The following is a 57,671-nucleotide window of genomic DNA, read 5'->3' as shown; positions in this document are numbered from 1 at the left end:
GTATTCCCTCATGATGGTACAGCTTCGGCAACATACGTATATGATGAATCAGGAGGTACTATAACCTTAAATGGAAAAGGAGCCTTCTTAGGCCTGGCCAAAGTAGTCAATGGTGCTGAATTAGGCAGCCCTTCTGAAGCCGCAGATTCCATTACTTACATTGCTAACCTTGATGGTGATACCCTGGAACTGGATATCCAGGTAGGTGGAGACGGTCACTGGTCTTTCAAATTAGTAAGACAGTAACAGTTAACCTATAAAACTGATTTAGATGCAAAGGGGTATCTGTATAAAGATGCCCTTTGCAGCCTAAAAACAGATGCAATTAACTCGTATCAACATAACTAAATAAAATATGAAAAACAATTTATTACAATTAGTGTTTCTCTTATTTACTTCTGCAATTTTTGCTCAGGCCAACAAAGTTGAGATAGTAAAGAATGACCAGGGAACCAAATTAGTCGTAGATGGCAAGGACTTTATGATCAATGGTATGAATTGGGATTATGTTCCAATTGGTACCGATGTAACCAATGCCAACTTCTACAAACAATCCGATGACGTTATTAGGGCGGGATTGGATACCGAAATGAGCCTTTTAAAGAATATGAACGTCAACTGTATTAGACAATACGTTGGTGTACCGGCTAAGTGGGTTACCTATATCTATGAAAAATACGGTATTTATACCCTGTTAAATCACTCATTTGGACGCTATGGGCTAACTATTGATGGTGTTTGGACACCGGTTACAATATACTCAGATGAAAAAACGCAGGAACAGCTAGTATCAGAAATGATCAAATTAGTTGAAGACTATAAAGATGTTCCCGGGATTTTGATGTATATGATGGGTAACGAGAACAACTACGGACTCTTTTGGCAAGGCGCTGAAACCGAAGATTTTCCGGAAGGCGAAGAACAAAAAAGAGCCGTTGGAGAAAAAAGGGGAAGACCCATGTATAAATTGATGAATGAAGTCGCTCTGAAAATGAAAGCCATGGATCCAAACCACCCGGTTGCTATTTGTAATGGTGACGTATTATTCATTGATATCATTGCGGAAGAATGTAAGGACGTTGATGTATATGGTGCCAATACATACAGGGGAGAGTCTTTTGGCGATTTCTTCCAGGTAGTAAAAGACCAATTGGATATACCGGTCATGTTTACTGAATTTGGTGCAGATGCCTATAATGCGTTAGCCGATAAAGAAGATCAATACTGGCAGGCCCATTATAATCTGTTGAACTGGAAAGAGATTTATGAAAATGCTGCCGGATTAGGAAAAGTGGGGAACTCCATAGGAGGTTTCACATTCCAATTCAGTGATGGCTGGTGGAAGTTGGGCTTTGATGATAGAGAGAATGCCGACTCACATGAAACCGGAGCATCCTGGAGTAACGGTGGTTACTACCACGATACCAAAGACGGTTCTAACAACATGAATGAGGAATGGTTTGGTATTTGTGCCAAAGGGCCAACGGATCAACGTGGTTTATATGACCTGTACCCTCGTGCCTCATATTATACACTAAAAGAGGCGCATGCCGTAAATCCTTATGGCGAAGGTGTAGATCTGGACTTCATTCAAAACTACTTTGAGAATATCAATATTACGGATGCCGTTTTAAGAGCGCGTGGTGATAAAGCCGCTCTTGGAGGAAGGGATTCGGAAAAACTAAGTATTAGCAGATTGACTGCCAAGTTTACTACGTTCAATACGGGAGGTACTTTAATTAGAACGCCTGATACAGCAAATCCTGATGATGCTCAAACATTTCCCAATCAACTGGGGTTTGATCATATGCAATCCTATTTCGTAGGAATCGAAGGAAAACCAACCTCAAAAATGAAAGCTAATGTAGATTTCAATATTTTAGGTAATGTAGCCGGTAACCCGATAAATGAAATCTTTTATGAGAATGTGGGTCGACCGGTGACTGTTACGAACACCGATGGTGATCAGGTAACGCTTGCCGATAATAATCGGGTTCGTGTGTATCAAGCAGAATTTGAATGGAATGCCAAAGATTTTGATTTAAGAGGATTTTACAGAACAGGGCACTACCATTGGGCCTATGAAGGAGATTTCTTTAATCTTTATCCTGAAGCAAATTACGGACCTAACTTAGATATCTACAACGGTGAAATTTTAGGTGTTGAAGTAGATGCCAAAGGTTCTTTAAAAGGACTTAAAGCAGCGTTTGGACCACAATTATGGTGGGGAGCAAACCCAACCGTGCTATTAAAATATTCCAGACATATAGCCAAATGGGACGTCACCGGTATATATCACCGAGATTTAAACACAAATCTTCAATTTGACGAAACCGGAAGACGTGTTTTAAACCAAAATCAAGTACGTTCGGGTATCATTCCTGCCTGGCCGACTGAAAGAGCAACCATTGCTCTTGAAAGAGAGTTTGGCAATTTTGGAATTACCCTTGGTGGTATTTGGGGCGGTAGACCTCTAAACGGCAGTTCATTCCAGGTATTTGAACCGGATACCGATGTTGTTTTAGTAGATAAAATCAATAGTGATGACAACTGGGGTGCAAAAGCTAAAATCACCTATCAAAAAGGTGCCTTTAACTGGTACGCCCAGGGATCTTATATGGGTCTTGTAGCCAACGGTGGTGTTGACCAAACCAGAACCTTCACGGGGTGGAAACTTAAAGATTCGGGAAGCGGTAATATGTCAAACTTCCTGACAGGTTTAACATTTTCGGCTGGAAATTTACAAATCGCACCTAACTTCATGTATCAAAAGCCGTTGATAGATCCAATGCCTAATGGAGTTCCTGGTCCCGGTCGTTTAAGAAATGTAATTGACGACCCATTTGCAGTTAGAAATGGTAACAGGGAAACAGCCGCTGGTGAGATATTATTCACCTTCGACCCTACGCCGGGTACCTGGATGTATGCCTGGGACAGCGATAGATCAGAAGATGCAAAATTAGCATTTAGCGCAGGTTTTGTGTATAAACACTTGCCAACAACTATGGATGGACACATCGGGTTCTTTGCCGATCGTACATTCTTCGCCTTTGGGGAATCTGCTCCGGCGGTAGACCTATGGGAAGCTCATGCCCGCGTGGTGTCAAAGATGAGTCGCGACTTCGGACTTGTTAGCAACCTTTACTATGGTAACGGTCAAGCCAATGGTGATTCAAAAAGAACCATCACACGCTTTGGTGCAGATTTAAGAATATTAATGGATAGAGTTAAAATAATGTCGCACTTTAAAGTAAATGATTGGGGACCTTTTGATTACCATCGTGATTTTAACTTGACCTTTCCACTACAAATGATGTTAGATGTGTCTACTACTATAGGAAAACCAGATTGGTTCATTTTACCTAGTACACAAATTGGAATTAGAGGGATGTGGCGTTCTTTAGATGCGAATTCACCAAGGTATTCGCCGCTCGCTGCCGATCCGAATGCGACTAACCCTAATTCACCACCACTTCTAAGCCCGGTTGGATTTCCCGATGGCTCAGAATGGGAAATTAGAACATACATACATATTAACATAGGAAAATAACAAAGCTTTAATTATGAAGAAATTAAATTTAAAATATCACATTGTTTTTCCTCTTTTAGGATTAATATGTGTCGTAATGGCAAGTTGCGAAAGAGGCTTTTCCGATGACATCGATTTTGCCACTTTTCCAAACACACCAGATATATTCACTGATGCTCCTGTTGGTCTTACAGATGAATTTTTTGAGTCTTTTGATCCAGCCACAGGAGCCAATACAGAAGGCTTTAGTACTGACGAAAATGAAGCATACGCGGGAACCACTTCAATAAGAGTTGATGTGCCAACACCAACTGACCCTAACGGTGCTTATATAGGTGGAATATTTACCGACAGAGGAGCAGGAAGGAATTTAACAGGGTATGATGCTCTTACCTTTTGGTTAAAGGGTTCTACTACTGCGATAGTTGAAACATTCGGTTTTGGAACCGATTTTGAGGAAAATAAATATGTTGCTGACATTAATAATGTAGAATTGTCTACAGACTGGAAAAAAATAATAATACCTATACCAGACCCTTCAAAGTTGGTTCAGGAAAAAGGGATGTTCAAATTTTCAGCAGGAACCCAAAGCACCAATGGTGAAGGTTTCACATTTTGGATAGATGAACTTAGATTTGAAAAATTAGGAACCATCGGTCAGCCAAGGCCGGCAATTCTAGGTGGACAAGATCAAACGGCACAAGCCAACGTAGACAGTCAGATTCCAATTATTGGCCTTACACAAACCTTAAATGGTCCTAATGGCGGGGATATAACGGTAACCACTACACCTTTTTATTTTGACTTTGAAACTTCTAACCCTTTCGTAGCCTCGGTAAGCGATGCCGGTATAATCACAATTGACGGCATTGGCAACATCGATCCGGATACAGGAGAAAGAGACAATAAAGCTACAATTACAGCAAGCCTTGGAGGTATTGAAGCTGCCGGCTCATTAACAGTTGAGGCAGTAAACATTGATGTGATTTCCATTTTTAGCGATGTATTCGCCAATATCCCCGTTGATAATTATAACGGGTTCTATGAACCATTTCAAACTACCCTGGGAGGAGCAATTGTTGAGAACGGAAACAACATTATAGATTATACCATGTTGAATTTTGTAGCCATTGAGTATTATGGACGAGAAGGCAGTGGTATCCAACCTGTTGATGCAACTGAGATGACGCATCTTCACATAGATATTAGGGTAAATGAAGGTCTGGATCCTGATGATTTCATTACAATGTCGTTACATAACAATTTTACACAGCCTAGCGAAGTTTCAGGAGCATTTACTTTTAGTGCATCCGATTTATTAAGTAATGAGTGGGTAGAATTCGATATACCGCTATCTAGTTTTGATGGATTAAGTGTTAGGGATGCCATTGGGATGATGCTATTTGTATCAGATGGCACTATAGCTAATGTATCTCTTGATAACATATACTACTATGCTGAAAATTAAAAACAAAGAAAAAATGAAATTTAAGAATAGAATAAAATCAACGCAACTTAAATCACTTTGTGCTTTGTTGACATTAGTCATAATTGGAAGCACCGTTTTAAGTTGCTACACAGATGAGACACAAGTCGTTACAAACTTTGAAACTTTAACCATGAGTGATGAGTTCGATGTTGATGGAGCACCAAACAGTGCCATATGGGGCTTTGACATAGGAACCGGGGATAATGGCTGGGGAAATAACGAGTTGCAATATTATACGGACAGACCTGAAAATGTAGTTGTAGAAGATGGCATGCTTAAAATTACTGCAATTCAGGAATCTTTTGAAGGTTCCGGCTACACTTCAGCCAGACTCTTAACAAAAGGGTTATTTGAGCAGCAGTATGGAAGGTTTGAGGCCAGAATGAAATTACCATTCGGTAAAGGCATGTGGCCTGCCTTTTGGTTATTAGGTGCTAATATTGATGAGATTGGGTGGCCTTTCTGCGGCGAAATTGATGTCATGGAAAATGGTGGTTCCAATCCAACAGTGGCCAGTGGCGCTATTCATGGACCAGGACATTCAGGTGGAGATGCCATTAAAAAGGAGTTCGAGTTTGAAATGTCTCGAGTAGACACTGAATTCCATATCTATGGCATTGAATGGGGCCCACAGTACATTAATTACTACATCGATGACGTGTTATATTTTCAAATAACACCGGACACCCTTGAAGAGGAAGATGTAAATAGATCCAACTGGGTCTATGATAATGGTCCATTTTTTATGATTATAAACCTGGCTGTTGGTGGCAACTTTGATGGAAATCCAACACCAGAAACCGTATTCCCTCAAACAATGTATGTTGACTACGTGAGAGTGTATTCAGCAGATGAAGAATAAAATCAACTTTTAAAAGGGTTAGCTACATAGTAAATAGCTAGCTAGCCCTTAAAGTTTTTTACAGACTATTTAATCAACTATGACAGCTACAGAAATACAAAAGGTTTCTATGGAAACAAAGGAGATAAAAGGAGCATTGGTGACTTTTGAAAACGAGACGTATTACAAAATATCCAACAGTAATAAAATGCGTCCGTTTTTTATGAGCATTGTTTCAGATGCAAACCATTGGATGTTTATTTCAAGTAACGGTGGATTATCGGCGGGTAGAAAAAACTCGGAATACGCCTTATTCCCCTATTATACGGATGACAAAATAACCGAATCTGCTGATATCACCGGTAGTAAAACCATTTTTCAGGTGATTCATAATGATCAACTTAAAATTTGGGAGCCGTTCAGTATAAGGCAAATAGGAGTCTATAACATAGAACAAAACCTTTACAAGAACATTTACGGAAATAAACTTGTTTTTGAAGAGATAAATCACGACCTGGGATTAACATTCAGGTATGCATGGAATAACTCCGACAAATACGGATTTGTAAAACAGTCCAAACTAATAAACTCGAATACCAATAGTATCAGTTTGAATGTGTTGGATGGTTTACAAAACATATTGCCCTGGGGTGTAGAATCCAACCTTCAAAACACAAGAAGTAACTTAGTTGATGCTTACAAAAGAACGGAATTGCTTTCTGAATCAGGTATTGGTCTGTTCACTTTAAGTGCCATCATTGTAGATAAAGCTGAACCCAGCGAAGCTCTAAAAGCAAATACCGTTTGGTCTTTTGGTTTACAACATCCCAAATACCTCCTGTCGTCTACGCAATTAGATAACTTCAGGCAAGGAGAGGCGGTTAATCAGGAAGAAGACATTAAAGCGGAAAAAGGTGCTTACTTTATTAACAGCTCCATTCAAATAGGTGCTAATGCCGAAACGCACTGGGGCTTTGTAGCTAATGTTAATCAAAGTGCGAGTCAGGTACACGCACTGGAAAAAAGTATTTTAGAAGACATGCAATTGGTTACTAAGTTGGAAGCTGATATCGCATTAGGCACAACAAATCTGGTGAATCTAACAGCTTCATCCGATGGATTACAGAAAACAGCTGATGCTATAACCAATACCAGGCATTTTGCCAATACGCTGTTTAATATTATGCGCGGTGGTATTTTTGATGACAACTATATCATAGAGAAAGACGACTTCATAAAGTATCTTGAAAAAGCTAACAAAGTGGTTTTCCAAAGAGAAGCATCCGTCTTAGAAGCCTTAGATGAAACATTCACGGTTAAAACGGTCAGATCTATGGCTAATAATCATAAAGATCCTGATTTTAAACGTTTGTGTTATGAATATCTACCTTTAAAATTCAGCAGAAGACACGGTGACCCAAGCAGGCCCTGGAATAGATTCTCAATAAACACTACCAGTGAAGATGGCTCTAAAATTCTTGATTACGAGGGTAACTGGCGCGATATATTCCAAAACTGGGAAGCCTTGGCGCATGCCTATCCACAGTTTATGGAAAGTATGATCCATAAGTTTTTAAATGCCACAACATTTGATGGTTATAACCCATACAGAGTGACCAAAGATGGCTTTGATTGGGAGATCATAGAACCGGATGATCCCTGGTCTTACATAGGATACTGGGGAGACCATCAGATCATCTATCTATTAAAGTTTTTGGAATTTATAGAAGACCATTATCCTAAAACTTTAGAAAACCTTTTTGAACAGGATGTTTTTGTATACGCCAATGTGCCTTACAAGATCAAATCATACAGTGATATACTCAAAAACTCAAAGGACACAATAGATTTTAACCATGATCTGGACCAGGAAATCAATAACGAAAGAACTGTTTTAGGTGCAGACGCAGCACTTCTAAAAGATGCCAACGGACAGATCTATCATGTTAACCTGATAGAAAAATTATTAGCAACGGTACTTGCCAAAGTATCAAACTTTATTCCGGAAGGTGGTATCTGGTTGAATACCCAGCGCCCCGAGTGGAATGATGCTAATAATGCTCTAGTTGGGAATGGAGTGTCTATGGTAACACTTTGTTACCTGCAACGTTTCCTTAACTTCTTTGAGACCATCATAGAAAACGCTAACACCGAAAACCTTCAAATTTCAGTAGAACTGTTGGCATTTTATAATGATGTGGTGGACACATTAATAAATAATACAGATATCCTTGAAGGCGCCATTAGTGATACAGACAGAAAAACAGTTCTGGATGGCCTGGCTAAACCTGCAAGTGATTACCGACTCAATATTTATGAAAATAGCTTTACAGGTAAAAAAAGTACGATCACAAAAGCCAGCCTTTTAAATTTCATAAAGGTTACCAAACTATACCTGGAACACACCATAAGAGCCAATAAAAGGCACGATCATATGTATCATGCCTATAACATCATGACCCTTAAAAGTGACAAAGAAGTTTCTATTGATTACTTGTCTGAAATGCTTGAGGGCCAGGTAGCAGCCCTAAGTGCCGGTTACCTCACCCCTAAAGAAGCCCTGGCTTTACTGGACGGTTTAAAAGACAGCGCTTTATTCAGACCGGACCAGTACAGCTATATATTATATCCTGACAAGGAACTTCCCAGGTTTACAAAGAAAAACGTCATACCTGAGACCTCTGTTAAAAGTTCGGATTTGTTGACAAAGCTCATCAATGACGGCAATACTCAGATCATTGAAAAAGACTGTCGTGGCAAGTATCACTTTAATGGAAATTTCAACAATGCCAATAGTCTAAAAGCCGCCCTGGAACAGCTTCCGGAAACTTACACTGATTTAAAAACCAAAGAAGAGATTAACATTTTAGAAATTTTTGAGGACGTGTTCAATCACAAAGAATTCACCGGACGATCCGGGACGTTCTTTGGTTTTGAAGGCCTTGGGTCTATTTATTGGCATATGGTTTCCAAGTTATTACTGGCGGTTCAGGAAAATTGTATAGCGGCCATAAACCGGAACGAAACCGAAGCGGTTATTGGTAGATTGTTAGAACACTATTATGAAATTCAGGCCGGAATAGGCGCCCATAAATCTCCTGAACTGTATGGTGCCTTCCCTACCGACCCCTATTCTCATACACCGGCAACCAAAGGGGCCCAGCAACCGGGCATGACAGGACAGGTAAAGGAAGATATCTTAAGCAGAATTGGGGAATTAGGCATCACAGTTAAAGACGGCAAATTAACGTTTAAACCGGGGTTATTAAGACGTATAGAGTTCATTAGCGAACCTTCGGTATTTAATTACATTGACATTACCGGTGAAAAACAGCAAATAGATTTACCGGAAAACGCTTTGGCCTTTACACATTGCCAGGTTCCGATCATTTATAAATTGTCTGACAACCAGGAAATCCATGTGTTTTTTAATGATAACACCGAAAAGGTATTTAATGACCTTGAATTAGATCTTGAAACTTCAGATCTGTTATTTGAACGAACTGCCGTCATCAGGCGTATAGAGGTCAAACTGAACAATATTGTTCGCTAAAAAATGAAAACTTTAAAAAAAATAGCAACCATTATAGCTGTAGTGACAGTCCTATTGTCCTGCACTAACAAACCAAAGACAAAAGAAGAATCCATGCATTTAGATAGGAATAAAACGGCTAAAGATATCTTGGGAAATCCGGAATATTTGGCAATTTCTTATGGGGGTTACAGAAAGAATACCCGCGATATTCAACCAACAGTTTTAGAACTAAAAGAAGACTTAAAAATTCTTAATGCCATGGGCATCAAGATACTGCGCACATACAATGTGCAGTTAAAGCATGCTTCAAATGTACTTAAGGCTATTTCTGAGTTAAAAAAGGAAAATGAACAATTTGAAATGTATGTGATGTTAGGTGCCTGGATTGATTGCTTAAACGCATGGACCGAGCTTGAACCTGATCACAATGTTGAAAGCCCTCTAAATGCTGCTGAAATAGACAGAGCCGTGGCCCTGGCAAAACAATACCCGGATATTGTAAAAATAATTGCAGTTGGTAATGAAGCTATGGTACGTTGGGCAACAAGTTATTATGTACAACCGGAAGTTATTTTAAAATGGGTCAATCATCTGCAAAACCTTAAAAAAGCAGGGAAATTACCAAAAGACTTATGGATTACAAGTTCAGATGATTTTGCTTCCTGGGGAGGCGGAGACCCTTCCTACCGTACACCTGATTTGGAAAAGATTATTGAAGCGGTAGATTATATATCTATGCACACCTACCCTATGCACAATACCCATTACAACCCGGAGTTTTGGGGCGTACTGGGAGAAGAAAGTCATTTATCTAAAGAGGAACAAATAGAAGCTGCCATGAAACGATCCAAGGAGTTTGCTGTGAAGCAATATGACAGTGTATGCAATTATTTGAAAGATTTGGGAGTCAACAAACCAGTACATATTGGTGAAACAGGTTGGGCCACCCTATCAAATGGACATTATGGCACCAATGGTTCCAAAGCCACAGATGAGTATAAAGAAGCGCTTTATTACAATCATATGAGAGCCTGGACCAAAGAAAATAAGATCTCATGCTTTTATTTTGAAGCTTTTGATGAACCGTGGAAAGATGCCCATAATAAAAAGGGTTCTGAAAATCATTTTGGTTTGTTTACCGTTGAGGGTGAGGCCAAATATGCGCTTTGGGATTTGGTTGATGCCGGTTTGTTCAAAGGTTTGAACAGAGGTGGACATCCAATCACTAAAACCTATAATGGCAATAAAGATGAGTTAATGAATACGGTTGATATACCTCATCTGAAAGAAGACATTGTATTAAACTATTAGTTATGAAAAAAAAGTATCTGTTAATCATCTTAATATGTGTTATGTGGTCTTGTAATAAAACAAAAAACAACACTACGAATCAAGTTGCAGAAAAAAATCAATTAACTGCGAAAGATATTTTGGGTAACTCCAAATACCAGGCTATGTCCTACGGCGGCTATAGACATGCTGATCACAGCATTGAACCCACTCTGGATGAGTTAAAGGAAGACATGCATCTTTTGCATGCCTTAGGAATAAGATTGGTTAGAACCTATAAAGTACACAAACCTCAGGCTGAAAATCTTTTGAAGGCTATTAGCGAAATAAAACAAAAGGATCCGGATTTTGAAATGTATGTGATGCTTGGCGCCTGGATTGACTGTAAAAATGCCTGGACTGATAAAGAACCCATTCACAACGAAGAAAGCGAGGACAACAAACCACAAATGGAAAAAGCCGTTGCCCTTGCTAATCAATATCCGGATATCGTAAAAGTTATCGCTGTTGGTAACGAAGCTATGGTGAAATGGGCAGCCTCATACTATGTAGAACCCTGGGTCATCCTAAAATGGGTGAATTACCTTCAAGACTTAAAGAAAGAGGGCAAACTTTCCAAAGATTTATGGGTTACAAGCTCAGATAATTTTGCGTCCTGGGGTGGCGGTGATGAAGAATACCATGTTGAAGATCTTAATAAACTCATCAAGGCCGTAGATTTTCTTTCCGTTCACACCTACCCTATGCATGACACCCATTACCAACCGGAGTTTTGGTTGAAATCCGAAGGCCTGGAAGGCAAAACAGATTTGGAGAAAATCGAAATCTCCATGCTAAGGGCCAAGGAATATGCCATGATGCAATATGAAAACGTCAGGAAGTATATGGAAAGCCTTGGTGTGAATAAACCTATTCATATAGGAGAGACCGGATGGGCCAGTTTTTCTTCAGGCCATTACGGAACCAAAGGTTCTAAAGCCTGTGATGAATACAAGGAAGCCCTTTACTACAAGCACATGAGAGACTGGACCAATGAAGCCGGTATGTCATGTTTTTACTTTGAAGGATTTGATGAACCCTGGAAAGGCGGAACTAATTCGGGAAATTCTGAAAAACACTTTGGGCTATTTAAAGTTGACGGAAAAGCAAAATTTGCCCTTTGGGATGAAGTTGACAAGGGAACCTTTAAGGGATTAACCCGAAACGGCAATCCAATTACCAAAACTTACAATGGAGATAAAGAAGCATTAATGAAAGATGTTGAGGTACCGCCCACTGCCGAAGCATGGCATGCCAATAAGCAATAGCAATAGCAATAAAAACTAACTAAATGAAAACATTAAAACATATAGCATTAGTGGTAGTAATCTTGATGATGATAAGCTGTAATAAAGAAGATAAAAAACTTAATGTTGAAGTTTTTGAAACATCAGCAGCCGGTAATAAACTTTCAAAAATTACCGAGTTTAATAACTCTGATGAAAAAGTAACAATTAAGCTTACACCGGAACAAACCTTTCAAACCATAACAGGCTTTGGAGGGGCTTTTACAGAATCTTCAGCGTACTTACTTAATAAACTAAGTAAAAAGAATAGAGACACCATAATAAAAGCTTACTTTTCAAAAGAAGGCGCCCACTATTCTTTAACCAGAACCCATATGAACTCCTGCGATTTTTCTGTAAGCAATTACTCTTACACACCCGTGGAAGGCGATAAAAACCTGGAGCATTTTACTATTGAAGAAGATAAAGAGGATTTAATCCCATTCATAAAAGATGCTATGGCAGCTTCAACGGACGGTTTTAAAATCTTTGGTTCGCCATGGACCGCGGCGCCCTGGATGAAAGACAATAACCATTGGGTGGGCGGCAAACTGCTCCCGGAATACTATGATACATGGGCCTTGTTTTTCTCTAAGTTTGCAGATGCTTACAAAGCAGAAGGGATTGATATCTGGGGTTTTACCGTGGAAAACGAACCTTTGGGTAATGGTAACAATTGGGAAAGTATGCACTACACACCCGATGAAATGACCAACTTTGTTCAGAATCATTTAGGACCCAAACTGGAAGCAGACGGAAAAGGGGACCTTAAAATTTTAGGTTACGATCAAAATAGGGAACATTTAAAAGAATGGGTTGATTCTCAATATAAAAATGAAGAAACATCCAAATATTTTGATGGCACGGCTATCCACTGGTATGCAAGCACATTTCATGTGTTCCCGGAAGAACTGCAATATGCCCATAATAAAGCACCAGACAAACTTTTAATTCAGTCGGAAGCTTGCGTGGACGCCGAAGTTCCTGTGTGGCAAGACGATGCCTGGTATTGGAAAAAAGAAGCCACAGATTGGGGTTGGGATTGGGCTCCGGAAGAAGACAAACACTTTCATCCCAAATATGCCCCTGTGAACAGATACGCCAGAGATATTATTGGCTGCCTGAATAACTGGGTGGACGGATGGGTTGACTGGAATATGGTACTTGATACCAAAGGAGGCCCCAACTGGTTTAAAAACTGGTGTATTGCCCCTGTGATTGTAGATCCGGATAAAGACGAGGTGTACTTTACCCCACTGTATTACACCATGGCACACTTTAGTAAATACATCAGGCCGGAAGCTAAAGTCATTGGATTAGAAAACACCGACGAAAAATTACTGGCTGCTGCTGCTCAGAATCCTGATGGCTCCATGGCGGTGGTCCTTTTTAATGAGTTTAATACCCCAAAAACCATAAACCTAACGCTAAACGACAAGCATGTAGAATTTTCAATAGATGCGCAGGCTATTCAAACTATTGTAATTCCATAAGAATGTACAAACTCAACTAACTAAAAAATTAAATTAATTATGTCAAACGTAAAAACAGCTGCAAAGGACAGAGTCCCTATTGGTCAAAAAGCCGCTTTTGGTGCCGGTCATTTGGTTTTGAACCTATATCCGGGAGCCCTGGGGTTCTTTATGTTCTTCTTACTGACTGCTTTTGGGATGGATCCCTTTTTAGCAGGCCTTTTAGGTGGATTGCCCCGGTTTTTTGATGCGATCACCGATCCTATTATGGGATTCATCTCAGACAACACCAGTTCAAAATGGGGCCGAAGGAGGCCGTATATTTTGGTTGGTGGTATTTTAAGTGCCATAACATTTGTACTGCTTTGGCAACTTAATGAAAATAATTCATCAGATTATAACTTCTGGTACTTCCTGATCATGTCCATGGTTTTCCTTATTGGGAACACCATGTTTGCCACGCCGTTGGTAGGCCTGGGATATGAAATGACTTCCGACTATAATGAACGGACCCGTCTTATGGCCTTTTCGCAAACGGTAGGTCTGTTGGCCTGGGTTATTGTACCCTGGTTTTGGGTCATTATTGCGGACCCTGATATTTTTAGCAATCAGGCTGAAGGTGTAAGAACCATGGCCATTTATGTTGGTGCAGCTTGTTTGGTATTGGGCCTTTTACCCGCCATTTTTTGTAGAGGTATAGATGCCTCTCATATGGGAAACAGGAAAAAACTAACGTTAACCTCTATCTTTAGCAATCTAAAAGATCTATTCAGTAGTATAAAAGAAGCTGTAAAGAACAGGCCTTTTATGAAATTATGCGGCGCCACGTTTTTGGTGTTCAACGGTTACCAAATTGTGGCATCCTTTAGTTTCTTTATTTTCGTTTTTTACATTTTTAACGGAAGCTATGAAGCCACAGCAACATGGCCGGCCTGGTTTAGCTCTGTGGGTGCATTGGTTTCAGCATTTTTAGTGATCCCGATTGTATCGGCAATGTCTACCAAATGGGGCAAAAAGAAAGCTTTCATTATTTCCACGGCACTTTCTATTGTTGGATACCTTATGAAGTGGTGGGCTTTCACTCCTGATAATATTTGGCTTTCCTTTATTCCAATTCCTCTAATGTCGTTTGGTTTAGGAAGTTTATTCACTCTGATGATGAGTATGACGGCTGATGTTTGTGATTTAGATGAACTTCGTAATGGTATGCCAAGGAAAGAGGGGACTTTCGGCGCATTATACTGGTGGGTTGTAAAACTCGGGCAAGGATTGGCGTTGGTTTTAGGAGGCCTGGTATTAAAGTTAATAGGATTTGACGGTAACGCAGCCACACAGACTGTTGATACTTTAACAAAATTAAGGATCGCCGATATCATCATTCCTGTAGTAACAGCAGCTTTGGCTATTTGGATCATGTGGAAATACAGTTTGTCTGAAGAAAGAGCCAAAGAGATTAAAGCGCAATTAGAAGAAAGAAGAGGTGTGTTATAGCAGCAAGGCTAAATAGATATCATAACTAAAAAAACATCAAAATGTCAACAAAAATAGTAATACTAATAATAGGAGCCTTATTAACGCTAATCGCGGTATTCGGCAGTAAAAAAGGAAGCTCCGGAAATAGCTTGCTTAACACCAAACTAATAATACCTTTTGGTATCATCGGTGTCTTAATGATGATATATGGAAGCTATTCATCTGATCTGGTAAGCTACAATAGTCAAATTGAACAAGTTTCTATTGGTAAAAAATTAAACATAACAGGTCCTGTAGAAACGGTTAAAGTAGTTTCTCCCATTGATCAGGATTCTGTGGATTGTCGGATTTTAACCATGGGAGTATACCCTGAGTCCCACACCAAAGATATATGGGTTGTTATTAGACCTACGGATGATAAATACTATCCGCAGTCAGACCATACCAATACGTCTTATAAAAGAGATGGGGAGTGGCAAGTGGTAACTCGTTTTGGAGGCGATTTAGGCGAGGCATATGACCTAATTGTTTATGAAACAGATGCATCAGCTTCAGGTTTCTTTAGCGAAACTATAGCAAACTGGAAAGAAACCGAAGATTATCCGGGCTTAACACTTGAAGAAATGCCTGCCGGAGCAAAAGAAGTAGACAGAATCAAGATATATACAAGGAAAAACTGCAGAGGCGTGTTTTAAACAAAACAGAGTCCGGTGGCAGTATTAATCACGAAACAGTTAACTAAATAAAAAGAGAATTAAAGATGTCTTACAGAGAAGAATCCTATTATAAGCCAAAAGGGTATAGCCAAATAGCTACCCAGGGTATAAACTTAGCAGAGTATTCATTAGAGGAATTAAAAGCATTATGGCATAAAACCCTCCGGGAAGGTTTTCACGGTATATGCTTTAGTATGTACAGGGACGGACAATCCCCTGGTGATGAAATAAGCATGGAACAAGTGGAGCAGCGTGTCAACATATTAAAACCTTATGTTCAGGCTATACGCTCGTTTTCATGTATAGAAGGAAACGAATTTGTGCCAATAATGGCAAAAAAGCATGGCCTTAAAACTTTGGTTGGGGCATGGCTTGGCAATGATAAAGAAGATAATGAAAGGGAAATAGCAGGTCTGATCGAACTTGCCAAATCCGGTAATGTAGATGTAGCAGCCGTAGGCAACGAAGTTTTATACAGAAATGATTTGACCCTGGATGAACTGGTTGGGTATATAAATCGCGTTAAGGAAGCTTTAGCAGGATTAGACATTCCGGTAGGTTATGTAGATGCCTATTACGAATTTTCAAGACACCCCATTTTAGTTGAAAGTACCGACGTGGTTTTGGCAAATCTATACCCCTATTGGGAAGGCTGCCCTATAGAATATGCCTTAGGGCACATGCAGGCTATGTATGGCTCGGTGGTAGATGCCGCTCAGGGAAAACCCATTATCATTACAGAAACAGGCTGGCCTAGTGAAGGTGGTGGGCTTAACGGTGCCATTGCAACAGGAGAGGCAGCCATGAAGTATTTCATTGACACTATTAGATGGACCAAGGAAAATGATATACCCATCTTCTATTTCTCATCTTTTGATGAGTCCTGGAAAACAGGAAATGAAGGAGATGTTGGCGCCTATTGGGGATTATGGGACAAGCATGAAAATTTAAAGTTTTAATAGTAATAAAAATCAATCTTGGAAGTATCTCTCAAAACTATGTCGATAACCAAAACGATAACAAGAAATAAAGTATCAACCGGACAAAAGGTAGCCTTTGGCATAGGCATGTTAGCCAACCAAATGTTTCCTGCTATTCTTGGTATTTTCATGGTGGTTCTTGTGAAATCCCTGGGGTTTAATGGCTGGATGTGGTCTCTTGTTTATTTTTTCCCAAGAATTTTCGATGCCATAACCGATCCGATAATGGGATTTATATCGGATAACACTAAATCTAAATGGGGAAGGCGCAGACAATATGTTTTTATTGGCGCCATCATGATGGGCATTGCCTATATATTCATGTGGCAGCTATTTAAGGAAAATACACTTAATTACAATTTTTGGTATTTCTTCCTGTGGTCTATTGTGTTTTATCTCGGACTTACTTTTTTTAGTGTCCCTTATGTAGCCATGGGCTATGAAATGAGTGACGATTTTCATGAGCGTACCAATATTATGGCAGTGGCCCAATGGATTGGGCAATGGGCCTGGGTTATTGCACCTTGGTTTTGGGTTATTATGGATGATAAGGATTTATTCCCCTCTTCGGATGTCGCTGTTCGGGAACTCGCATATTGGGTAGCAATTCCATGCACCATATGCGCTATGGTTCCGGCATTATTTATAAAAAGTAAATCTACAGCTGATGAAGATTATGAGCCACTTACGCTATCCAATATTGGAGGTAGCTTAGAGAAAATCCTTGAAAGCTTTAAGGAAGCATTCAAGATTAAGGAATTTAGAAAATTGTGTGCGGCCACGTTCTTAATATTTAATGCTTTCAATACGGTGGCAGCCCTTACCTATTTTGTCATTGTTTATAAATTATTCAACGGTGATGTGGCCGCTACCGGAATTTGGGTTGCCTTATTTGGCTGTTTGGGAGCATTGGGCACCACATTTATTGTTATTCCAGCCGTAACCTGGATGTCCAGGGTAATGGGCAAGAAAAAGGCATTTTTGTTGTCTCAAGGAATCTCAGTTGTTGGATACATCATGCTATGGTTTCTTTTTGTTCCCGGTAAGCCATGGATGTACATTATAGCATTACCGTTTTTCTCCTTCGGCATAGGTAGCCTGTTTACTATAATGATGTCAATGACCGCCGATGTCATTGATATAGACGAATTAAACTCCGGTTTACGCAGAGAAGGGATATTTGGTGCCATTTATTGGTGGATGGTCAAGGTTGGTTTTGCCATTGCAGGTGGTTTAAGTGGCGTTATTATTGCCGTTGTTGGGTTTGACCCGGACCTGGTTACTACAGATCAGCAATCTGCCGTAGATGGTCTGCACGCTTTCTTTTGTTTTTTCCCTATGATAGGGACACTCCTTGCCATGTATATTATGCGCAATTATGATGTTACAGAAGCACGGGCCAATGACATTAGAGCTGAGTTAGACAAAAGAAAAAAAGAACTTTAACCAAAAAAACAGATGTCAAGAAGATCAGAAAAGTTTCTAGCGCTATCATCAATGGATTTTCAAAATAAATCACTTGATGAGCTAAAGGAATTACTTCAGGAAACACTTGACAACGGTATGCATGGCTTATGCTTTAGCCCTTATACCCAATGGCAGAAACCCGGCGATCAACTATCTGAAGCACAAATCAGGAGACGTTTGGAAATTGTTAAGCCATACACCAAATGGATCCGGTCATTTTCCTGCACCGAAGGGAACGAACTCATTCCGGTTATAGCCAAAGAATACGGTATTAAAACATTGGTAGGTGCCTGGTTGGGAGAAAATAAGAAAACCAATAATTTAGAAGTAGCCAACCTTATAAAACTTTGCAATGACGGGTATGTAGACATAGCAGCCGTTGGAAACGAAGTGATGTACCGTGGCGATTTAACCCAACAGGAACTATTGGATTTCATTTATTACGCCAAATCAAAAATAGACTATGTACCCGTGGGTTATGTAGATGCCTATTATGAGTTTATGGACAGGTTTGAGATCACAGAAGCCTGCGATATTATTCTTGCCAACTGTTACCCGTTCTGGGAAGGTTGTGATCAGGATTATGCCGTACTTTACATGAAAGATATGTACAACCGCGCCAAACGGGCCGGAAACGGAAAACCGGTGATCATAACTGAAACCGGATGGCCCAGCCAGGGAACAGCTTTAAAAGGCGCATTCCCATCGGAAGAGAACGCCATTAAATACTTTATCGGCTCGCAAAAATGGAGCACGGAAGAAGCTATTCCTATGTTCTACTTTTCGTCTTTTGATGAGAATTGGAAGGTAGGCTCCGAAGGTGATGTAGGTGCCTATTGGGGGCTATGGGATACCAATGAACGTTTAAAATATTAAAAAAACAACAACAAATAACAAGTTGACTAACTCTATTTCCCTGCTATTTTAGCTTTCTTTTTTTAATTAGAGGCTTTTATTCTGTTTGTGAATTTAAGCCTCTTCTTTTTTCAGCTTCCAGGAGTTTTCATATGGAATAATTAATCAATAAACTGCTCTGGCCTTTCATCATAACTTGAAGGTCTGAAATATACTTAAAGCAGAGGTTATTAGTCAAAACGAAACTACCTATAATCATAATTAATTAAACATCAATACTTTACTCTCTAAAAAGTTCTCTTCTAACGCTTAAAAACAAGTATATCTTAAGCGTATTTTTCCAATTATTTCCTGAATTAAGTCAAAATGTACCTAAACATTTAAGCTTATAAGAAACCCACCTTTCTCAACAAATACAACACTGCTCTATTTTACCACAACATTACCCCTACACTTCTAAAAACAAAACAAAAAAAGAGGGAAAAAATTGATCTAAAATCTCAAAAAAATCGATGAAAAACACAAATACAAAGACGAAATACAGGTCATTTGAAAAACACAAAATCGACAACATGTATGTTTTTTGTAGTGGTACAACATATAGACTCCTGCAATCTTATCCTTTATCTTTAGAAAACCAGAAATTCGTTAGCCCCAATTCCGTATTTCAAATACCATTGTTTAAACATAAAACTAAATTATTATGACTAAAAAAATTACATTATTACTGTTTTTACTTACGGCATATTTCGGATATGCGCAACCAACGACGGATCCGACCACGCCTCCGACACGAGACGCGGGAGATGTTATTTCCATATTTTGTGCGGAATATACAGATGTTGTAGGATCAGATTTTAACCCTAATTGGGGACAAAGTGGTTTTGGCTCAGCAAATACTGCATTAGATACAGGCTCAGGCAACCTGGTTTTAGGCTATCCTAATTTTAACTACCAGGGGGTTCAGTTTGGAAGTACTCAAAATATTGCAGCAATGGAATTTTTGCATGTAGACATTTATATTAATGGTTCATTTAACCCTAATGTATTTGTCATTAGTTCGGGAGCAGAAATAGCCCACCCTATTACAAATACAGGAGCAAACACGTGGATTAGTGTAGATATCGCTGTTTCTGGAATAACCGGTGATACCTCAAACGCTATACAGTTTAAGTTTGATGGAGGCAACGGTACTACCGATGCAATCTATGTAGATAATTTATATTTTTGGAAGGCACCCGCCGATCCTACTACAGATGCTACGTTAAGTGATTTAAAAGTTGATGGCACCACCATAGATGGTTTTGGCCCAGCAACGGAGGACTATACATACACGGTACCTACAGGAACTGTTGTTGTGCCTCAAATAACAGCAGCAACCACAACCCAGGCCGGAGCTTCTACTGTAATCACACAGGCATCCGCCATTCCTGGTGATGCTACTGTAGTTGTTACGGCAAGTGACAACACTACAACAAAGACATACACAGTTTCAATAAAAGAAGAAGGACCGGCAGCTGCACCTACAACACCGCCTGCAAGAGATGTGAATGATGTTAGATCTGTTTATAGCAATATGTATACAACTGCCCCAACAGATGGGTATCAAACTTTTGGAGGTTCTGTGGTTACCGAACTTGATTATTCCGGCAATACTATTTTAAAGGCAACTTCTCCGGTCTCAGGTGCAGGGCTTCAATACCAATACTTTGGAGTTAGTCCCCAATATCTTGACTTAACAGATTTTGATTACATGCATATTGATTTTTACTTTGAGGGATCTCCAACTACAGCTGGAACAATTTTTATAGTAATTGTACAATATTCTGATGGGACAAATATTCAGGAGAATTTTGATGTAACATCTTTATCTCCTGACACATGGCATGAGATGGATATAGCCTTTGCCGATTTTGATGGCAATCCGGGTTACGCCAGAGATGAAATTCAGCAGATTATACTTCAAACAGCAGGACCGGATGTCTATGGCCCTTTCTATTTTGATAACCTGTATTTTCACAAAAATACCACTTTAGGAGTTGAAGATAATAAATTGGTGAGCTTTAAAGCTTACCCTAACCCAACAATAGATAACTGGACCATTAAATCCAAAAACAACACACAAATAGAAACTATTGAAGTGTTTGATTTATTAGGTAAAGCAGTAAAAAGCTTTAAACCCAATAGTTCTCAAGCGGTAATTGATGGCTCTGATTTAATATCAGGATTATATTTTGCCCAAGTAAAAACAACTGATGGTTTGCAATCGCTCAGATTAGTAAAGAACTAATAGTTGTTTAGTTTAGTTGATGTGAAAAAGGTGCTGACCAGGCACCTTTTTTTATAACCTTATCAAAATGAATAGAACATATTTTTCAGCATTTAGGCTTTTAATCGCATTATTCCTATTTGCTTATATACAGTCTTACGGACAGGTTACAGTTGGAAATGGCAGCTATACAACATCATTTCCCGGTACCGACTCAGCAGGAAGAAACGGGTTTCCTTCCGGAACACCACAATTATCAGGAACTGCAGCTGGAAAACCGGTACCGACAAATGATTGGTGGTCTGCGCTCATCAAGAATAATCACGCCGATAATTTATTTAATTATCCCATGACAATGAAAACCATTAACAGTGGTTTAATTGTCACCTATATTCCATGGGGCGTTATAGATGATATTCAACCCATTATTGTAGGGGTTCAGGGCCTTAATGAAAATCAGGCTACAGTGTCTGACTATTCGGACTGGACCGTAACTATGGACTGGGGAGCAAAATTTAACGCCACTGCCGGTATTGGGATGCCTTTTATTTATTTTGAAAAAGCATCCTCCGAAACAGCATCCATAACTATAAATTCCGGAACTGTTAGCGTTTCCGGAGAAATGATCACTGTTACGGATGCGAGAAATGGTGGCGATTTTGCTATTTACGCACCTCCGGGAAGTGCCTGGGTCCAAAATGGGAATACATATACCTCTACACTCAATGGCAACAACTATTGGTCTATGGCTATGATCCCGTTAACAGCATCAAGTGTGGCAACCGTAGCCAATGAGTATAAAAAATATGCCTATGTGTTTCCCTCTAATACTGAAGTATCCTGGAGTTTTAATGAGAGTTCCTCGGCCCTGACTACAACCTTTGATGTCACTGTGGATGTTAAAGACGGCTCTGTAACCAATACTAACTTGCTTCAAGGGTTATTACCGCATCAATGGGATAACTTATCTTCAGGCTCAGCTACGCCCGGCGGTTACAGTTATAGTTCAGTTAGAGGCGAAATAAAAACACTGGATGGCAATACCTTTACGACTGAAAATATCTTTAAGGGCATCTTGCCTACACTACCCTACTTAGCTAATTATAGCTCAAGCTTTAGTCCGGCCAATTTACACACTAAAATTGCACAAATTGAAAATGATGCTTTAGCGACCTGGACAGACTCATACAATGAAGGACAAGTCATGAACCGATTGATCCAAACCGCCAGAATAGCAGATCAAATGGGTAATACTGTAGCCAGAGACAAAATGGTTGCTACCATTAAAGAGCGCCTGGAAGACTGGCTCACCTACGAAAGTGGTGAAGTGGCTTTTTTATTTTACTATAACAGTGATTGGACAGCCATGTTAGGCTATCCGGCAGGACATGGTCAGGACACTAATATTAACGACCACCATTTTCATTGGGGCTATTTTATACATGCCGCTGCCTTTATGGAACAGTTTGAACCCGGTTGGGCAGATGATTGGGGTGACATGGTTAACCTGTTGATCAGGGATGCCGCTTCTTCAAACAGAAGTGATACATTATTTCCGTTCTTGAGAAATTTCAGCCCATACGCAGGTCACTGCTGGGCTAATGGAACCGCATCCTTCCCACAGGGTAATGACCAGGAGTCCACCTCGGAAAGTATGCAATTTAACTCATCACTAATTCACTGGGGCACCATTACCGGAAATGATGCGATTAGGGATCTGGGTATTTATTTATACACCACCGAACAAAAGGCTGTAGAAGAATATTGGTTTGATATGCATGAGCGCAATTTTCAGCCATCACACCCATACAGTTTAGTATCCCGGGTTTGGGGAAATTCTTATGACAATGGTACGTTCTGGACATCAGACATCACAGCCTCCTATGTGATTGAGCTTTATCCTATGCATGGCGGGTCCTTATATCTGGGGCAGAATACAAGTTATGTTCAAAAAATATGGGACGAACTTAAACTTCATACAGGTATTTTAGATCCCAATGATACCAATCCCAATTTATGGCATGATACCATCTGGAAATATTTATCTTTTTTAGACCCGGCAGAAGCCATTACACTTTATGATGCTGACCCTGACAGGATTTTAAAATTTGGCGTTTCGGATGCGCAAACCTACCATTGGTTGCACGCCATGAATGCTATGGGACAATTAGACGCCACAATTACAGCCAATCATCCCATTGCGGCTGTATTTAATGATGGCGGCGATAAAACGTATGTAGCACACAACTATTCAGATGCTCCCATCACAGTTACTTTTTCCGATGGCTTTATGCTGGATGTGCCGGCTAATGAAATGGCAACCAGTAAAGATGTCAGTGTATCGGGCATCATCGCCTCTGATGTTTATGAAGCCAATGAAAATGACAGTGCCAATCTTACGGCCACAACAACTGGTAGCGGCATAACCAAAGTAGCATTTTATAACGGTGATACCCTTTTAGGGGAAGATACCACAGCGCCCTATGAGATTAACACGGGGGCACTGCCATTTGGTATTCACAGTATGTATGCTAAAGTATATGCAGGAACAAGTTTTAACGTTACCAATATCATTAGCATCCAGATAGGCAGTCAAGTGCCTTACTCCGGTTCAGCAAATGCCATCCCCGGAACCATAGAAGCCGGCCATTATGATGCATTTGAAGGAGGTAATGGACAGAATATTGCCTATTTTGATTCATCAATAGATAATCAGGGGGATTTTAGAACCGGTGAATATGTTGACGCCGTTTCAGATGGTTCAGAAGGCGATACGGTAGGTTGGATTTCCGGAGGCGAATGGTTAGAGTATACCATTGACGTACAAACCACCGGATGTTATGATCTAAGTATTCGCTACGCTTCGGGAAACACCAGTGGCGGTGGCCCCATTTATTTTGAAATTGATGGAGTTAAAGTAAGCCAGGATATTGCTTTTTCCTATACGGGAGACTGGGGTACGTGGAACACCAAAGCAACAAGTAATGTGGATCTAACTGCAGGCACACATGTATTAAGGTTGGTGGTTACTAACGGAGAGGTTAATCTGGGTAGAATGACCTTTAGTTATAATGCCGTAGCATGCACACCTCCGGGAGAAAACACTGGCTTGCCATTTGACTTTGAGACCTCTCCTACTACAGCAGACTTTAATAATTTTGATGGAGGTACAGCAACCGTAGAGGCTGTATCCGCTCCTCAGAGTACCGGCAATACCAGTAGTAATTTGGCTAAAATAGTTAGAAATGGCGGCCAGGCCTGGGCAGGAGCTTATCTGAATTTAAATGATGCTTTAAACTTTTCAACTAACAAATATATAACACTAAGAGTTTGGACCGAGGCTCCTGTTGGTACCCAAATGCAAATCAAGCTTGAACAGCAAAGTGGTGGCGCTGCTACCGAGTTAGCCACGCCTACGACTGTTACCGGACAATGGGAAACATTAAGTTGGGATTTTTCAGCTTTGGGAGCGAGTTCTTTTGATAAGTTAGTTTTTATGTTTGACATTGGAAACTTAGGTGATGGTACGGCATCGTCTACCTTTTACTTTGATGATGTAAAACAAGTTACCAGTTTATCTACAGAAGATAGCCCAACCAGTATTTTTAAAATCTATCCTAACCCGACAAAATATAGCTGGACCATTAAAACAAACAGACAAAACATGGAGTCTATTCAAGTATTTGACATTTTAGGCAAAGCGGTGTTATCGTTAACCCCAAATGCAAACGAAGTTGAAATAGATGCTTCCAATTTAAAAACAGGTCTGTATTTTGCTCAAATAAAAACACTCTCGGGGATTAATAGCTTAAAGCTGGTTAAACAGTAGTAGTTTAATTGGTTTATGTTTAGTTGACGAAGAAAGGTGCTTACTTAAGCACCTTTCTTATTATTAATGTTATCGCGTATTTATCATATAATCAAAAAAAAACTATCAAAAAGGTTATAAATTTCACCGGTGTGGCCGGTACAGAAAAAATATCAAACTTTTTAGTTAAGGCATTGGAAAAATTTGAATCTTTTAAAAACTAACAAATTCTGCTAAAACCCAAAGATGTCTTCCAACTTTTTATCCAGCTCGTCGGCATGCAAATTTTTGGCTAAGATCACACCGTTCTTGTCAAGTAAATATGTTGAAGGTAAATAAGGAGCTGCGTACGCAGTAATAACCTTGGCGGTCATAACGTCACTGCCTCTTGGCGGGAATATATCCGCTACCTGGATCCACCTGGTTTGGTCTTCTTCAATGGCTTTTTTCCAGGCTTCATGATTACTGTCATTGGTTACTGCTACTATTTCAAAATCTTTGTCTTTGTATTTGCTATAAACTTCTTTTAAGTGTGGGTATGATTTCCTACAAGGCACACACCAACTGGCCCAAAAATCAACTAAAACAACTTTTTTGCCTCTTAAGGATGATAACGTAAAGTCTTCACCATAATCTGTTTTTAAAGTGAAGTCCGGAGCTATTTCACCAATGGCGACTCGTTTGAGGGCTTCTAATTCATCTTTTAAAGGTTTGTAAAAATTGGATTTTTTCACCTCTTCACCAAAGCCCTCAACAATTTGCTCAAACTCCTCAAAAGTTTGATCTACTTCATTGGCTTGCATCCGCATATAAAATGCGGCAACCACAGAATTGGGATTGTTTAACGCATAATCTTTAATATAGGAAGTCCTTACTTTTCTTGTGGCTTCTCTGGCATTGGAAACGGCCTCATAGTTCATTTTATAAGCATCGCTGCCTTTTTCAAGCGTTTTGCCATGTTCAAACAATTCACTTAGTTTTTTAGACTCCGGCATGTTTTGTAAATATTCCCGGACCCTTTTCAATTCATTGTTAGTGGGAGAACCTGTAATATCAATATCATTGATTTGACCTCTTTCATCCGCTTTGTTAACATCTACCGAAATACTGAAGGTTTCGTTAGGAAGCAACAGGCCAAAACCAAATGTGTCATTAATTCTAAAATACTGATTTCTTGTGCCATCCACTTTACCTTTTAGGGTAAAACTACCATTTGTAATGGTTATAGTGTCTTTGTTACTTGTTAACGTACCGTTATCTACACCAATAATGGTCCCGGTTATTTCAAAGCCCGTTTCTTTACCAGTCTCTTTTTTTTCCAATTTACAATTAAAGGTTAAAATCAGAGTTAAAAAAATAGCTGCATATTTTAATATCAATTTCATTCCGTTTTTCATTAAAACTTCTCTCCAAACTTATTACCATACATGTCTATTAGGCGCCGATCCATTTCGGAGCCTCTCATATTTCTAGTCACTATTTTTCCGTTAGGGTCTACCAGCACACAAGTTGGTATACCCCTTATTTTATAGATTTCTGCCAAATCCCCTTTAAAGGCTTTTCCGTCTGATACTTGCAACCATGACATTTGTTCTTCTTCAACAGCTTCTAACCATTTATCATGTGCTTCGTCCATAGAAATACTTATAATTTCAAAACCTTCCGGGTGATATAACTCGTACACTTCTTTTAAATGAGGAATATCAGCTCTGCAAGGACCACACCAGGATGCCCAAAACTCTAAGAGTACATATTTGCCCTTACCAACATAATCTGATAACTTTAAAGGGTTTCCCTGTATATCTTTAAAGGGCAGATCTACATAGTTGGCCCCTTCTGCTACTCTTTTATGCTCATTAGCCTTTTGTACCACTTTAATTCCGTAAGGAGATGTTTTTATCGCTTCTGGTATGAGGTTTAGTAATTCATCAATTTGAGATACGCTAAGGCTTGAAGCAGCATTATAAGCCAGGTTTAACCCTATTTCATTGGAGGCATTAGTTTTAATGAAATTAAAGGTAAAATCCATTTTTTCATCAGAAATCTTGTTTTCTTTCTTACTAAGCGCGATACCCTCTGAAACAGTCCCTTTTTCTCCCTTGGTACCATCTGGATTATAACCATACCAAGCCATTCTTTCCTGACGGATTTTATTTCGTCGTGCATTGACGTCTTTTACACCATCTAGATATTTTTTATATATTTTGTGTATAGTAGCTCCTTCAATTTTTACTTGGTCGTAGTTATAGCTACCCTCCGAAAATAAAGCTCTTTGAGTAGATAAGCTGTCTAAGGTACCTGTAAGCGTAACAGTTTCATTACCCATAAAAATTGGGATTGCCGGGTGGTAAGTATAGGGTTTATTTTGATCTTCCGGTTTTTCAATAGAAACTGATACTAGGTGAGCGTAATCAAAAGTTCCTTCGAATTCAAATTTACCTTCATTTATAACAGTACTGTCTATGGGCTTGCTAAAAACAGCATTCATAGCATCGGTATCACTAGCCCTTAGTTTAACAATCATACCATCTGCAGCTCCTTCAATTGTTCCGGAAATGACATAGGAAGTTGGCTCTTCTTTTGCGGTTTTGCACCCTGCTAATAACACCAGGGATGCCAATAATAAATATACGTTTTTCATCATACTAGTTTTATTTGAACAATTCGGCCAGATCACGATCCATATCTGCATCAGTCCCACCACCACTGCCATAGCGGCCAATAATAATGCCATCCGGGTCTACTAATATTTTAGTTGGTAGGGAGCTAATGTTGTAACCTTCACTTATATCTTTATGTTTGTTTATTTGTTGACGTGTATTTGGATCCAACTCCAGGCCTCTCAACACATGATGCCAAATTCCAATTTGATCTTTTTCAACAGCTTTACGCCATTTGTCGTGGTTACGATCATCATCAGAAACTCCTAAAATTTCCAGGCCTTTAAGATGGTATTTTTTATACAGTTCTATTAAATGTGGATTCCCTTTTCTACAGGGGACACACCAGGAGGCCCAGAAATCGATCAATAAATATTTGCCCTTAAAATCGGCAAGTGTTAAAGGGTTTCCATTAATATCTACAGTGTTGAAGTTGCCTGCCACGGCCCCCGGAATCCCTTTTTGCATATTTTCAATCTCGTTAGCAAGTCGAATACCGAATCCTACTTTTAAGTGTTCCGGATTGAATTGGTCAAACAAAGCTTTCGCTTCATCATAGGTCATATCACTTAGTTGAAACATTAAGGATTGCACACTCACAAAGGACTTAGGGTTGTCTTTAATAAATTGCAAAGTGGCTTCACCTTGTTTTTCCCACATTGGGGCTAATTGGCCTCTGGCGTCATTGTCTTCATATTTAATTTTTTCTAACTCCTCTTCACTGGCTCCTGCCGCAGCTGCTTCATTATATTTTTTTCTAACAGCTTCAAAATGGGCTTGCTCTTCTTTATAGTTTGCTGCAATCTCCTTTCTTATGGCATCCAATCTATATTGATCATCCTGTGTTTTGGAGCCTGATAATTTAGACATTGAAAAGTTATTATAATCTAAATTTAATTCCATGATAACCGGCTCTACAAAAAAGGAAGCTGCTAACTTTTGATCCATATTTCTTAGGTTGGCATCCTTGCTTAAATAAACTGACCCAACAATATTTTCAAGCGCTTTTTCAATAGTAAATGTTCCGTTTTTTATTGGGATGGTATCTATCGAATTTGGAAAACTTAATAAGTAAATTTCTCCCTGGTCTAATCCGTTCACAGTACCTTTAATTCTATAGTGATTCGGTTCTAAGGTTTTTTCTGTTTTACAGCCTGCTACCAGTAAAGTTATTGCGAGAATTTTGAGTATATATTTCATATGCTTATTTTGATTGATTTAATTATTTGTGTTTAATCCTTTTATATACGTGATATTTGTAGTTATTTCCCAAAGTCCGGGCCGAAAGATCTCTACTTCAAAATATTCCTGTTTGTACAAGACTTTTAGTTTTACGGGGAATGTTACATTGGTAAGCTCAGTAAAATCATTATTATTGATTACGTCCTGGTATTGCCCGGAGATCAATACAAAATTTAACTGCGGGTACTTTTCATACGCCTGGTCTATTCTAAGGTAGAAACGTAAATTATTAAGATCGTTTTGTGTTTTCCTTAAGTTAATACCCGAAATATTTTGAGACTTATTTGAGGTTTTATACGGCTTTTCAAATAACCCTATGTACAGGTCTTTTTTCCAAAAACCGGTAATGATACTGTCTGCTTTAAAGGTTAATTTACCTTGTCCGTCTTTTTTACCATTTTTGAACTCACCTGTAAAGGTTTTTCCATCACGCCAGGTATAGGTGCCCTTACCATGCGGCCACCCCTTTTTAAATTGCCCTTGGTAAGTATCTACTCCTTTAGCCGTACCTTCACCGTCGGCTTTTCCTTTTTTACAGTCTCCGTTATAGGTTTCATTAATCGTTTTTAATAAAACTTTACAGTTTTGGGCGTAAGTAAGGTTTAGAGTCAAAAAGACAAGGAATAATGGCACATACCGTTTCATAATAAGAAAAAAATGGATTAAAATATTCCCCAACCTCAAAATATGAGGTTGGGGATTTAATGTGATTAGTAACTTGGGTTTTGTACTACAATATTACCGCCAACTTCAATATTGTTTTGATTGATAGGTAGTATATATTTATCAGGATCCGTAGCGCTTGGTTTTACAGTAGTCACATCAAAACCATCAACAAAATGGTAACGAACCAAATCGAACCATTCTTCACCAGATTCCCCTCCCAATTCTACATATTTTTCTAAACGAACCGCTTCAATAAACTGATCATAAGTGATAGTAGCAGGGTAGGTTTCGAATCCATCACCTCCGGTTGTAGTTGCCCCGGCTCTTAAACGCACCGTGTTTAAGGCATCTAAGGCATCTGAAGAAACACTGCCGTTAGCGCGTGCATCTGCCTCAGCATAAATTAAATACACTTCTGCCATTCTTAAGTGATAGATCATTTCGTAATCCTGCCCTGGTTCGCGGGTTGTATATTTACGCGTATCCGGTATAAAACCAAAAGCCAAGGTAACCATTGAAGATATACGATCGCTATCATAGGTTATATTTTGAGACCCTATTTGCCATGAACCGGCCCCAAAATCAATAAAACCAGCTCCTAAAGCATAAGCAAAGTCAGTGAAGTTTCCAATTCCCAAACCTTCTCCGGGAGCACCTCTTGAACCAAATACCACTTCAGTGCTTTCAAATAAAGCCGGGGTGGTGTGGTCTAGAAATATTTCCTGATAGGTTGGCGCTAAAGCGAAGCTTGCTCCTGAGTTGTCCAAAACATCTTTTGCCAATGTGGCGGCACCGGCATAATCACCCATGTATAAAAGCACTTTAGCTTTCAGCCCCTTAGCGTAGGTTTTATTGGTGTAATATTTTGCTCTTAAGTCCGGAGCGTCAGCAATGGCATCATCTAAGTCGGCAATAATAGCTGCGTATGTTTCTGCGACAGTGTTTCTTGGGAATACCTCATCAGAAAGGGATGGTTCGGTTTTTATAACAATACCATATTCTGAGTTGGTATCATAAAACTGTCCCCAAAGACGTAATAAATATAAATGGGCAGTGGCTCTTAAGGCTTTGGTTTCTGCAATAACTTCGGCTTTTCTAGTTTCGGAAGAAAAGCTGTCGGCAGGTGCATTATCAATTTCTTGAAGTAGCCAGTTAGCTCTATTTATTAAATCGTACATACGGGTATAAGCCCCTAAGTTAGTAGTTCCGGTGACATCAGGGTTGTTTTGTTGCCAGCTAAGAATATCAGGGTTTCTACTAAACGGGCTTCTTTCCATCGTACCACTTAGTACCGATGGTAATAAATACAGGTCCGGATTTCCTCCACCAGCACTTCTTTGCCGGAAACCGGCATATACTCCGGCTAACGCTAATTCGGCTGTTTCTCCGTTAGTAATAGCACCTTCGGCCGGTAGTGCAAAATTTGGTTCATATTCATCTAAGTCTTTTGCAATCTCACAAGATGATAAGCTTACTAGCAATAGGCTTATCATGATTATATAGATATATTTTATTGTATTCATTGTTTTTTCCTTTTTAAGATTTTTTATAAGCCTATATTAACTCCTATAGTAAAGGTTCTTGCCTGTGGATATGAAAATCCCTGGTCACTTACTAAGTCTACAGTAGCACCACCTCGTTGCGGCCCTACATTTTCCGGGTCAAGCCCCGGATAATCAGTGATTACAAATAAATTGTTGCCGGTGACTGTAATTTTAGCATTGTTAATGCCAGTCTTTTTTAATATCTCTTTAGGTATATTATAAGCTATGGAAGCCGACCTTAATTTTATATAAGATCCATCTACAACAACCTTTGAGTTTTCATCAAAATTACCACCATGGGTTCCGGAACCTAGTCTCGCATACGTAGCATTAGGGTTGTCCGGTGTCCAGGTATCATCTAATGACGATCTAAAATAGTTCTTGTTTACATTAACAAACTGCATGTTTTCTGCACCTTCTCGCCAATATCTCTTGTTGCCATCAACAAAATTGAAATTGAAGGTGAAATCGAAGTTTTTACAAGATATTATGTTGTTCCAGCCCCCAAAGAATTCCGGGTTAATACTACCTAAATCTTTTCTGTCGTCTGCAGGGTTAATTTCTCCATCTCCGTTTAAATCCCTAAATATATAATCTCCCGGTTGTTGCAACTGATTAAAATAGTTGCCATCCGGAGCTCCGGCGTTCAAAGCATCTATTTCTTCCTGTGTTTGTGCTATACCAACAACCTCATAACCTAAGTGGAACCCAATTGGTGACCCTTCTTGTATACCGGCACTGCCAAATGCTGTGGTGCTACCACCATTCAAAGCATCCACGTTGTTATCTACAAAGGAAATATTAAACGATGAGTTCCATCTAAGATCTTTACTTCTAACGATGTCCCCGCCTAAGGCAATTTCCCAACCTTTATTAGTTACATCGGCGATATTGGCATTCCAAAACGAACTGCCGGTTTGTGCGGGAAGGGGTACTAACAGAATGATGTCACTGGTTTTCTTTTCAAAGTATACCACTTCTCCATTTAACCGGCCGTTAAACAACCCAAACTCAACACCTAAATCTAACTGGTCTGTCTCTTCCCATCTAATCTCCGTATTAGGTACGCCTTCTACGGCTATACCATTAATTCCGTCATAAAAAGAATCGCCATTACCCAATGAGGCATAATTTGAAATATAGGAAAACGCAGGTAAGTTATCAGATCCGGTACGTCCTAAACTGGCACGTAATTTTAATTGACTAATTAAGTTATTATTGCTTAAAAAGTCTTCGTTGTGTACATTCCATGCTAAAGCTCCGGAAGGGAAAAATCCTCGCTGGTTATCGGGTCCAAACTTAATAGACCCATCAGATCTGGCGGTAAATGTTACTAAGTAACGGTCTTTGTAGTTATAGTTCACCCTTCCGAAGATTGAGTTTAAAGCGGTTTCACTCACGTCACTATTCCATTGATAGGCATCTTGAGCCGATTGGATATTGATTAAAACCTCGTCGTCCGGAAAGCCCGCATAGCCTTGAGACTCTAAATCTAACCGGGAATGATCCCATGAAACCCCAACTACTGCGTTAATAGTATGGTCTTCTGCTATTGTTTTGTTAAAGTTTAAGGTATTGGCCCATGAAGAGCTTCTTAGCGTTGAATGTTGTACATCTAATAAGGCGCCTTGGGTACCTCTAAATGCTCCAAACAAGGCGTTGCCTGTAAAGGAAGGGGAAAAGTCAGAGCTTCTGTCGTTACTCAAGTTAATGCTTAATTGCGATCTAAAGTTTAAGCCTTCCAAAATTTCATATTGTCCGTAAACAGACCCTATAAGCCCTTGATATCTGGCTCTGTTTTTAATTTTTGCCTGATCTCCCAGTGGATTTCTCTCAAATCCAAGGAAACTTGTTCTACCAGTATAAGAGCCATCCTCATTAAATACGCCTATATCCGGTCTATACATAGCCAAAGGATTTAAGCTGGTTAAACCAGAACGCCTGTTTAACGAATAATTATAGCTAATATTAGCTCCGGCTTTTAATCGCTTTGACAGATCCGCATCAATATTACTTGTAAAACTATATTGTTTAAATTTATTACCTATCATGATACCTTCCTGATCTGATACTCGGGCTGATACCAGGAAATTAATTTTATCTGAGCCTCCGGATACACTAAAATCGTACTGATTCCATAGAGCATTATTATTAAGCCCTTTCTCCTGCCAGTCCGTATCTTCATCACCAAAGGTTATAAGATTATCTAAACCAAAGTCAGTGATTACTTGTTGCCATTCGCTGGCACTAATCACATCATAAGTATTTAAAGGATTTTGAATAGTAGTGTTGTAGGCAAAATTAAAACGGGTTCTACTATTTCTTTTACCTCGTTTAGTAGTTATAACAATAACCCCGTTAGCTGCCCTGGAACCATATATGGCGGCTGATGAAGCATCTTTTAAAACATCAACACGCTCAATATCATTTGGGTTTATAGACAGTAACGGATTTTCCCGATCACCGAAAGCGCCAATACTACCTACATTGGAAAAAAGCGGATTTGTGACAATAGGTACACCATCAACTACATAAAGTGGCTGGTTGTCGCCAATTAACTGGCTCAACCCCCTAACATTAACTAGAGCGCCACCACCAGGACCACTGGATTGCGCATTAACGTATACCCCTGTTAATTGACCTACCAGGGCCTGATCTATGGTCTGAGATTTAATTTGTTGAATCTCTTCAGATTTCACTGAACCAACAGATCCTGTTAAATCTTTTCTTACCGTGCTTCCGTATCCTACAATAACTACTTCCTCAAGGGCACTTATCCTTTCCAGAAGTGTGATGTTGTAAACTGTTTTTTCGGCTGTAACCTGTTCGGTGTGAAATTCATATCCAATCCCGGAAGCAACCAAATAATAACCAACTTCTGCAACAAGGGAAAACTTTCCATCAAAATCGCTAGCAGTACCTCTTACTAAGAAATCACTATTTATACGCTCTCCTGATGGTTCCCGGTTAGTTACATAGACCGTTATACCTGGTATAGGCACGCCGTTTTTATCTAGAACGACACCTGAAATAGTTACTTCCTGCAACACTTTTTCCTTAATGATAATAGTGTTGTTGTTTGCAAAATTAAAATTGAAACTACCCCTTGAAAGACTTTCTTCAAGCAGCTTGTTGACTTTTATAATACCCTTTTTAACAGATACTTTAGGGAAGTCTTTGAACATATCAGACCTATAGATGAATCTATAATCTGTCTGTGCTTTGATAATGTCGAAAACCTGATCAACAGTAATCGTTTTATCTTCTAAAATTTCAATCTTCACATTCTGTGAAAGCATATTTTCTGAAGTAAAGCTAAAAACTGCAGTACACAACAAGAATATAAGCGTTCTCATAATGATTTTTAAGAGTTTTTTTCTAAAAAAGAAAAGAACACGGGTTAATTTAATTTCCATAAATTTGCTTGAGTTAATTAGTTAAACATTTAATTGATTAATTCTATACAAGGGGACATAAGGTTTGCGTTGTGAGAATTCCGAACCTCAGTTCCCTTTCTTTTTTATCTGAATATTATGGTTTTATCATTTATTTCATACATAATATTATTGGTGTTATAAATGGCTGACAGTATATTTTCTATAGATTGCTCTTTACCCAAAACCCCCGTAAAATGAATATTTTCAACTTCTTTATTTACAAAAACAATATCTGCATCATACCATCTGGACAGGACTTTCATGATCTTATTTAACGGCATGTCTTTAAAACTAAATACGCCGTTTCGCCAGGAGGTAATACTGTAAGTGTCTGCTACGGTAAGTAGCTCAACATTATTGTTGTTTACGTTTAAAACCGTTTGTTGGTTAGGAGATAACTCGGTACTATAAGTATCAGTGGTCATTAATACTTTACCCTCAATTAAGGTTGAATACACTAAAACTTCATCCTGATATGCTTTAATGTTGAATTCGGTTCCTAAAACCTCAATGTTCTGATCACCGGTTAAGACTTTAAACCTGGAACCGTTATGATCGGTGCTTGGTGATACATCAAAATAGGCTTCACCATAGACCAACTCAACTTGCCTGGTTTCACCGTCAATAAAACTTACCGGATATTTAAGTCGCGATTCTGAGTTCAGCCACACCTGGGTACCGTCTTCCAGTTTAATATAGTATTGACCGCCTCTGGGAATAGTCAAATAGTTGTAAGCTATGTCCTTTTTAGCCGTATTAGGTGTTTCATAAACTATTTCTTCTCCGTTGCTTGTAATATTATTGGCAATATAGTTTTGTCCTTTTTCTAAAGTTATATTCGTACCATCTGCCAATGTTAAAGTAGCCTTATCAGTTCCGGTTTCAATATTGTTGTTTACAATGATTGGGGTATTAACTACAGGGGTTTCTTTCTTAAAAATAAAAGTCAATGAAATTAATAACACCACAGAGGCGACTACAGCATACCTGAATACATTTCTTTTGTATAATGGCATCACCCTGGTTTGTTTTTCTATACCGCTCCAAACCTTATCAAAAGCCATATCAGCATCAACCGTATCGTACAATTTATTCAGATTGTAATCATCTTTAATATATGACTTGAACTTATTTTGATTCTTCGGCTTACTTAACCAATCTTGTAGTTTAGTCAGTTCTATTTCAGAGATAGAGTCGGTTAAGTATTTTAAAATTATTTTTTTCAATTCTGCAAAATTTTGTGGTGTTATATTTAAATGTCGAACGGCTTTTATAAAAACCCTTAAAGAAATTAACATTTTTTTTAAAATTTTTTTTTTAGCCGATATATTTTCACATTTGTACTATACAACCAACCATTTAATGCAAGATTTAGAGCTCATTATTGCCATTAAAAAAGATGACAGAAGTGCTTTTAAAATGTTATTTAAAAAGTATTATGGTGATCTTGTGAGCTATATAACAACTTATACCGGACGTAAACCTGCCGCCGAAGATATTGTGCAACAATTATTTGTAACCCTTTGGGTGAAGCGAAACGAATTAAATGTTACCAAATCTGTTAAAGGCTATTTGTACACGGTTGCCCATAGAGCCTATATAGATCATTACCGAAGTAATAAGCGAAGAGATGCTTTTTTTGATGAATTAAAAGAGAAGGCTTTAAGAGATTCTATTACAGAAAATAAAGACGCTGCGCAGCAAAGGATTAACAAACTGAAACAAATTGTTGAAACCTTACCTCCTAAATGCAGAGAAGTTTTAGAGTTGAATAAATTATCCGGACTTAGGTATCAGGAAATTGCTAATCATTTAGGCGTTTCAATTAAAACCGTTGAATCTCAGATGCGCATTGCCTACCAGAAAATACGCGAAGGTTTTGAGAATGACACTTCGATTTTGATTTTTATTTCACAGGTTTTGATGGCTAAAAGTAAAAAAGTCACAACTAGTATTTAGTCATGACCTTCATTCTAGTAGCAGGAACTGGACTCCCTTCGACTGGGCTCAGGGTAAACTTCTCGTCCAGACTTAATCCATTAAATAAAAAAAGTCACAACTAGTATTTAGTCATGACTTTCTTCTTAGTAGCGGGAACTGGACTCGAACCAGTGACCTTCGGGTTATGAGCCCGACGAGCTACCTACTGCTCTATCCCGCGATGTATATTTTTAATGAGTAAGCTAAACTTTCAAATACCTCACCCAAAATTTCATTTCATTTTTTCAAATCTCGCGCTGAGCTTGTCGAAGCGTCCCGCGATATAGGACTGCAAATATACAATCCTTTTTAATTTTAACAACTATTATCCCCAAAAATATTATTGTTCCAAACTAGTAGCCTGAAACTCCGATAATTCCAAATTGAAAAACACCACTTTAATTTGAATAGGATTACAACACACTTCACAATCTTCAATATAGCTTTGAACGCTAATACTATTATCTAACAACACCGAAACGGTTTGCCAACAATGCGGGCAGGTAAAATAATGTTCTAACATACCCTAAAACTAAAAAAAGTGGCTAATTTAATTAGCCACTTTTAGACAAACATAAAAAACTTTACTGAAATTATTCTTTTTCAATATCTAATACAGCTGTAGCTGTTGGGTTCACAGTCATAATTCCCGGAGGGTTTTTACCTGACACACTAATGTATTCCTGATTTAAATTATTATCACTTACCATAATAGTAGTTAATTTGGTTAAGCTCATAAACTCTATCGGTAAGTCTCCGGTAAGATTATTGGTGGATAATAATAACTCTTCTAAATCTGTTAATTGTGCAATTTCAACCGGAATTTCTCCTTCCAGTTTATTGTCCATTAAGCTTAACTTCTGAAGCTTTGATAACGCATAAATATCTGTAGGAATGGTTCCTGTTAAAAAGTTACTTCCTAATAAAAGCTCTTTTAAGTTAGTTAAACCCATAAGTTCATTAGGAATATCTCCGGACAATTTATTACTATACAGTTTTAAAGATTCTAATTTCTTTAACTCGCCTAGTTCTGAAGGGATATTACCTTCTAAAGCATTCATAAATAATTCTAAAGAAGTTAACTCTTTTAAATTACTTAATGACGCAGGAATGGTTCCTGATATTTTATTAAAACCTAAATTGATCTTTCTTAGGTTAGAAAGATTTCCAATGTCTTGTGGCAACTCCCCCTGAAGGTTGTTGAACGGTAAGTTAATTTCAACTATCATGTTATCTTCTACCGTTATGCCATACCATGAATCGATGGCTGCGTTTAAATCCCACGAAGTGTTCCATTGGTCACCATTCGTGGCATTGTATATTGCAATAAGGGCATCCTTTTCGGTAGAGGAAATATTAGCGAATGAATAAGCAGTTGTTAAAAAACAAATTGCAAGTAGCTTTAAGGTTTTCATTGTTAGAATAGATTTGGGATTAATTCTACTACGAAACTAAAGGAAATTAAGACAAAAACCCATTTTAATCGATGAAATGCATAAAATTTTAACAAATTCTAGTCGGTAAACTGCTCGATTTCGAGCTGGATTGCTTCCCATTTCTCCATCAATGCTTCTAAATCCGACTTTTTTTGGTGATAATTATCAAAGAAATCAGGCGCTGAAGTGGCTTCTTCGTAATTAATTTCAAGCTCTAAATCAATGGCTTTGATCGCTTTTTCCAGCTGATTGATCTTAGCCTCCACATTGCTCAATTTGTTATTTAAAGACTTTAATTTTTTCTGCTCCTCATAGGATTGGTGCTTCTTCTTTTTAGGTGCTTCTTTGACAACAGTTCGCTTTTCCACCTCACGTAAATTCTCAACTTTTCGTTGCTCCAAATAGTAATCTATATCACCTAAATATTCTTTTATCTTATGGTCTTTAAATTCATAGACTTTATTGGTTAGTCCCTGTAAAAAATCACGATCATGAGACACCAAAATCAAAGTGCCTTCGTATCGTTTTAAGGCTTCTTTTAATACGTTTTTCGACTTAATATCCAGGTGATTTGTAGGCTCATCCATGATCAACACGTTGAACGGCTGTAACATTAATTTGGCCAAAGCCAGACGGTTACGTTCCCCTCCGGATAGCACTCTAACATACTTTTCAACCTCATCACCTCTAAACAAAAACGAGCCTAAAATATCCCTTACTTTGCTTCTGTTAGTTTCGTTAGCAGCATCGATCATAGTATCTAAAACGGTTTTATTGCCGTCTAAATACTCTGCCTGGTTTTGAGCAAAATACCCTAGCTGTACATTATGTCCTAATTTTAAATGGCCATCAAAACGTATATCACCAACAATGATCTTTGCCAAAGTAGATTTTCCTTGTCCGTTCTGACCAACAAAAGCCGTTTTACTATCACGCTCTAATAGCAAATCGATATTTTTAAGCACCTCTTTTTCTCCATAATTTTTTGAAACAGCCTCCGCTTCAATAACCACTTTACCGGGAGTTACCGATACCGGAAAATTAAGTGTCATGACACTGTTATCATCCTCATCAACTTCAATACGCTCAATCCTATCCAGCTTTTTTATAAGGGATTGCGCCATGGTTGCTTTAGACGCCTTGGCTCGAAACTTTTCAATCAGTTTTTCGGTATGCTCAATATGCTTTTGCTGATTTTTCTGTGATGCTAATTGTTGTGTTCTTAACTCTTCACGAAGTATTAAATATTTTGAGTACGGTTTAGGATAATCGTAGATCCGCCCTAAAGAGATCTCAATGGTCCTGTTGGTTACATTATCCAGGAACATTTTATCATGTGATACGATCACCACAGCACCGGCATAATTTTTCAAAAACTGCTCTAACCAAATAATAGATTCAATATCCAAATGGTTGGTAGGCTCATCCAATAGTAATACATCATTATTCTGAAGTAATAATTTAGCCAACTCAATACGCATGCGCCAGCCCCCCGAAAAGGTATCGGTTAGTTTATTAAATTCACTCCGCTGAAAACCAAGTCCTTGTAAGATCTTTTCAGTATCACCCTGATAGTTATAACCACCAAGTATTTCGTATTGATGTTGAAGCTCGTTAATGTCAATCATTAACTGGTTGTATCCTTCACTTTCATAATCGGTACGCTCAGCTAACTGGGTATTAATGGTTTCCATTTTAGCTTCCAGAAGTTTTATTTCCGTAAAAGCTTCGTAGGCTTCTTCAACGACCGTTCTTCCAAAAACAAAATCGATGTCCTGTTTTAAAAACCCTATTTTAAGCGCTTTATCCGTAGCAATCTGCCCGGAATCCGGTTCTAATTCTTTCGATAGAATTTTGAGCATGGTAGACTTACCGGCACCGTTTTTACCAATAAGCCCCACACTGTCACCATTTCCCAGCTTAAACGTAATATCTTCAAACAGATATTCTCCCTGAAATGAGATTGATAAATTATGAATATTAAGCATAGAAATGTGACTTTAGTTACGGATTTTTAAACTAATACAACTACTTTTGCATTATAAAAGCGCAAGCAAAAGTACATGAATTTTTTTATTGAGAAATTTACACAAACGCAATTAAAAAAAATGTACTAATAAAATGATGTCCTGAACCTGTCGAAAGATGGTTACAGAAGAAAAATACACTAAAATAAATGTTTAAAAAAGGAACCAAACTTTATAGTATCATTACCGGGAGTTGCCCTAAATGTCATCAGGAATCCATGTACAGCAATAAAAATGCTTATGTGATAACCGATACTTTAAAAGTAAACGAACGTTGCTCTAAATGCGATACTAAATACCGTATAGAGCCCTCCTTTTTTTACGGGGCCATGTATGTAAGTTATGCCGTAGGTATTGCCTTTGCGGTGGCTGCTTTTGTTATCAGTAATCTTATTTTTAATGCCAGTTTAAAGGTTACTTTCATCTCTATTGTTGGCACATTGGTTGTATTTATGCCAATAATCATGCGCCTTTCCAGGAATATCTGGATCAATTTTTTTATGCATTACGATGAGTCGCTGGTTAAGAAATGACTCTTCAAGTTTAACGGAATCTGCTAATATTAATTTCCTTTTCTAACGGCACATTATTTTCAATAAAATTATAAAGCTGTTGTGCCACATAAGGCCCGATCATCACACCTCTGGTACCTAAACCGTTTAATACAAACATATTTTTATGGGTATTATGCCGGCCTACAAGCGGTCTTCTGTCTTTAACCGTGGGTCTTACACCTGCCACCTGATCTACTACCTTAAAAGGGCATTTAATGAGCTTTTCAAGCTTCTCTAAGAGTACTTCCCGGGCAGCCTGGGATATTTTATTGGTTAAATCTTTCCATTCGTAGGTGGCACCTACAATGTATAAATCATCGCCTAGCGGAATTAAAAAAGCTGCCGACTTTAAAACAAAATCAATTTTTAATTCCGGTGCTTGAATGATTAGCAACTCCCCTTTTGCAGGCACCAGTGGCAAGTCTTTAAAAAAAGGATTCCCCCTAACACCAAAGCCTTCAGAGAATACAATATACTTGGCTTTTATGTACTTATATTGAATCGCTTCAGGATCTGTTTTCAAAATGTTATGATCAAAACCTTCTTCAAAAAATCGGTGGTCTTTCAGCAAGTGGTCTTTATAAGTATTGACCAATGTTTTCACATCAATTCTTCCGGTTTTAAAAACCTCACCAAAACCGAAAGGCGCCTCAATACCGGCATTGGTATTTTTAACAATGGTATCTGAAAGAAATTCGGATAACGACGGGTTGTCTGAAGCTGCAAACCAATTATTTTGCTCTTCGGTTGATGCAAATTTTCGGTAAACCGGTATTTTATAATCCAGCTTGATGTTTAACAATGCTTCTAAAGCGTGGTACATAGGTAAAGCTATTCCCAACTGTTCTTTACTTTTCCAAACGGAAGTAAATCGCTTTAAAACTACCGGGTTATAAAGTCCGCCGGCAACCGTGGAAGATTGCTGTGAACCGTTATCAAAAACCACAAAACTTTTATCGTTAGTTCTTAATTGTTCGCAAAAACTAATACCGGCCAACCCGATGCCTACAACTATATAATCTACTTGCATAGCTGCGAAGATAGAAAATGGATTCCTGCCCGGGCAGGAATAACAAATAAAAAACGCTCACTAAAAAAGTGAGCGTTTTTAAATTATGGTCAAATATACGGACTAGTAGGTCCACATATCCAGTTCAAAATCTCTGATTTTATCCTTTATTCTTTCAGACTCCAGTAACTGCATCAAAGAGTTGTCTGATACATACTCACTGATTTGTCGGTCGCCATGTACATTTTCTTCTTTGTAAATGAAACCGTTAAATCGTCTTGAGTTTAATACATGATCAAAAGAATAAGGTAGGGAGCTATTTTTAGTATTGAACGACTTTGCCTCATGTAATACCTCTCTGGCATCCGGGAAGAACACCCAGAATAAAGGCACTAAATCAGGACTATCCGTATCAATAAAGTTAACATCCGGAGCTACAGGCGCTAATGCTAACAACCTGTATTTCATTTCAGCCTGGCGCTTATCGAAATACCAAAGTCCTTTAATGCGGTATTCCACAATGTCAGCCGCTGTAATTTGTGTTTTAACAATGTACTCTTTAGATACTTCCTCACCGGCATTATACTGTTCAATACCTAACTCAGTGGTATCCACTCTTACTAAGGCCGCTTCAATATCTTTTAAAGTACGCTTTGTAGAAAAATAGGAGTCATCATAGATGTTTTTTATCTTTCCGTTTTTAACATTCTTCATAAGAACGTCATATAAACAACGTCTGTCTTTACCAATGTTGTTCGTATCTATGGGATAATATAATGGGAAGTTTACACGCTCATCAAGAACTACACGTTCCCAGGTCATTTTGGCAAACAACACATCTCTATCATCTACATAACCGTACTCTAAAGGTTTATCATTATCTACAGACTTTTGCGCTGCTGTTCTTACACCAATTTCTTCAGGGCTTTTAGCATTTAGAATGTTGGCTTGCGCAAACAGGCCGGTAGCTGTAAAAACAGTTGCTACGGTTAATAAAAAACTTCTTAATTTCATTTTTCTATAAATTTATTATTATTTAGGGCGTCTCTACCAATTATTAATTAGCAACTTCAACCAGTACAGGTGATATCTTTTTAAGCTTGATATCAACACCTTTAGCTTTTGCCTGTATGTCAATTATTTGAATGGTAGAACCTCTTTTAGCTTTACGTAAAGCACCTTTTGCTCTACTGTCTAATTTATTTCCTTTTACAACAATGGTTGGTTGACCAGGAACTTTAAATTTAAATTCTCTAACGGTTAATGGTAACTCAAAATCAAAATCATCAAATTTTGCACCAATAGTAGAGATCTCAATAGAGTTTCTAGGCATTTTTAAAGTGCCGTCTTCTCCTCTGAATGTTCCTAATGGTTTTGGTAAATCTTTAATTCTGAATTTAGCATTATCATTTACTCTTTGTCCGTCAGGTAATGTACCTGTTACATTAATAGTAACTTCACGTCCTTTAACCTTGGTTACATCCATAACGTATTTACTACCGGATATTCTTGATAAACCTTGGGCATTAGCTGACACTTTATTATCAGATACTCCGGCAAATGAAATAGTCATTGGGTTTTTAACACCGCGGTACACTACATTCATTTTGTCTGCAGAAATAGTTGCCGCGTTTGGTTTTGGCACGGTTGCAAAAGTTTGACTAACCGGTACTTCAATTTCTTCTCCATCTTCACCGAAAATTAATTTTCCTTCAATCTTATGCTCACCTGCAGCTCCCGAATTCACATTTAATTTCACTTTACCATCTTCAATGGTGTATTGATTTTCTGTTAAAGGTCTGCCATCTAAAGTCAACTCAACTCTTTTTGGTTTTGTGGTGGCATCTTTTCTACCCAACACAATTTCGCCATCAAATTTTTCTCCATTGAAATAAGCAGATTTTGATGTTTCCATTAAAGTAGTATAGTTTGTCATAGACACCTCACTGGAAAGTGTACCTTGTAACATAGCAGATAATATCTGAGACTCTGTAGTTTTAATATCGGCTTGTAATTGCGTCATTTTTGTTAATGATGCTACTAATGGGAATCCTTTATAATGATAGTCTAACCACGGTTGCTTTCCAGCTCCACGCTTGATGTCATCTGTATTAAAGTTTGTCTGAACATCCTTAATGATGTCTTCCATCCCTTCTTCATCGGATAAAATTTCAGACACACCGTCTCTAAAAGTGGCTATCTGATTTAAAAACTCTTTCCCTTCAGGTTTTAAAACATCGCCTTTGAAAAAGTTTTCATCCAGGTAATCCCCTTTATCCATGATCTCATAATCGGTAGGATCATCAACGGTCTTTTCCATTTTAGACTTTAACCCTTCAAGATAATTATTAAAGTTAGTAGCTAAAACGTCTATTTGATGCGCCTTATCTTTTAAAGGCTCATATTTCTCTGGTTGATCTGTAGCTTTTTGGTCTAAACTTGCAACAAAGGCTTCGTTACGCACTGTTGCAGCCTCGTTAGACTCCGTAAGCTTTTCATTCATTAATCCGAAGGCCGAAAGCACTTCTTTAGACATATTTAATGCTAACATCGCAATGAAGATTAAATACATCAGATTAATCATCTTCTGTCTTGGTGATAAATTATTTGCTGCCATTTTCTAATTAGGTTTTGGTTAATTAATATTAATTTGGGCAAACCCTAATTAGTCTTTGCTCATAGCAGATAACATACCTCCGTAAACGCCATTTAATGAAGAAAGGTTTGATGCTAATGATTGCATTTGCTCTTTTAACTTAGCTGCATTTTCTACAGACTCTTCGTTAATTTCTGCCTGCTTGTTAATGCTTTCTAACTGTACTTTGTATAAGCTGTTTAAGGACTCCATCTGAGCGGCAGCCAATGATAATTCTTCACCATATTTTTTAGTAGCTTCGATAGAATCTACAGTTGATGACATATTTTTAGCGGCACCTTCAAAATTCTTAATGCTTTCTCCTAAGCTTGAAATCAATTCGCCATCAATTTTAGCTTCTTTTAATAATTCGTCTAATTTCTTAGATAATAATCCCTGAGGATTTTCTTCTTTTTTACTTTTTTGTCCTCCAGCTAATTCAGGATATACTAAAGACCAATCTAAATCTTCATCAACTGGTTCGAATGCTGATATTGCAAAAATAATAGCTTCGGTTACAAGACCTATTGTTAACATAACATTACCCGTTAAAGGTCCAATTTCAAAGTGAATGATTTTGAAAAGGGCTCCAATAATTACAATCGATGCTCCTAATCCGTAAGCTAAATTCATAAACTTTTTGTTTGCTTTTGACTGTGCCATAATTTCTCGGTTTTTAAATTTTTTAAGTAGGTTATTTACTTAAGTAGGTTAATTAATAATATTTAAATTTGATTTGATTAAATTTTATTTGTTTCTAGCGTTTTTTGTTACTTGTGTCCCCATGTAATCCTGAACGGTTCTGAAACCTATATAACTTCTTGCAGAATCTGCATACTCATAATCTCTTGAACTTACCTGTAAGAAGTATGCAACATCTTTCCAGGAGCCGCCTCTAATAACCTTACGTGTGTTGTCCTGATCATTAACGTTAGGATTAATGGTTGACGTGTACTCATAAGAAGACGGATCATACGATGCATTTACCCATTCTGCAACGTTACCTGCCATATTGTATAAGTTATAGTCATTAGGCTCATAAGATTTTGCCTCTACAGTATATAAAGCCTGGTCTGCAGCATAATCTCCCCGTACCGGTTTGAAGTTTGCCATAAAACAACCTCTGTCACTTTTTGTATAAGGACCACCCCAAGGGTAAGTTGCTGCCTGAAGACCACCTCTGGCGGCATATTCCCATTCAGCTTCCGACGGTAATCTAAATCTGTTAACCATAGAAGCTCCTTTTTTAGATTTTTGATAAGAGTTCTTGTTAATAGTTCGCCACTCACAAAATGCTTTGGCTTGCTTCCAGGTAACACCTACTACCGGATAATCACTGTAAGCATCATGCCAGAAATAATCATTGTGCATCGGCTCATTATATGAGTAAGCAAAATCTCTGATCCAAACGGTAGTATCCGGATAAATTTCAATTTCTTCTTTCCTTATAACATCTTTTCTATCAACGCCTCTGTTTCTGGCCGCTTCTCTGATGTCCATATAATTATACTGGAATTTGAATTTCTTCACATCCCAGGTACGCTGTCCATTATAAGACTCTTCTAATGGCAGGTACATGGTATCCATCACTTCGGCATAATACTCGTCGATATATTCTGAAGTATCGTAAACCAGGTCAATATCCTTGTTGATCTTTCTTCCTTCATAGCCAGTAGGTCCCAGGCCGGTATAGTTTTCAAACATATACTTCTCATAAACGGACATATCAGTTGTGTCTGCATCTCTAAATGCATACTCACCAATAGTACCATCATCTTCTTGTGTTAAACCAACTTCGTCTGCAAGAACTGCTAATTTCATTCTCACTATGGAGTCTCTAACCCAATGCACAAATTGGCGATACTCGCTATTTGTTATTTCGGTGGCGTCCATGTAAAAGGCTCTTACAGTTACTGTTTTGGCCGGTGCATCATTTACACCCGCTAAATCATCGTCTGCTTTACCCATAATATACGCACCACCGGGGATAAGCTCCATCCCATAAGGCTTTTCAGGGTGCCATTTTTTTCCTTTAACACCCACTAGTTCGCCCCTATCTTTAGAGCCACAACTAGCTAGTATTGTTATTACTGCGGTTAATAAAATAAACTTCTTCATATCTATAGTAAACTCGAGGTTAATTAATTAAGCTTCATTTTTCGTGGCGTAAACATATTTATAAATTTCTTTAAAAACAACTTTTTTCATAAAAAAATTACATTTCATCGTAAAAAAATAGCATTTCACCGATGAAATTACCCTTTTAGCTATACTTTGCCTATTACATACTATTCTTCCTGAAAGCCTTATACCAGCGGTCTGGTACCTTATTATTACAGGCATCCTGATAATCTTCATGCATGCAAGGTAATAACGTATGTCTTTTTAATTTATTATTTACTTCAGATAAAAAAGGAATCTCAATCCACCATCTTCCAGTTTTATTACTTTTATAAAAGATGAGTTCTTCCGAATCCACCAGGGTAATGTACTTTTGATAGTTTCTTTCATCCGAAAAATCATCATCCTGTACCCTGTAATTTACACCCTCAATGAAATACCACAACATTTGAGATACTAACATGGAAGTCATGTCATCATCTTTTGAAGGTTTATATTCATAGACCCCAAATGACGACACCTTATTACTTATGCCTGCATACCTTGCTATGGCACAAATTTCTTTTCCGTCTAAACCATTTGGCGAATACTTTTGATTTAAACTTACCTCGGCACTTCTTACCGATGTTAAATCAACACTCACAATATTGGCATCTCTTAAAACAGGCTCTACAATTGAAATATTACTTGACACGTCTCCCAGCCTGTAAGATTCAAAATAGAGGTTATCCATTAGATCTATTTCTTCCTGCGAATTGAAATAGGTTTGATAACCAACCGTTGCGTAATTGAACAGGTTATAGGGTTGGTCTAAAATGATCTTTCCAACAAAACTGTTGTTCTTAATGGGTTTGGTAGAATCACCCAAATCAAACTTGCTGTCTATGTTCACTATGTTAACCATGGGGATTATATTATCATAGGCCCTGTAGTTTGCATAGGTTAAATCCTGAGAGCCTCCTAATATAATAGGTATGATATTCTTTTTAACTAATATGTTAACGGCTGTTTTTAATGCGAAGTAGGTATCTTCTACACTTTCACCTTTATTAATATCACCCAAATCTGCAATAGTTATATTCCAGCTTCCCGGGAAAAGACCATAAAAAGACTTTCTGATTTCATCCAACTGAAACGCTTCGCCTATATAGTTAACATCGTTCCTGTTTTCCAAAACACCGATAATGGCAATGGTAACATCGTCCAGATCCGGCATGCCGTTTTGCTCTGAGTGGATTTTTAGTCTTCTTCCTAAAGCCTGGGCAGATAATAATTCGTTATGAGCTAACACTAAATCTGAAACCGGAGAAAGAAAATTAAAATTCATTTACGTTACTTCTTTTTGGCTGTTGTTTTTTTTCGGGTTGTTTTTTTCTTTGGTACGTTGGCTTCAATAAGGGCTTTGGCTTCTTCTAGAGTCATTTCTGAAACATCAACGGTTTTGGCTAATTCTACTTTTGTTTTTCCTTTTAACACATGATGTCTGCCCCATCGGGCTTTTTCTACTCTAATGCCTTCGACCTCCCAGTTGTGAACAACCTTCTCTATATCTTTCTGAATCTTTGTTTCGATCAACTCAACAATGTCTTCATCAGACAGGTTATCCCAGTCGTATTTCTTGTTTACGTTAATAAACATATTGTTCCATTTTATAAACGGACCAAAACGACCTTTACCTTTTTGCACCGGTAAATCTTTATATATATATATAGGTGCATCTGCTTTTTGTTTTTCTTTAATTAAAACTATAGCATCATCAAGATCCACACTTAACGGATCTACACCTTTTGGTAAAGATACGAATGCTTTACCGAATTTTACATACGGTCCAAAGCGACCATTATTAACCTGAATATCTTCTCCTTCATAGGTTCCCAAACTTTTCGGGAGCTGGAATAAATCCATAGCCTCTTCAAAAGTAATACTGCTTAGTTGCTGGTCCGGACTCAAACTGGCAAACAACGGTTTTTCATCATCTTCAAAGGTTCCTACCTGAACCATCGGCCCAAACCTACCTAAACGCACACTCACTTGTCTGCCGGTGTTTGGATCAACTCCTAAAATACGTTCTCCGGATTCTCTTACCGCATTCTCTTTTACATCTTCAACTTTTGGGTGGAAGTTCTTATAAAACGATTTCATCATTTTAGTCCAATCTTCTTCACCATCGGCTATACTGTCAAAGTCCTCTTCAACTTTAGCAGTAAAATTATAATCTAAGATCTGATCAAAATGATTCACCAAAAAGTCGGTTACAATCATTCCAATATCTGTAGGCACTAATTTTCCTTTATCAGATCCCACTTTTTCCGAAAGTACTTTATCAGTAATACTTCCGTTTTTCAAAGTAAGTTGTGAATACTTTCTTTCTACGCCTTCAACCGAACCTTTTTCAACATAGTTCCTGTTTTGAATGGTTGAAATGGTTGGTGCATAAGTAGACGGACGCCCGATCCCTAACTCTTCCAACTTTTTAACAAGTGATGCTTCGGTAAATCTCGATGGCGGACGCGTATAACGTTCGGTAGCCGTGATATAATTATTGAGAAGTCCTTCCCCGGTTTTCATAGCCGGTAACATCCCTTCTTGCTCTACATCTTCTTCATCGGTACCTTCCAGATATACTTTTAAAAAGCCGTCAAAAGTGATTACTTCTCCGTTGGCTATAAAAATCTCGTTATGTGTTGAAGCACTAATTTTCACATTGGTACGCTCTAATTGCGCTTCACTCATTTGCGATGCTATGGCGCGCTTCCAAATTAATTCATATAAACGGGCCTGATCTCTATCAATATTTACGCTCTGTCTAGAAAAATCAGTAGGTCTGATAGCCTCGTGCGCCTCTTGTGCGCCTTTAGATTTTCCCGTATAGTTCCTTGGTTTACTATAACTGGAACCATACGTTTTTTCAATTTCTGCCTGTGCCCCATATCTGGCCTCATCAGATAAATTGGTACTATCGGTTCTCATATAAGTAATCAAACCGGCTTCATAAAGGCGTTGCGCCATAGTCATGGTCTTACTTACCGAGAAATATAATTTACGGGATGCTTCCTGCTGTAAAGTGGATGTGGTAAACGGAGCCGCCGGCGATTTTTTTGCGGGCTTCTTTTCTAAATCTGAAACTTTAAAACTTGCGGAAGCATTTTGTTCTAAAAATGCCTGGGCGTTTTCTTTAGTTGAAAAATTCTTTGGCAATTTGGCTTTGAATGCCTGCCCGTTCTCATTTGAAAATTCGGCAACAATTCTATAGGATGCTACAGGTCTAAAATCTTTAATTTCCCTTTCTTTCTCTACGATCAATCGTACTGAAACCGATTGTACCCTACCTGCCGACAAACCGCCTTTTACTTTCCGCCATAAAACCGGAGATAACTCATACCCCACAATTCTATCCAATACTCTACGCGCTTGTTGTGCATCTACCAGATCATAATCGATACCTCTTGGGTTTTCAATAGCCTTTTGAATAGCTGACTTTGTAATTTCATGAAAAACAATACGTCTTGTTTTTTCTTTTTCCAATTTTAAAGCCTCGGCCAAATGCCATGCAATAGCTTCTCCCTCACGGTCTTCATCACTTGCTAACCAAACCATTTCTGCTTTTTTAGCCAGCTCTTTAAGTTTTTTTACAACCGCTCTTTTATCTTTTGAAACTTCATATTTCGGTTTAAAATCACCGTCTACATCTACACCCAATTCTTTTGAAGGTAGGTCTGAGATATGCCCAAAGCTTGACTCTACTTTAAAATCTTTTCCCAGGAATTTCTCAATGGTTTTTGCTTTTGCAGGTGACTCAACTATCACTAAATTCTTCGCCATACATCCGTTTTTGAAGCTACAAATGTATATGAAAAAAAGTTTATCTGCTGCATTTTATAGATTATCTGTATAATAATTTTCAAAAAAAGCCCGTGTTAAACTTAGTAAACACGGGCTTTTAAATGTATTGTTAAAAATTTTTATTCGGTAATAGTACCTATTTCTTCAATGGCGGTGGTTTCTTCAAATCCAATGGATTCTTTATATACAAAATAAATTGGGTGGTACGGAAAAGCAGCTGTAAACAACAACCCTATACCGCATAACAATATCCCAACTATTTCTGCTAATAATCCTGAAACTATTAATAACCCAAAGATCAATAACCATTTTTTATTCCCCAGTTTAAAACTGACTTTTACAATGTCACCTACACTAAAATCGGGATTAAAAGCAAATACAATGGCGAACAATGATAAGGGCACCATGACATAAAAAATTGGCAAATAACATAGCAAAGTTGCTAAAACTGCAATTCCAAAAGACACTAACATTAAGACAAACACTTTAGATAGATATTTTCCTTTGATGAAATGAAAAAAATCAGAAGTAGACACTTGTTCATCATGATCCAGTTTCTTCATAATTCTATAAAAACCGGCATTTAATGCAACAGAAACGGCACCTAACACTAATGATCCAACTATTATGAACAATACATATAGAAAGGACATACCTGCAAAAAAGCTCTCAAATGCTTCGGTATTGGCATAACCACTTTCTTGCTGCGCTATGATCATTCCTATTAAAGGAATATAAAGAACAATTATTAAAGGCAACATGACTATAACAGTGAATACCTGGAGTAAAAACCCTTGAAGCCAGGTCTTTTTAAAAAGTTCAATAGAATTACTAAAAATGTCACCAAAATCTAAGGCTTTGGCACCATTTATCTTTTCAATTAAAGTGTCAACGGAATTCATTTTATTGTTTTTGGTTAGTAAATATTGTATACAATAAAGGTAACCGTTTTTTACAATTTGTTACAGGTGCAAACAAAAAAATCTGCCCGAAGGCAGATTTTCTCTCATAGTGTTAGTTGTTTTAATTGAGTGAAAATGAGCTTAAAAAGCTAATATTGTCACCTATATATTTATATTGATACAGGGTGTTATCGCCTATCATTACCAGACTGTTCTCTAAAGGAATAACATCGGTTGCCTGAATATTGCCTATGGTTCTTACCAAGTTTAGGTCCACGGGTGTATTTCTATCAAAAAGTTTTAAGCCGGAAGTACCATCGCACACAAAGAGCATATTGTCTTTTATCCCCAAGCCATAAGGGTTATCCAGCGTATAGCGTTTTGCTAAGGTTGGATTAGTTTTGTCGCTAATATCTATGACTTCCAGAACGCTTTCCAATTGCCCGCAAAGGTTACCTCCTCTAAGTGTTAAATACGCATAATCACCATCAACAACTACCGGGTCACAGCCTTCCCAATGCACAAATTCAGACACATACGCCGGTGCAGCCGGGTTATTTAAGTCATAAATATACATACCGTTGGTACTTCCCAAATACAGGTAATCATCGGCTTCAAACATGGTTTCAATATTCCACCCTGCATATTGGGTGTTCTCTAATTCAGGGTTTGCCAGGTCCTGAATATTGAAAATGGCCATACTATAAGACCCCACTGTATATAAATAGTTGTCTTTTATTTGAAAACGCGCCAAAGAGCCACCCACGCCTACATTAGATTCGGCAGCAGCAGCCATAACGGCATCATTAAAGATCATACCTCTTTCTATCCAAATATTGGGATCAACTTCTTCACTAGGCTTTTGCTCAAGTTTCCAACCTAATATGATATCTGTTTCCCAATCATAATCACCAAAATCAGTGGCTACTGCTTCTTCCGGAATGTTGTAGTTATAAATTTCAAACACGTTTTCCAATCGCTCTACCTGGGTGATATTGTTAATATCCGAAATATTAAAAACTACCAGATCCGTAGCACTATCGGCATATAAATAATTGTTTTTTATGGAAATATCTTCATTACCCGGTATGTTTATATATTTAATAGCGCTTGGCGATTTCGGGTTGGTGTTATCTATTATATGGACCCCTTTATTAACGTCATTTACAAAAATATAATGACCATAGGCATAAATTTTACCCGCTTGCACAATTGGTTTTGGTGCCCCAATGTCTACCATTTTCCTAAATTCTGTCTTACTAACAAATTCTGGAGTAGCTACAGCAACAAGGTCTAAATCTTCATCATCGTTATTATTACAAGCGCATAAGACGATGGAAAGGATAACTGTTAAAAAAATACGGTTTAGTTTCATAGCGTTTAGTTTTTGTATGATTGTTTATAGTTGATATTAATAAGAATACTCTAAGGACTCGTCCAAACCATGAATATGAAGTATTATTTTGCTACTACCTTCAACTCTGATTGGGCTTAAGTCAAACGTTATTACTCTTTCAAAATAGGCCAGACAGTCTTCATTATTGTCAAAATCCAATTTTAAGTACCGTTGTTCAGGGGATGATTCGGCAACAGCTCCCGAGTCCACTAAACTGAATTCCCAGGTATTGCCATCACAACCCGAAGCTCCGATGGTAATCGCTAAACAATCGCCGTCTATTTCAGCATCTATAAACGCAAAATTGTCTGAATTCAAATTATTGTATTCAGACGCACTGACAATAGTAGAAAGATCACAAATCAAATCCCCTACTACATCATCATCTTCACATTGCGTATTAAAAAAACAAAAGGATATAACAAAAAAGAACAGTACAGTTTTAGTCAATTTGATCATAATTCTCAGGATAGCTGGTTTTTTTATTTACTAGATACTTTATTTCTGAAATGGTTGCGCGAAAAACCATTCAAAATTTTAATATTTAACTTAAAATTAGAACCTGCCACTTTGTCAGAAAACCTAAATTAATTGTATCTTTGCACCTGCCTTCCGGCAGGCAGGCACGAATATTGACCATAACCGGTTCAAGTATATTATGGAAAAGATTATAGACGAAAAAAAACAGGGCGAATCTTTAGTTTTAGAGCAAAAGGAAGGCAACAAACGTAAGTTGTTCATTGAAAGTTACGGTTGTCAAATGAATTTTTCTGATAGTGAAATAGTAGCCTCTATTCTTAACGGACAAGGTTACAACACGACTCAAAACTTAGAAGAAGCCGATTTGGTTTTGGTAAACACCTGCTCTATTAGAGATAAAGCAGAACAAACGGTTCGTAAACGTTTGGAAAAATATAATGCTGTTAAACAGGAAAGCAACCCGAATATGAAAGTTGGTGTCCTGGGCTGTATGGCAGAACGCCTAAAAAGTAAGTTTCTTGAGGAAGAGAAAATTGTGGACCTGGTGGTGGGGCCGGATGCCTACAAAGACTTACCTAACCTTTTAGCTGAAGTTGATGAAGGCAGAGACGCAATTAATGTGATCCTTTCAAAAGAGGAAACTTATGGCGATATTTCTCCTGTGCGTTTAGACAGTAACGGTGTTACAGCTTTTGTATCTATTACCCGTGGCTGTGATAATATGTGCACGTTTTGCGTTGTGCCGTTTACTCGTGGCAGAGAGCGCAGCAGAGATCCTCAGAGTATTATTGAAGAAGTAAACGATCTGTGGAATAAAGGGTATAAAGAAGTAACACTCCTCGGGCAAAATGTAGACAGTTTCCTTTGGTATGGAGGCGGACTTAAAAAAGACTTCGACAAAGCCGGCGATATCCAAAAAGCAACTGCTGTAAATTTTGCACAATTACTATCCATGTGTGCTGAGGCGCAGCCTAAAATGCGTTTCCGTTTTTCAACATCTAATCCGCAAGATATGACCTTAGATGTTATTGAAACCATGGCGAAGTACGACAATATTTGTAAGTACATTCATTTGCCTGTGCAGAGCGGGAGCAATCGCATTCTAAAAGAAATGAATCGTCAGCATACCCGTGAGGAGTATTTTGAGTTGATTGATAATATCAGAAGTATTATTCCGGATTGTGCCATAAGCCAGGATATGATTGCCGGTTTCCCAACGGAGACGGAAGCAGATCATCAGGATACCTTAAGTTTGATGGCATATGTGAAGTACGATTTCGGGTTTATGTTTGCCTACTCCGAAAGGCCGGGTACACTAGCTGAACGTAAGCTGGAAGACGATATTCCTCTGGAAGTTAAAAAACGACGATTAAATGAAATCATCGCGCTTCAACAAAAGCACAGTAAATTAAGAACCGAAGCCCAATTAGGAAAAACTGTAGAAGTTCTGATTGAGAAGGAATCAAAAAAATCCAATGAACATTGGGCCGGCAGAAACAGCCAGAACACCGTGGTGGTTTTCTCTAAAGAACACTATAAAGCAGGTGATTTTGTCAATGTAAAAGTAACCGATTGCACCAGTGCCACTTTAATTGGTGAGGCAGTTGGGTATTCAGAAAACAACTAAAAAGAAAAAAGAATAAAGACTAAAGATAAAAGAACAAAGACTACGAATGTCTTTTCTCTTTTTCTGCAATCTCAAATCTTAAAAAAATAAATGGAATCAGTTCAAGCAATAAAACAACGTTTTGGTATTATTGGTAATACGCCATCACTAAATCGTGCCATTGAAAAAGCCATCCAGGTGGCACCAACAGACATTTCGGTGTTGGTCACCGGTGAAAGTGGTGTAGGTAAAGAAAGTATTCCAAAAATAATACATCAATTATCACATAGAAAACACAATAAATACATAGCTGTAAACTGTGGCGCTATTCCTGAAGGTACCATAGACAGTGAACTTTTTGGTCATGAAAAAGGGGCTTTTACAGGTGCTACACAAACCCGTAGCGGTTATTTTGAAGTAGCCGATGGCGGTACCATTTTCCTTGATGAAGTTGGGGAATTACCACTCACCACTCAAGTGCGTTTATTACGTGTTTTAGAAAATGGCGAGTTTATAAAAGTAGGCTCCAGTAAGGTACAAAAAACCAATGTACGTATTGTGGCCGCCACGAACGTGAATATGTTTGAGGCCATTGAAAAAGAAAAGTTCAGGGAAGACCTGTACTATCGATTAAGCACCGTTGAAATTCATCTGCCACCGCTGCGTGAAAGACAGGAAGATATTCATTTGCTTTTCAGGAAATTTGCCAGTGACTTTGCCTTGAAATACAAGATGCCTACTGTTAAGTTAACTGATAACGCAGTTCAAATTTTAACCAAATATCGTTGGAGCGGTAATGTCCGTCAGTTACGAAATATAGCCGAACAGCTTTCGGTCTTGGAGCAAAACAGAACGATTTCAGCCGAGACACTTCGCAGTTATTTACCAACTTCAGGCACTAATTTGCCAGCGGTTGTTAAAACATCAAAATCTGAAAGTGATTTTAGCAGCGAACGTGAGATTCTTTATAAAGTTTTATTCGACATGAAAAGCGATTTAAACGATCTAAAGAAACTCACCATGGAACTCATGAAAAGCGGTAATGTTAAAGAAGTTGAGAAAGATCACGAGCACCTCATCCAAAAGATCTATGGTGAGGACGATACTGATAATACGGTTTATGAAGAACCGGTTCAGGAAACCGAAGTTTTATCCATCCCGGAGCACGTTACAAATCATGAGCAGGTTGAAAATGTCCAGGACAAATATCATTTTGCCGAAGAGATTGAAGAAGAGGAAACATTGTCATTACATGATAAAGAACTGGAATTAATTAAAAAATCGCTTGAACGTCACAATGGAAAGCGTAAATTAGCAGCTGCCGAATTGGGCATCAGCGAACGTACTTTATATAGGAAGATTAAACAATACGATCTTTAAAACAGTATACAGTTGGCAGTCGCAGTATTCAGTATAACTAACTATTACAACATTATAAAAAAGGAATCGTTTTAAAACAACTAACATAATGTCACACTGAGCGCAGTCGAAGTGTCTTTTAAATCGAATGAAACACATAAAATATCTCTTTTTAATTTTAACCTTTTCAACTTTCACCAACTGTAAAGTACAATATAGCTTTACGCCTCCAACGTCTATTATAGCAGAAACATTTCAGGTAGACAGATTTGAAAACACCTCTTTGTTATTTGAACCCGGCTTGGATTTACTATTTCAAAATACGCTTCAAGATTTAATTCAAAATCAAACAAATTACAGGTTAGAGCCTTCCGGTGCCGATTTAATTTACGAAGGAGAAATAACAGATTATAGAATTGCGCCAACAACAGCTACGGCTCAAAATACAGCCGCTCAAAACAGGTTAACCATTACCGTTAAAGTGAGATTCTATAATACAAATAACGAAGAAGACGATTTAGATCAATCATTTTCTTTTTTCTATGATTTCCCCGGTAGCTCCCAATTAGTCGGTGCTCAAAAAGAAACGGCTCATGAGGAAATTTTAGATCGTTTAACACAGGATATTTTTAATGCCACTTTAGCCAGGTGGTAGCTTCGAGAGCCTCAGCTACCAAATAGGCAGTTAACATTAAATGCCGTTGTCGTTCTGAACGAAGTGAAGAATCTCGTTAATAATGATTACATTTGGCTAAAGCCATGAATTCATCAGATTTTATAAACATATTACAGCATCCGCAAGACATTACACATCAGCAAACTGAAGCTGTAAGAGCTATTATTGATGAATTTCCTTATTTTCAATCGGCGCGTGCCGTTTACCTTAAAGGGCTCAAAAACCAAAGTAGTTTTAAGTACAATCAGGAATTAAAAATAACCGCTGCCTATACCACAGATCGCAGTATCTTATTTGATTTTATTACATCTGATGCCTTTATTCAAAACGAAATTTCGCAATTCATAAAGAAAAACGCAGAACATTTAAAAGATATTGATGTTTCCGTAGAAGATATTTCGGTTAATAAAAGTGTTGAAGTTGATGACGCTTTAAAACAACAGATCAAAGAAACCAAAGGTGTTCTGGATCCGGCATTATTTGAGCCTAAGGAACCCCTTCCTGAAAAGGCAACCAGTTTTGCCCTGGATGCATCTGAAGTTATCGAAACCTCAGCAGAAACCACTGAAGTACCTGAATTATCGCCTACAGAAATATTGAATTTAGGCAAACCGCTTCAGTTTGACAAAAATGAAAAACACTCCTTCAACGAATGGCTAAAACTTACCAGGTTTAAACCTATTGAAAGGGAACATAAAACTCCTGAAACACAACCGGAAGCAAAAGAAGACAAAGCGTCTGCAACCGACCTGGATAAGGCCAAAAAGTTTGAGCTGATTGATAAGTTTATAAGTAAAAACCCTAAAATTAGTCCGTCGGTTGCTTCAAACAAAAAAGGCAACCTGGCAAAAGCACAAATGATAAAGCCGGAGGCTTTAATGACAGAGACTTTAGCACGTATATATGTAGAGCAAAAAAACTACAAAAAGGCAATTCAATCTTATAAGGTTTTAAGTTTGAAATATCCAGAAAAAAGTAGTTTCTTTGCAAACCAAATTAAGGCAGTAGAACAATTACAAGAACAAAACAATAAAGAATAATGAGTTTTA

The 57,671-nt window shown here is 38.1% G+C and carries 41 protein-coding genes and 1 tRNA gene (1 of these 42 running past the window's edge); 21 read left to right on the top strand and 21 right to left on the bottom strand.

Going from position 1 to position 57,671, the window contains the following annotated elements:
• The 15 genes from Q0983_RS04250 to Q0983_RS04180 all read left to right on the top strand — a co-directional run.
• Positions 1-246, top strand: partial view of a PKD domain-containing protein gene (locus Q0983_RS04250; RefSeq protein ID WP_299549257.1) — the 3' end only. 1,617 nt of this gene lie to the left of the window's left edge; only the last 246 of its 1,863 coding nucleotides appear in the window; its start codon lies off the left edge, out of view; it ends in the stop codon at positions 244-246.
• A gap of 109 nt (positions 247-355) precedes the next feature.
• Positions 356-3,550, top strand: a complete 3,195-nt coding sequence (locus Q0983_RS04245) for a glycosidase (RefSeq protein WP_299549254.1) — start codon at positions 356-358, stop codon at positions 3,548-3,550.
• A gap of 76 nt (positions 3,551-3,626) precedes the next feature.
• Positions 3,627-4,997: a carbohydrate-binding protein gene (locus Q0983_RS04240; protein WP_299549251.1), complete on the top strand. Its 1,371-nt coding sequence runs from the start codon at positions 3,627-3,629 to the stop codon at positions 4,995-4,997.
• A gap of 13 nt (positions 4,998-5,010) precedes the next feature.
• Entirely contained in the window at positions 5,011-5,880 is an 870-nt protein-coding gene (locus Q0983_RS04235; RefSeq protein ID WP_299549248.1) for a glycoside hydrolase family 16 protein, read from the top strand.
• A 79-nt stretch (positions 5,881-5,959) separates the two neighbouring features.
• Positions 5,960-9,412: a hypothetical protein gene (locus Q0983_RS04230; RefSeq protein ID WP_299549245.1), complete on the top strand. Its 3,453-nt coding sequence runs from the start codon at positions 5,960-5,962 to the stop codon at positions 9,410-9,412.
• Positions 9,413-9,415: 3 nt separating this feature from the next.
• Positions 9,416-10,705: a glycosyl hydrolase family 17 protein gene (locus Q0983_RS04225; protein ID WP_299549242.1), complete on the top strand. Its 1,290-nt coding sequence runs from the start codon at positions 9,416-9,418 to the stop codon at positions 10,703-10,705.
• A 2-nt stretch (positions 10,706-10,707) separates the two neighbouring features.
• Positions 10,708-11,991 (top strand): glycosyl hydrolase family 17 protein, encoded by a 1,284-nt coding sequence (locus tag Q0983_RS04220; protein WP_299549239.1) that lies wholly within the window; start codon positions 10,708-10,710, stop codon positions 11,989-11,991.
• A gap of 23 nt (positions 11,992-12,014) precedes the next feature.
• The gene (locus Q0983_RS04215; protein ID WP_299549236.1) at positions 12,015-13,502 is read left to right on the top strand and encodes a glycoside hydrolase family 30 protein; all 1,488 of its coding nucleotides are present in this window, start codon (positions 12,015-12,017) and stop codon (positions 13,500-13,502) included.
• A gap of 39 nt (positions 13,503-13,541) precedes the next feature.
• Positions 13,542-14,972, top strand: coding sequence for an MFS transporter (locus tag Q0983_RS04210; RefSeq protein ID WP_299549233.1), 1,431 nt, complete (start codon positions 13,542-13,544; stop codon positions 14,970-14,972).
• A 41-nt stretch (positions 14,973-15,013) separates the two neighbouring features.
• Complete coding sequence (locus tag Q0983_RS04205; protein WP_299549230.1) at positions 15,014-15,649, top strand: hypothetical protein; 636 nt, start codon at positions 15,014-15,016, stop codon at positions 15,647-15,649.
• 65 nt (positions 15,650-15,714) lie between these two features.
• Positions 15,715-16,629, top strand: a complete 915-nt coding sequence (locus Q0983_RS04200; RefSeq protein ID WP_299549227.1) for a glycosyl hydrolase family 17 protein — start codon at positions 15,715-15,717, stop codon at positions 16,627-16,629.
• A gap of 39 nt (positions 16,630-16,668) precedes the next feature.
• Entirely contained in the window at positions 16,669-18,096 is a 1,428-nt protein-coding gene (locus tag Q0983_RS04195) for an MFS transporter (protein ID WP_299549224.1), read from the top strand.
• Positions 18,097-18,108: 12 nt separating this feature from the next.
• Positions 18,109-18,993 (top strand): glycosyl hydrolase family 17 protein, encoded by an 885-nt coding sequence (locus tag Q0983_RS04190; protein WP_299549221.1) that lies wholly within the window; start codon positions 18,109-18,111, stop codon positions 18,991-18,993.
• A gap of 682 nt (positions 18,994-19,675) precedes the next feature.
• A complete protein-coding gene (locus Q0983_RS04185) occupies positions 19,676-21,262 on the top strand; it encodes a T9SS type A sorting domain-containing protein (protein ID WP_299549218.1) in 1,587 nt (528 codons plus the stop codon).
• A 67-nt stretch (positions 21,263-21,329) separates the two neighbouring features.
• Entirely contained in the window at positions 21,330-25,070 is a 3,741-nt protein-coding gene (locus Q0983_RS04180; protein WP_299549215.1) for a glycosyl hydrolase, read from the top strand.
• 212 nt (positions 25,071-25,282) lie between these two features.
• Here the strand turns inward: Q0983_RS04180 and Q0983_RS04175 are convergent, their stop codons facing one another.
• The 7 genes from Q0983_RS04175 to Q0983_RS04145 all read right to left on the bottom strand — a co-directional run bounded on the left by Q0983_RS04175 (position 25,283) and on the right by Q0983_RS04145 (position 35,824).
• On the bottom strand, positions 25,283-26,434 hold the full coding sequence (locus Q0983_RS04175; protein WP_299549212.1) for a TlpA disulfide reductase family protein: 1,152 nt from the start codon (positions 26,432-26,434) through the stop codon (positions 25,283-25,285).
• Between the two features lie 11 nt (positions 26,435-26,445).
• Positions 26,446-27,693, bottom strand: coding sequence for a TlpA disulfide reductase family protein (locus tag Q0983_RS04170; protein ID WP_299549210.1), 1,248 nt, complete (start codon positions 27,691-27,693; stop codon positions 26,446-26,448).
• 7 nt (positions 27,694-27,700) lie between these two features.
• A complete protein-coding gene (locus tag Q0983_RS04165) occupies positions 27,701-28,909 on the bottom strand; it encodes a TlpA disulfide reductase family protein (RefSeq protein ID WP_299549208.1) in 1,209 nt (402 codons plus the stop codon).
• An 18-nt stretch (positions 28,910-28,927) separates the two neighbouring features.
• The gene (locus Q0983_RS04160; RefSeq protein WP_299549206.1) at positions 28,928-29,596 is read right to left on the bottom strand and encodes a hypothetical protein; all 669 of its coding nucleotides are present in this window, start codon (positions 29,594-29,596) and stop codon (positions 28,928-28,930) included.
• 65 nt (positions 29,597-29,661) lie between these two features.
• The gene (locus Q0983_RS04155; RefSeq protein ID WP_299549203.1) at positions 29,662-31,140 is read right to left on the bottom strand and encodes a RagB/SusD family nutrient uptake outer membrane protein; all 1,479 of its coding nucleotides are present in this window, start codon (positions 31,138-31,140) and stop codon (positions 29,662-29,664) included.
• Positions 31,141-31,163: 23 nt separating this feature from the next.
• Complete coding sequence (locus Q0983_RS04150; protein WP_299549200.1) at positions 31,164-34,517, bottom strand: TonB-dependent receptor; 3,354 nt, start codon at positions 34,515-34,517, stop codon at positions 31,164-31,166.
• A 164-nt stretch (positions 34,518-34,681) separates the two neighbouring features.
• Positions 34,682-35,824, bottom strand: a complete 1,143-nt coding sequence (locus tag Q0983_RS04145) for a FecR domain-containing protein (protein ID WP_299549197.1) — start codon at positions 35,822-35,824, stop codon at positions 34,682-34,684.
• Between the two features lie 136 nt (positions 35,825-35,960).
• Between Q0983_RS04145 and Q0983_RS04140 the strand changes: the two genes are divergently transcribed.
• Positions 35,961-36,557, top strand: coding sequence for an RNA polymerase sigma-70 factor (locus tag Q0983_RS04140; protein ID WP_299549194.1), 597 nt, complete (start codon positions 35,961-35,963; stop codon positions 36,555-36,557).
• Between the two features lie 129 nt (positions 36,558-36,686).
• On the opposite strand, the gene Q0983_RS04135 is transcribed toward Q0983_RS04140, so the two are convergent.
• From Q0983_RS04135 to Q0983_RS04120, 4 genes are all read right to left on the bottom strand, one after another.
• Positions 36,687-36,759, bottom strand: a tRNA-Met gene (locus Q0983_RS04135).
• A gap of 159 nt (positions 36,760-36,918) precedes the next feature.
• A complete protein-coding gene (locus Q0983_RS04130; RefSeq protein WP_299549191.1) occupies positions 36,919-37,101 on the bottom strand; it encodes a CPXCG motif-containing cysteine-rich protein in 183 nt (60 codons plus the stop codon).
• Positions 37,102-37,171: 70 nt separating this feature from the next.
• Complete coding sequence (locus Q0983_RS04125; protein ID WP_299549188.1) at positions 37,172-37,993, bottom strand: Two component regulator three Y domain protein; 822 nt, start codon at positions 37,991-37,993, stop codon at positions 37,172-37,174.
• Positions 37,994-38,091: 98 nt separating this feature from the next.
• Positions 38,092-40,002 (bottom strand): ABC-F family ATP-binding cassette domain-containing protein, encoded by a 1,911-nt coding sequence (locus Q0983_RS04120; RefSeq protein WP_299549186.1) that lies wholly within the window; start codon positions 40,000-40,002, stop codon positions 38,092-38,094.
• Between the two features lie 188 nt (positions 40,003-40,190).
• Between Q0983_RS04120 and Q0983_RS04115 the strand changes: the two genes are divergently transcribed.
• On the top strand, positions 40,191-40,574 hold the full coding sequence (locus Q0983_RS04115) for a DUF983 domain-containing protein (protein WP_299549183.1): 384 nt from the start codon (positions 40,191-40,193) through the stop codon (positions 40,572-40,574).
• 10 nt (positions 40,575-40,584) lie between these two features.
• Here Q0983_RS04115 and Q0983_RS04110 read toward each other — a convergent pair whose 3' ends face one another.
• The 10 genes from Q0983_RS04110 to Q0983_RS04065 form a co-directional block, all read right to left on the bottom strand.
• The gene (locus tag Q0983_RS04110) at positions 40,585-41,625 is read right to left on the bottom strand and encodes an FAD-dependent oxidoreductase (protein WP_299549180.1); all 1,041 of its coding nucleotides are present in this window, start codon (positions 41,623-41,625) and stop codon (positions 40,585-40,587) included.
• A 102-nt stretch (positions 41,626-41,727) separates the two neighbouring features.
• Entirely contained in the window at positions 41,728-42,618 is an 891-nt protein-coding gene (gldN, locus tag Q0983_RS04105; protein WP_299549177.1) for a gliding motility protein GldN, read from the bottom strand.
• A gap of 43 nt (positions 42,619-42,661) precedes the next feature.
• Positions 42,662-44,221, bottom strand: coding sequence for a gliding motility protein GldM (gldM, locus tag Q0983_RS04100; protein ID WP_299549135.1), 1,560 nt, complete (start codon positions 44,219-44,221; stop codon positions 42,662-42,664).
• A 48-nt stretch (positions 44,222-44,269) separates the two neighbouring features.
• On the bottom strand, positions 44,270-44,902 hold the full coding sequence (gene gldL / locus Q0983_RS04095; protein ID WP_299549132.1) for a gliding motility protein GldL: 633 nt from the start codon (positions 44,900-44,902) through the stop codon (positions 44,270-44,272).
• Between the two features lie 84 nt (positions 44,903-44,986).
• Positions 44,987-46,357 carry a gliding motility lipoprotein GldK gene (gldK, locus tag Q0983_RS04090; RefSeq protein ID WP_299549129.1) on the bottom strand — a complete coding sequence of 457 codons (1,371 nt, stop codon included), beginning with the start codon at positions 46,355-46,357 and terminating at the stop codon, positions 44,987-44,989.
• A 163-nt stretch (positions 46,358-46,520) separates the two neighbouring features.
• On the bottom strand, positions 46,521-47,687 hold the full coding sequence (locus Q0983_RS04085) for a formimidoylglutamase (protein WP_299549126.1): 1,167 nt from the start codon (positions 47,685-47,687) through the stop codon (positions 46,521-46,523).
• A gap of 5 nt (positions 47,688-47,692) precedes the next feature.
• The gene (gene topA, locus Q0983_RS04080; RefSeq protein ID WP_299549123.1) at positions 47,693-50,182 is read right to left on the bottom strand and encodes a type I DNA topoisomerase; all 2,490 of its coding nucleotides are present in this window, start codon (positions 50,180-50,182) and stop codon (positions 47,693-47,695) included.
• A gap of 140 nt (positions 50,183-50,322) precedes the next feature.
• Positions 50,323-51,105 carry a hypothetical protein gene (locus tag Q0983_RS04075; RefSeq protein ID WP_299549120.1) on the bottom strand — a complete coding sequence of 261 codons (783 nt, stop codon included), beginning with the start codon at positions 51,103-51,105 and terminating at the stop codon, positions 50,323-50,325.
• A 121-nt stretch (positions 51,106-51,226) separates the two neighbouring features.
• Positions 51,227-52,480 (bottom strand): hypothetical protein, encoded by a 1,254-nt coding sequence (locus Q0983_RS04070; RefSeq protein ID WP_299549117.1) that lies wholly within the window; start codon positions 52,478-52,480, stop codon positions 51,227-51,229.
• A 36-nt stretch (positions 52,481-52,516) separates the two neighbouring features.
• Entirely contained in the window at positions 52,517-52,960 is a 444-nt protein-coding gene (locus Q0983_RS04065) for a hypothetical protein (RefSeq protein WP_299549115.1), read from the bottom strand.
• A gap of 199 nt (positions 52,961-53,159) precedes the next feature.
• Between Q0983_RS04065 and miaB the strand changes: the two genes are divergently transcribed.
• From miaB to Q0983_RS04045, 4 genes are all read left to right on the top strand, one after another.
• Positions 53,160-54,608 carry a tRNA (N6-isopentenyl adenosine(37)-C2)-methylthiotransferase MiaB gene (gene miaB / locus Q0983_RS04060; RefSeq protein ID WP_299549112.1) on the top strand — a complete coding sequence of 483 codons (1,449 nt, stop codon included), beginning with the start codon at positions 53,160-53,162 and terminating at the stop codon, positions 54,606-54,608.
• 90 nt (positions 54,609-54,698) lie between these two features.
• Positions 54,699-55,967, top strand: a complete 1,269-nt coding sequence (locus Q0983_RS04055; RefSeq protein ID WP_299549109.1) for a sigma 54-interacting transcriptional regulator — start codon at positions 54,699-54,701, stop codon at positions 55,965-55,967.
• 127 nt (positions 55,968-56,094) lie between these two features.
• A complete protein-coding gene (lptE, locus tag Q0983_RS04050; protein WP_299549106.1) occupies positions 56,095-56,601 on the top strand; it encodes an LPS assembly lipoprotein LptE in 507 nt (168 codons plus the stop codon).
• A 104-nt stretch (positions 56,602-56,705) separates the two neighbouring features.
• Positions 56,706-57,662: a hypothetical protein gene (locus tag Q0983_RS04045; protein WP_299549103.1), complete on the top strand. Its 957-nt coding sequence runs from the start codon at positions 56,706-56,708 to the stop codon at positions 57,660-57,662.
• Positions 57,663-57,671 lie beyond the last annotated feature (9 nt).

It is taken from the genome of Seonamhaeicola sp. (assembly GCF_028281565.1).
Lineage (GTDB): Bacteria > Bacteroidota > Bacteroidia > Flavobacteriales > Flavobacteriaceae > Seonamhaeicola.
Note: the sequence above shows the minus strand (reverse complement) of the source record. Positions and strands in the feature narration are given on the sequence as shown.

What these genes read in the sequence shown, in the direction of transcription:
- gldL (WP_299549132.1), bottom strand. Translation starts at nt 44,902, where the DNA reads ATGGCACAGTCAAAAGCAAACAAAAAGTTTATGAATTTAGCTTACGGA.
- gldK (WP_299549129.1), bottom strand. Translation starts at nt 46,357, where the DNA reads ATGAAGAAGTTTATTTTATTAACCGCAGTAATAACAATACTAGCTAGT.
- Q0983_RS04055 (WP_299549109.1), top strand. Translation starts at nt 54,699, where the DNA reads ATGGAATCAGTTCAAGCAATAAAACAACGTTTTGGTATTATTGGTAAT.
- Q0983_RS04160 (WP_299549206.1), bottom strand. Translation starts at nt 29,596, where the DNA reads ATGAAACGGTATGTGCCATTATTCCTTGTCTTTTTGACTCTAAACCTT.
- Q0983_RS04070 (WP_299549117.1), bottom strand. Translation starts at nt 52,480, where the DNA reads ATGAAACTAAACCGTATTTTTTTAACAGTTATCCTTTCCATCGTCTTA.
- Q0983_RS04130 (WP_299549191.1), bottom strand. Translation starts at nt 37,101, where the DNA reads ATGTTAGAACATTATTTTACCTGCCCGCATTGTTGGCAAACCGTTTCG.
- Q0983_RS04225 (WP_299549242.1), top strand. Translation starts at nt 9,416, where the DNA reads ATGAAAACTTTAAAAAAAATAGCAACCATTATAGCTGTAGTGACAGTC.
- Q0983_RS04110 (WP_299549180.1), bottom strand. Translation starts at nt 41,625, where the DNA reads ATGCAAGTAGATTATATAGTTGTAGGCATCGGGTTGGCCGGTATTAGT.
- Q0983_RS04140 (WP_299549194.1), top strand. Translation starts at nt 35,961, where the DNA reads ATGCAAGATTTAGAGCTCATTATTGCCATTAAAAAAGATGACAGAAGT.
- Q0983_RS04065 (WP_299549115.1), bottom strand. Translation starts at nt 52,960, where the DNA reads ATGATCAAATTGACTAAAACTGTACTGTTCTTTTTTGTTATATCCTTT.
- Q0983_RS04045 (WP_299549103.1), top strand. Translation starts at nt 56,706, where the DNA reads ATGAATTCATCAGATTTTATAAACATATTACAGCATCCGCAAGACATT.
- Q0983_RS04230 (WP_299549245.1), top strand. Translation starts at nt 5,960, where the DNA reads ATGACAGCTACAGAAATACAAAAGGTTTCTATGGAAACAAAGGAGATA.
- Q0983_RS04245 (WP_299549254.1), top strand. Translation starts at nt 356, where the DNA reads ATGAAAAACAATTTATTACAATTAGTGTTTCTCTTATTTACTTCTGCA.
- Q0983_RS04235 (WP_299549248.1), top strand. Translation starts at nt 5,011, where the DNA reads ATGAAATTTAAGAATAGAATAAAATCAACGCAACTTAAATCACTTTGT.
- Q0983_RS04195 (WP_299549224.1), top strand. Translation starts at nt 16,669, where the DNA reads ATGTCGATAACCAAAACGATAACAAGAAATAAAGTATCAACCGGACAA.
- Q0983_RS04085 (WP_299549126.1), bottom strand. Translation starts at nt 47,687, where the DNA reads ATGAATTTTAATTTTCTTTCTCCGGTTTCAGATTTAGTGTTAGCTCAT.
- Q0983_RS04220 (WP_299549239.1), top strand. Translation starts at nt 10,708, where the DNA reads ATGAAAAAAAAGTATCTGTTAATCATCTTAATATGTGTTATGTGGTCT.
- Q0983_RS04215 (WP_299549236.1), top strand. Translation starts at nt 12,015, where the DNA reads ATGAAAACATTAAAACATATAGCATTAGTGGTAGTAATCTTGATGATG.
- Q0983_RS04180 (WP_299549215.1), top strand. Translation starts at nt 21,330, where the DNA reads ATGAATAGAACATATTTTTCAGCATTTAGGCTTTTAATCGCATTATTC.
- topA (WP_299549123.1), bottom strand. Translation starts at nt 50,182, where the DNA reads ATGGCGAAGAATTTAGTGATAGTTGAGTCACCTGCAAAAGCAAAAACC.
- Q0983_RS04165 (WP_299549208.1), bottom strand. Translation starts at nt 28,909, where the DNA reads ATGAAATATATACTCAAAATTCTCGCAATAACTTTACTGGTAGCAGGC.
- Q0983_RS04150 (WP_299549200.1), bottom strand. Translation starts at nt 34,517, where the DNA reads ATGAGAACGCTTATATTCTTGTTGTGTACTGCAGTTTTTAGCTTTACT.
- Q0983_RS04200 (WP_299549227.1), top strand. Translation starts at nt 15,715, where the DNA reads ATGTCTTACAGAGAAGAATCCTATTATAAGCCAAAAGGGTATAGCCAA.
- Q0983_RS04155 (WP_299549203.1), bottom strand. Translation starts at nt 31,140, where the DNA reads ATGAATACAATAAAATATATCTATATAATCATGATAAGCCTATTGCTA.
- Q0983_RS04175 (WP_299549212.1), bottom strand. Translation starts at nt 26,434, where the DNA reads ATGAAATTGATATTAAAATATGCAGCTATTTTTTTAACTCTGATTTTA.
- Q0983_RS04075 (WP_299549120.1), bottom strand. Translation starts at nt 51,105, where the DNA reads ATGAATTCCGTTGACACTTTAATTGAAAAGATAAATGGTGCCAAAGCC.
- Q0983_RS04115 (WP_299549183.1), top strand. Translation starts at nt 40,191, where the DNA reads ATGTTTAAAAAAGGAACCAAACTTTATAGTATCATTACCGGGAGTTGC.
- Q0983_RS04170 (WP_299549210.1), bottom strand. Translation starts at nt 27,693, where the DNA reads ATGATGAAAAACGTATATTTATTATTGGCATCCCTGGTGTTATTAGCA.
- Q0983_RS04185 (WP_299549218.1), top strand. Translation starts at nt 19,676, where the DNA reads ATGACTAAAAAAATTACATTATTACTGTTTTTACTTACGGCATATTTC.
- Q0983_RS04120 (WP_299549186.1), bottom strand. Translation starts at nt 40,002, where the DNA reads ATGCTTAATATTCATAATTTATCAATCTCATTTCAGGGAGAATATCTG.
- gldN (WP_299549177.1), bottom strand. Translation starts at nt 42,618, where the DNA reads ATGAAATTAAGAAGTTTTTTATTAACCGTAGCAACTGTTTTTACAGCT.
- Q0983_RS04125 (WP_299549188.1), bottom strand. Translation starts at nt 37,993, where the DNA reads ATGAAAACCTTAAAGCTACTTGCAATTTGTTTTTTAACAACTGCTTAT.
- gldM (WP_299549135.1), bottom strand. Translation starts at nt 44,221, where the DNA reads ATGGCAGCAAATAATTTATCACCAAGACAGAAGATGATTAATCTGATG.
- miaB (WP_299549112.1), top strand. Translation starts at nt 53,160, where the DNA reads ATGGAAAAGATTATAGACGAAAAAAAACAGGGCGAATCTTTAGTTTTA.
- Q0983_RS04240 (WP_299549251.1), top strand. Translation starts at nt 3,627, where the DNA reads ATGGCAAGTTGCGAAAGAGGCTTTTCCGATGACATCGATTTTGCCACT.
- Q0983_RS04190 (WP_299549221.1), top strand. Translation starts at nt 18,109, where the DNA reads ATGTCAAGAAGATCAGAAAAGTTTCTAGCGCTATCATCAATGGATTTT.
- Q0983_RS04210 (WP_299549233.1), top strand. Translation starts at nt 13,542, where the DNA reads ATGTCAAACGTAAAAACAGCTGCAAAGGACAGAGTCCCTATTGGTCAA.
- Q0983_RS04205 (WP_299549230.1), top strand. Translation starts at nt 15,014, where the DNA reads ATGTCAACAAAAATAGTAATACTAATAATAGGAGCCTTATTAACGCTA.
- lptE (WP_299549106.1), top strand. Translation starts at nt 56,095, where the DNA reads ATGAAACACATAAAATATCTCTTTTTAATTTTAACCTTTTCAACTTTC.